General features: G+C 68.7%; 50 protein-coding genes, 1 other RNA gene and 1 pseudogene. 27 read left to right on the plus strand and 25 right to left on the minus strand.

Annotation, left to right across the window (positions count from 1 at the left end):
* Together ACK59X_RS32085 and ppa are read right to left on the minus strand one after the other, a co-directional pair.
* The coding region (locus tag ACK59X_RS32085; protein WP_409963105.1) for an MCP four helix bundle domain-containing protein at positions 1-1,095 on the minus strand (1,095 nt) is incomplete at its 3' end.
* Positions 1,096-1,294: 199 nt separating this feature from the next.
* Positions 1,295-1,837 carry an inorganic diphosphatase gene (ppa, locus tag ACK59X_RS32090; protein ID WP_409963107.1) on the minus strand — a complete coding sequence of 181 codons (543 nt, stop codon included), beginning with the start codon at positions 1,835-1,837 and terminating at the stop codon, positions 1,295-1,297.
* 243 nt (positions 1,838-2,080) lie between these two features.
* On the opposite strand from ppa, the gene ACK59X_RS32095 reads away from it, so the two are divergent.
* Positions 2,081-4,156, plus strand: coding sequence for a sodium-translocating pyrophosphatase (locus ACK59X_RS32095; protein WP_409963109.1), 2,076 nt, complete (start codon positions 2,081-2,083; stop codon positions 4,154-4,156).
* A gap of 80 nt (positions 4,157-4,236) precedes the next feature.
* Positions 4,237-4,623 (plus strand): VOC family protein, encoded by a 387-nt coding sequence (locus ACK59X_RS32100; RefSeq protein WP_409963111.1) that lies wholly within the window; start codon positions 4,237-4,239, stop codon positions 4,621-4,623.
* A gap of 1 nt (position 4,624) precedes the next feature.
* Here ACK59X_RS32100 and ACK59X_RS32105 read toward each other — a convergent pair whose 3' ends face one another.
* On the minus strand, positions 4,625-5,230 hold the full coding sequence (locus ACK59X_RS32105; protein WP_409963113.1) for a TetR/AcrR family transcriptional regulator: 606 nt from the start codon (positions 5,228-5,230) through the stop codon (positions 4,625-4,627).
* 119 nt (positions 5,231-5,349) lie between these two features.
* On the opposite strand from ACK59X_RS32105, the gene ACK59X_RS32110 reads away from it, so the two are divergent.
* The 6 genes from ACK59X_RS32110 (at position 5,350) to ACK59X_RS32135 (ending at position 13,412) form a co-directional block, all read left to right on the plus strand.
* Positions 5,350-6,171 (plus strand): metal-dependent hydrolase, encoded by an 822-nt coding sequence (locus tag ACK59X_RS32110; RefSeq protein ID WP_409963115.1) that lies wholly within the window; start codon positions 5,350-5,352, stop codon positions 6,169-6,171.
* Positions 6,172-6,186: 15 nt separating this feature from the next.
* Positions 6,187-7,623, plus strand: a complete 1,437-nt coding sequence (locus ACK59X_RS32115) for a TolC family protein (protein ID WP_409963117.1) — start codon at positions 6,187-6,189, stop codon at positions 7,621-7,623.
* A 2-nt stretch (positions 7,624-7,625) separates the two neighbouring features.
* A complete protein-coding gene (locus ACK59X_RS32120) occupies positions 7,626-8,642 on the plus strand; it encodes an HlyD family secretion protein (protein WP_409963119.1) in 1,017 nt (338 codons plus the stop codon).
* Positions 8,643-8,676: 34 nt separating this feature from the next.
* Entirely contained in the window at positions 8,677-9,852 is a 1,176-nt protein-coding gene (locus tag ACK59X_RS32125; RefSeq protein WP_409963121.1) for an ABC transporter permease, read from the plus strand.
* Positions 9,852-11,012, plus strand: a complete 1,161-nt coding sequence (locus tag ACK59X_RS32130) for an ABC transporter permease (RefSeq protein WP_409963123.1) — start codon at positions 9,852-9,854, stop codon at positions 11,010-11,012. Before ACK59X_RS32125 ends, ACK59X_RS32130 begins: the two co-directional genes overlap by 1 nt.
* A gap of 63 nt (positions 11,013-11,075) precedes the next feature.
* On the plus strand, positions 11,076-13,412 hold the full coding sequence (locus ACK59X_RS32135) for a DUF1631 family protein (protein WP_409963125.1): 2,337 nt from the start codon (positions 11,076-11,078) through the stop codon (positions 13,410-13,412).
* Here the strand turns inward: ACK59X_RS32135 and ACK59X_RS32140 are convergent.
* Positions 13,407-14,297, minus strand: a complete 891-nt coding sequence (locus ACK59X_RS32140; protein ID WP_409963127.1) for a bile acid:sodium symporter family protein — start codon at positions 14,295-14,297, stop codon at positions 13,407-13,409. The genes ACK59X_RS32135 and ACK59X_RS32140 overlap by 6 nt on opposite strands.
* A gap of 97 nt (positions 14,298-14,394) precedes the next feature.
* Positions 14,395-14,922, minus strand: coding sequence for a DUF962 domain-containing protein (locus ACK59X_RS32145; protein ID WP_409963129.1), 528 nt, complete (start codon positions 14,920-14,922; stop codon positions 14,395-14,397).
* A 104-nt stretch (positions 14,923-15,026) separates the two neighbouring features.
* On the opposite strand from ACK59X_RS32145, the gene ACK59X_RS32150 reads away from it, so the two are divergent.
* The 9 genes from ACK59X_RS32150 (at position 15,027) to ACK59X_RS32190 (ending at position 22,972) form a co-directional block, all read left to right on the plus strand.
* Entirely contained in the window at positions 15,027-15,731 is a 705-nt protein-coding gene (locus tag ACK59X_RS32150; protein ID WP_409963131.1) for a Crp/Fnr family transcriptional regulator, read from the plus strand.
* Positions 15,732-15,823: 92 nt separating this feature from the next.
* Entirely contained in the window at positions 15,824-17,257 is a 1,434-nt protein-coding gene (locus ACK59X_RS32155; protein WP_409963133.1) for an aldehyde dehydrogenase family protein, read from the plus strand.
* A gap of 53 nt (positions 17,258-17,310) precedes the next feature.
* Positions 17,311-17,892 (plus strand): DUF2889 domain-containing protein, encoded by a 582-nt coding sequence (locus ACK59X_RS32160; protein WP_409963135.1) that lies wholly within the window; start codon positions 17,311-17,313, stop codon positions 17,890-17,892.
* Between the two features lie 48 nt (positions 17,893-17,940).
* Positions 17,941-18,702, plus strand: a complete 762-nt coding sequence (locus ACK59X_RS32165) for an SDR family oxidoreductase (protein WP_409963137.1) — start codon at positions 17,941-17,943, stop codon at positions 18,700-18,702.
* 68 nt (positions 18,703-18,770) lie between these two features.
* Positions 18,771-19,913, plus strand: coding sequence for a GTP 3',8-cyclase MoaA (moaA, locus tag ACK59X_RS32170; protein ID WP_409963139.1), 1,143 nt, complete (start codon positions 18,771-18,773; stop codon positions 19,911-19,913).
* Positions 19,914-19,963: 50 nt separating this feature from the next.
* Positions 19,964-20,593: a molybdenum cofactor guanylyltransferase MobA gene (mobA, locus tag ACK59X_RS32175; RefSeq protein WP_409963141.1), complete on the plus strand. Its 630-nt coding sequence runs from the start codon at positions 19,964-19,966 to the stop codon at positions 20,591-20,593.
* Between the two features lie 34 nt (positions 20,594-20,627).
* Positions 20,628-21,926 carry a gephyrin-like molybdotransferase Glp gene (gene glp, locus ACK59X_RS32180; protein WP_409963143.1) on the plus strand — a complete coding sequence of 433 codons (1,299 nt, stop codon included), beginning with the start codon at positions 20,628-20,630 and terminating at the stop codon, positions 21,924-21,926.
* A 309-nt stretch (positions 21,927-22,235) separates the two neighbouring features.
* On the plus strand, positions 22,236-22,559 hold the full coding sequence (locus ACK59X_RS32185) for a thioredoxin family protein (RefSeq protein WP_409963145.1): 324 nt from the start codon (positions 22,236-22,238) through the stop codon (positions 22,557-22,559).
* Between the two features lie 83 nt (positions 22,560-22,642).
* On the plus strand, positions 22,643-22,972 hold the full coding sequence (locus ACK59X_RS32190; RefSeq protein WP_409963147.1) for a metalloregulator ArsR/SmtB family transcription factor: 330 nt from the start codon (positions 22,643-22,645) through the stop codon (positions 22,970-22,972).
* A gap of 6 nt (positions 22,973-22,978) precedes the next feature.
* On the opposite strand, the gene ACK59X_RS32195 is transcribed toward ACK59X_RS32190, so the two are convergent.
* The 5 genes from ACK59X_RS32195 to ACK59X_RS32215 all read right to left on the minus strand — a co-directional run bounded on the left by ACK59X_RS32195 (position 22,979) and on the right by ACK59X_RS32215 (position 28,792).
* On the minus strand, positions 22,979-23,749 hold the full coding sequence (locus tag ACK59X_RS32195) for an SDR family oxidoreductase (protein ID WP_409963149.1): 771 nt from the start codon (positions 23,747-23,749) through the stop codon (positions 22,979-22,981).
* Positions 23,750-23,794: 45 nt separating this feature from the next.
* Positions 23,795-24,901 carry an SMP-30/gluconolactonase/LRE family protein gene (locus ACK59X_RS32200; protein WP_409963151.1) on the minus strand — a complete coding sequence of 369 codons (1,107 nt, stop codon included), beginning with the start codon at positions 24,899-24,901 and terminating at the stop codon, positions 23,795-23,797.
* 62 nt (positions 24,902-24,963) lie between these two features.
* Positions 24,964-26,571 (minus strand): galactarate dehydratase, encoded by a 1,608-nt coding sequence (garD, locus tag ACK59X_RS32205; protein ID WP_409963153.1) that lies wholly within the window; start codon positions 26,569-26,571, stop codon positions 24,964-24,966.
* Between the two features lie 43 nt (positions 26,572-26,614).
* Positions 26,615-27,766, minus strand: a complete 1,152-nt coding sequence (locus ACK59X_RS32210; RefSeq protein WP_409963155.1) for an L-talarate/galactarate dehydratase — start codon at positions 27,764-27,766, stop codon at positions 26,615-26,617.
* 66 nt (positions 27,767-27,832) lie between these two features.
* Positions 27,833-28,792 carry a Bug family tripartite tricarboxylate transporter substrate binding protein gene (locus ACK59X_RS32215; protein WP_409963157.1) on the minus strand — a complete coding sequence of 320 codons (960 nt, stop codon included), beginning with the start codon at positions 28,790-28,792 and terminating at the stop codon, positions 27,833-27,835.
* A 368-nt stretch (positions 28,793-29,160) separates the two neighbouring features.
* Between ACK59X_RS32215 and ACK59X_RS32220 the strand changes: the two genes are divergently transcribed.
* Complete coding sequence (locus tag ACK59X_RS32220) at positions 29,161-30,174, plus strand: LacI family DNA-binding transcriptional regulator (RefSeq protein ID WP_409963158.1); 1,014 nt, start codon at positions 29,161-29,163, stop codon at positions 30,172-30,174.
* A gap of 17 nt (positions 30,175-30,191) precedes the next feature.
* On the opposite strand, the gene ACK59X_RS32225 is transcribed toward ACK59X_RS32220, so the two are convergent.
* Both ACK59X_RS32225 and ACK59X_RS32230 read right to left on the minus strand, forming a co-directional pair.
* Positions 30,192-31,442, minus strand: a complete 1,251-nt coding sequence (locus tag ACK59X_RS32225; RefSeq protein ID WP_409963160.1) for an MFS transporter — start codon at positions 31,440-31,442, stop codon at positions 30,192-30,194.
* Between the two features lie 195 nt (positions 31,443-31,637).
* Positions 31,638-32,120, minus strand: coding sequence for a VOC family protein (locus tag ACK59X_RS32230; RefSeq protein ID WP_409963162.1), 483 nt, complete (start codon positions 32,118-32,120; stop codon positions 31,638-31,640).
* A gap of 172 nt (positions 32,121-32,292) precedes the next feature.
* Between ACK59X_RS32230 and ACK59X_RS32235 the strand changes: the two genes are divergently transcribed.
* From ACK59X_RS32235 to ACK59X_RS32245, 3 genes are read left to right on the plus strand one after another with little or no spacing between them, the layout of a single operon-like run.
* Positions 32,293-32,796 (plus strand): YbhB/YbcL family Raf kinase inhibitor-like protein, encoded by a 504-nt coding sequence (locus ACK59X_RS32235; protein ID WP_409963164.1) that lies wholly within the window; start codon positions 32,293-32,295, stop codon positions 32,794-32,796.
* A gap of 10 nt (positions 32,797-32,806) precedes the next feature.
* Complete coding sequence (locus tag ACK59X_RS32240; RefSeq protein ID WP_409963166.1) at positions 32,807-33,703, plus strand: helix-turn-helix transcriptional regulator; 897 nt, start codon at positions 32,807-32,809, stop codon at positions 33,701-33,703.
* A 33-nt stretch (positions 33,704-33,736) separates the two neighbouring features.
* Positions 33,737-34,378 carry a glutathione S-transferase family protein gene (locus ACK59X_RS32245; protein ID WP_409963168.1) on the plus strand — a complete coding sequence of 214 codons (642 nt, stop codon included), beginning with the start codon at positions 33,737-33,739 and terminating at the stop codon, positions 34,376-34,378.
* A gap of 29 nt (positions 34,379-34,407) precedes the next feature.
* Here ACK59X_RS32245 and ACK59X_RS32250 read toward each other — a convergent pair whose 3' ends face one another.
* Together ACK59X_RS32250 and ACK59X_RS32255 are read right to left on the minus strand one after the other, a co-directional pair.
* Positions 34,408-35,169, minus strand: a complete 762-nt coding sequence (locus ACK59X_RS32250) for an enoyl-CoA hydratase/isomerase family protein (protein WP_409963170.1) — start codon at positions 35,167-35,169, stop codon at positions 34,408-34,410.
* A gap of 42 nt (positions 35,170-35,211) precedes the next feature.
* Positions 35,212-36,804, minus strand: coding sequence for an AMP-binding protein (locus tag ACK59X_RS32255; RefSeq protein WP_409963172.1), 1,593 nt, complete (start codon positions 36,802-36,804; stop codon positions 35,212-35,214).
* Positions 36,805-36,958: 154 nt separating this feature from the next.
* Here ACK59X_RS32255 and ACK59X_RS32260 point away from each other — a divergent pair, with 154 nt between their 5' ends.
* Entirely contained in the window at positions 36,959-38,371 is a 1,413-nt protein-coding gene (locus tag ACK59X_RS32260) for a sigma-54 interaction domain-containing protein (protein ID WP_409963174.1), read from the plus strand.
* A gap of 9 nt (positions 38,372-38,380) precedes the next feature.
* Here the strand turns inward: ACK59X_RS32260 and rnhA are convergent, their stop codons facing one another.
* Positions 38,381-38,830, minus strand: a complete 450-nt coding sequence (gene rnhA / locus ACK59X_RS32265) for a ribonuclease HI (protein WP_409963176.1) — start codon at positions 38,828-38,830, stop codon at positions 38,381-38,383.
* 42 nt (positions 38,831-38,872) lie between these two features.
* Complete coding sequence (locus tag ACK59X_RS32270) at positions 38,873-39,700, minus strand: class I SAM-dependent methyltransferase (RefSeq protein WP_409963178.1); 828 nt, start codon at positions 39,698-39,700, stop codon at positions 38,873-38,875.
* Between ACK59X_RS32270 and gloB the strand changes: the two genes are divergently transcribed.
* Positions 39,699-40,478 carry a hydroxyacylglutathione hydrolase gene (gene gloB / locus ACK59X_RS32275; RefSeq protein ID WP_409963180.1) on the plus strand — a complete coding sequence of 260 codons (780 nt, stop codon included), beginning with the start codon at positions 39,699-39,701 and terminating at the stop codon, positions 40,476-40,478. The two genes, ACK59X_RS32270 and gloB, sit on opposite strands and share 2 nt — an antisense overlap.
* Positions 40,475-42,049: pseudogene (locus tag ACK59X_RS32280) on the plus strand (transglycosylase SLT domain-containing protein). The gene gloB and the pseudogene ACK59X_RS32280 overlap by 4 nt, the downstream one beginning before the upstream one ends.
* 153 nt (positions 42,050-42,202) lie before the next feature.
* Here the strand turns inward: ACK59X_RS32280 and ACK59X_RS32285 are convergent.
* From ACK59X_RS32285 to dnaX, 6 genes are all read right to left on the minus strand, one after another.
* Positions 42,203-42,355 carry a DUF3096 domain-containing protein gene (locus ACK59X_RS32285; RefSeq protein ID WP_145698004.1) on the minus strand — a complete coding sequence of 51 codons (153 nt, stop codon included), beginning with the start codon at positions 42,353-42,355 and terminating at the stop codon, positions 42,203-42,205.
* Positions 42,356-42,480: 125 nt separating this feature from the next.
* On the minus strand, positions 42,481-43,533 hold the full coding sequence (locus tag ACK59X_RS32290; RefSeq protein ID WP_409963182.1) for an ABC transporter substrate-binding protein: 1,053 nt from the start codon (positions 43,531-43,533) through the stop codon (positions 42,481-42,483).
* Between the two features lie 185 nt (positions 43,534-43,718).
* Entirely contained in the window at positions 43,719-44,141 is a 423-nt protein-coding gene (locus ACK59X_RS32295) for an MAPEG family protein (RefSeq protein WP_409963184.1), read from the minus strand.
* 108 nt (positions 44,142-44,249) lie between these two features.
* On the minus strand, positions 44,250-44,846 hold the full coding sequence (gene recR / locus ACK59X_RS32300) for a recombination mediator RecR (protein WP_409963186.1): 597 nt from the start codon (positions 44,844-44,846) through the stop codon (positions 44,250-44,252).
* Between the two features lie 360 nt (positions 44,847-45,206).
* A complete protein-coding gene (locus ACK59X_RS32305) occupies positions 45,207-45,539 on the minus strand; it encodes a YbaB/EbfC family nucleoid-associated protein (protein ID WP_409963188.1) in 333 nt (110 codons plus the stop codon).
* 67 nt (positions 45,540-45,606) lie between these two features.
* Entirely contained in the window at positions 45,607-47,592 is a 1,986-nt protein-coding gene (gene dnaX, locus ACK59X_RS32310) for a DNA polymerase III subunit gamma/tau (protein ID WP_409963190.1), read from the minus strand.
* 235 nt (positions 47,593-47,827) lie between these two features.
* On the opposite strand from dnaX, the gene ACK59X_RS32315 reads away from it, so the two are divergent.
* From ACK59X_RS32315 to ACK59X_RS32325, 3 genes are all read left to right on the plus strand, one after another.
* Positions 47,828-49,366, plus strand: a complete 1,539-nt coding sequence (locus ACK59X_RS32315; protein ID WP_409963192.1) for a methyl-accepting chemotaxis protein — start codon at positions 47,828-47,830, stop codon at positions 49,364-49,366.
* A gap of 102 nt (positions 49,367-49,468) precedes the next feature.
* Positions 49,469-49,565: signal recognition particle sRNA small type (gene ffs, locus ACK59X_RS32320), an RNA gene on the plus strand.
* A 217-nt stretch (positions 49,566-49,782) separates the two neighbouring features.
* Complete coding sequence (locus tag ACK59X_RS32325; protein WP_409963194.1) at positions 49,783-50,535, plus strand: hypothetical protein; 753 nt, start codon at positions 49,783-49,785, stop codon at positions 50,533-50,535.
* A 196-nt stretch (positions 50,536-50,731) separates the two neighbouring features.
* On the opposite strand, the gene ACK59X_RS32330 is transcribed toward ACK59X_RS32325, so the two are convergent.
* The 3 genes from ACK59X_RS32330 to ACK59X_RS32340 form a co-directional block, all read right to left on the minus strand.
* Entirely contained in the window at positions 50,732-52,096 is a 1,365-nt protein-coding gene (locus ACK59X_RS32330; RefSeq protein WP_409963196.1) for a TIGR03862 family flavoprotein, read from the minus strand.
* A gap of 37 nt (positions 52,097-52,133) precedes the next feature.
* The gene (locus ACK59X_RS32335) at positions 52,134-55,607 is read right to left on the minus strand and encodes a UvrD-helicase domain-containing protein (RefSeq protein ID WP_409963198.1); all 3,474 of its coding nucleotides are present in this window, start codon (positions 55,605-55,607) and stop codon (positions 52,134-52,136) included.
* The coding region (locus ACK59X_RS32340) for a RecB family exonuclease (protein WP_409963200.1) at positions 55,604-56,731 on the minus strand (1,128 nt) is incomplete at its 5' end. The genes ACK59X_RS32340 and ACK59X_RS32335, both read right to left, overlap by 4 nt.

Raw genomic sequence — 56,731 nt, forward strand, 5'->3', positions numbered from 1 at the left:
GCTGCTGCTGGCGTTGATGCCTTTCATGGTCTCGACCACTTCGGCCACCACGTCGCCGCCCTGCACGGCCACGGTGGAGGCGTTCAGGGCCAGTTGGTTGGCCTGGCGTGCGTTGTCGGCGTTCTGGCGTACGGTGGAGCCCAGTTCTTCCATGGAGGCGGCGGTTTCTTCCAGCGCCGAGGCCTGCTGCTCGGTGCGCGCCGACAGGTCGTTGTTGCCCGAGGCGATCTGCGCGCTGGCCGAGGCCACGCTTTCGGCGTTGCCGCGCACGCCGGTGACCACGCGGGCCAGGTTGGAACGCATGTCCTCCAGTGCCGACAACAACTGGCCCATTTCGTCCCTGCCGTGGGCCGGCATGGCGGCCGTGAGGTCGCCTTCGGCAATGGCGCGCGCAGCGGCCACGGCCTGGCCCGCCGGGCGCGTGACCGAGCGTGTGATCGACACGCCCAGCACCACGGCCAGCCCGACGCAGGCGGCCAGGGTACCCAGCACCCAAACCCGTGCCGCCTGGAAGACCGACTTCACCTCGGCCTGTTCCTTGTCGGCCTGGGCGGAGGTGATCTTCTGCAACTGGCCCAGGGTTTCGGCCGCGGCCACGAAGGCGGTTTCCGAGTCGCCCGCGAACAGGGCGGACAAGGCGTCGGCACTCAGCGCCAGGGTGTCGTTGGTGCTGAAGTCCACCGCCTTGGCGACTTCCACCAGGTTGGCCTGGAGCTTGTAGTACGCGGCCTTGCGCGTGCGGAAGGCCTGGAAGGCCTCGCGCTCCTCGCCGGCACTGACCAGGGGTTCGTACTGGCTCTCCACACGCTCCAGGTCCTTGGCGCGCGCACCCATCTGCTCGGCGAAGGCCTGGACTTCGGCTGTACTGCGCGCGGTGATCATGCCGGCCTCGGAGCGCCGCATGCGGTTCATGAGCACGCGCAATTCACCCGTGTAGCCCACGCTGGGAAGCAGGTTGCTGGCGATCTCCTGCGCGTTGTGGTGGATGCGGGACAGCTGGATCAGCGAGACCGCTCCCAAGAGGGCTGTGAGCAGCACGAGAGTGAGGAAGCCGATCCCCAGCTTGAGCCCGATACGCACGTCGGAAATCTTCATATCATCCCTTGGCCATGGCCATACCTGCCGGGGCGGGCGCAGGACTCCGCACCGACACCTGGGCTGTGCGCAGTCTAGCAACCGTGGGGGCACTGCGCAGTGCGGGGTTTCCATGAAAAAAAGCATGCACGCCACCGGGGCGTGCATGCTTTTCGGAAGGGCCGGCGCCGCAAGGCGGCGCTCAGGGTACGGCGCTCAGTCAGGCCTGGCTCTTCGCGGCCTTGAAGTTGGCGATGCCGTCCATGATTTCCTTCTTGGCGGCGTCCAGGCCTTCCCAGCCCAGCACCTTGACCCACTTGCCTGGTTCCAGGTCCTTGTAGTGCTCGAAGAAGTGGCTGATGGCCTTCAGGCGCATCGGGTTCACGTCTTCCACCTTCTGCCAGTGGGTGTAGATGGGCAGCACCTTGTCGGTGGGCACGGCCAGCACCTTGCCGTCCACGCCGGCTTCGTCTTCCATCATCAGGATGCCGATGGGGCGGCAGGGCACGACCACGCCGGGGAACAGCGGGTAGGGGGTGATGACCAGCACGTCCACCGGGTCGCCGTCGCCCGACAGGGTCTGCGGCACATAGCCGTAGTTGGTGGGGTAGTGCATGGCGGTGGTCATGAAGCGGTCCACGAAGATCGCGCCCGATTCCTTGTCCACTTCGTACTTGATCGGGTCGGCGTTCATCGGGATCTCGATGACGACGTTGAAGGCGTCGGGGGCGTTCTTGCCTGGGGGTACGTGGTTCAGGGACATGTCTTTGGAGAGTGGTTTGTAACGATAACCCGCGAGCCCGGTCCAAGGCCCAGAGCGTCGGGATTAACCCTGATTTTAGGCGCATGCCCCTTTCTGCCTGCTTGCAAATCCCCGTTTGCCTGTAAATTGGGTCCGTTGGCCAATCGGCTCCCTGGCTGGAGCACGAGGAAGCAACGCAGCGGAAGCACCACCGACCTGCGTTGTGTTTCCTTCCGTGCAACTGATACAACCAAGGAGAAATGAATGGCTGACAACTCAGCGCTGACGTCCCCTCTGATACTGGCAGTGGTTTGCGGATTGATTGCGGTGGCCTACGGCATCTGGGCCCGTGGGTGGATTCTTGCCAAGGATGCGGGCAACGCGCGCATGCAGGAGATTGCCGGCGCCATCCAGGCCGGTGCAGCGGCCTACCTGGCCCGCCAGTACAAGACCATTGCCCTCGTGGGCGTGGTGCTGGCCATTCTCATCGGTGTCTTTCTGGACCTGAACTCCGCGTTCGGCTTCGTGCTGGGCGCCTTTCTCTCGGGCGCCTGCGGCTTCATCGGCATGAATGTCTCGGTGCGCGCCAATGTGCGCACCGCGCAGGCCGCCACGCAGGGCATCGGCCCCGCGCTCGACGTCGCGTTCCGTGGCGGCGCCATCACCGGCATGCTGGTGGTGGGCCTGGGCCTGCTGGGCGTCACGGGCTTTTACTGGGTGCTGTCGCGCGGCGTCACCGCAGGGCCTGCGCTGGCCGAGGCGCTCAACCCGCTGATCGGTTTTGCCTTCGGCTCCTCGCTGATCTCGATCTTCGCGCGCCTGGGCGGCGGCATCTTCACCAAGGGTGCCGACGTGGGCGCCGACCTGGTGGGCAAGGTGGAGGCCGGCATCCCCGAGGACGACCCGCGCAACCCGGCCGTGATCGCCGACAACGTGGGCGACAACGTGGGCGACTGCGCCGGCATGGCCGCCGACCTGTTCGAGACCTATGCGGTGACGCTGATCGCCACCATGGTGCTGGGCGCGCTGATGGTGGTGGCCGCGCCGGTCAATGCCGTGGTGTACCCGCTGGCGCTGGGCGCCGTGTCCATCGTGGCGTCCATCATCGGCTGCTTCTTCGTGAAGGCCTCGCCGGGCATGAAGAACGTGATGCCGGCGCTCTACAAGGGCCTGGCCATCGCGGGCGTGCTGTCGCTGATCGCGTTCTACTTCGTCACGGTATGGATCATGCCGGACAACGCCATCGCCGCCAGCGGCAGCCAGATGCGCCTGTTCGGCGCCTGCGCCACGGGGCTGGTGCTCACGGCCGCGCTGGTCTGGATCACCGAGTTCTACACCGGCACGCAGTACTCGCCCGTGCAGCACATCGCACAGGCGTCCACCACCGGCCACGGCACCAACATCATCGCCGGGCTGGGTGTGTCCATGCGGTCCACGGCCTGGCCGGTGGTCTTCGTCTGCCTGGCCATCCTCGCGTCCTACCAGCTCGCGGGCCTGTACGGCATCGCGGTAGCGGCCACGTCCATGCTGAGCATGGCGGGCATCGTGGTGGCGCTGGACGCCTACGGCCCCATCACCGACAACGCCGGCGGCATTGCCGAGATGGCCGAGCTGCCCAGCAGCGTGCGCGACATTACCGACCCGCTGGACGCCGTGGGCAACACCACCAAGGCAGTGACCAAGGGCTATGCCATCGGCTCGGCGGGCCTGGCGGCGCTGGTGCTGTTTGCCGACTACACGCACAAGCTGGAGACCTATGGCAAGGCCATCTTGTTCGACCTGTCGGACCCGCTGGTCATCGTGGGCCTGTTCATCGGCGGGCTGATTCCCTACCTGTTCGGCGCCATGGCCATGGAAGCCGTGGGCCGCGCGGCCGGCGCCGTGGTGGTGGAAGTGCGCCGCCAGTTCAGCACCATCAAGGGCATCATGGACGGAACCGGCAAGCCCGAGTACGGCAAGGCCGTGGACATGCTGACAACCGCCGCCATCAAGGAGATGGTGATCCCCAGCCTGCTGCCCGTGGTCGTGCCCATCGTGGTCGGCCTGGCCCTCGGGCCCAAGGCGCTGGGCGGCCTGCTCATGGGCACCATCGTCACTGGCCTCTTCGTCGCCATCTCCATGTGCACAGGCGGCGGCGCGTGGGACAATGCCAAGAAGTACATCGAGGACGGCCACCACGGCGGCAAGGGCAGCGAGGCGCACAAAGCCGCCGTGACCGGTGACACCGTGGGCGATCCCTACAAGGACACCGCCGGCCCGGCCATCAACCCGCTGATCAAGATCATCAACATCGTGGCGCTGCTGATCGTGCCGCTGGTGGTGAAGTTCCACTCGGGCTGATACGCTGCGGCAACCGCCATGCAGCCACGGCCCGCTTCGGCGGGCCTTTTTCATTTTCCACACCACTGCAACGCACTGCCATGCCCATCACCGTGCAATCGCTGGACCATGTGGTCCTCACCGTCGCCAGCATCCCGGCCACCATTGCCTTCTACGAGCGCGTGCTGGGCATGCAGGCGCGGGAGTTCAAGCCCGGGCGCCATGCCCTGCATTTCGGCACGCAGAAGATCAACCTGCACGAGGTCGGCACGGTGGTGGACCCGAACGTGCGCCACGCCACTGCGGGCTCGGGCGACCTGTGCTTTCTCACGCGCACGCCGCTCGACGAGGTGCTGCTGCACCTGGCCGCCGAAGGCGTGGCCGTGGTGCAGGGGCCGGTGGGTGCCACGGGGGCGCAGCACCGCCTGCGCTCGGTCTACATCTACGACCCCGATGAGAACCTGATCGAAGTAGCGAACGAGGTCTGAGTCAGAACTCCGCCGAGATCGCTGCACGCAGCAGCATCGCGGCCGGCTCCACCAGCTCCTGCAGGTCGCTGGCGCTCCCCTGCTCGATGGACTGCAGCACCATCTCGTTGATGCCGCCCACCACCGCCATGGCCATCATGGGCTGCAGCGGGGCCTTGCGCAGGCGTTCGCCCGGGCGGTTGTTCACCACGTCGAGCATCAGGTCGGCCAGCTGCTGGTTGGCACGGCGGCGCGCGGCCAGGCCGGGCGCGCCCAGGCCCAGCATCTCCACGAACAGGGTGCGCAGCAGCACCGGGTTGCGCTCGAGCACGCCGAAATAGGCCTTGAGCGCCTGCTCGACCTGCAGCTGCCAGTCGCTCGCCGGGTCGATGGCATTGCGCAGCACGGTGATGGCATTACCGCTGGCAACCTCGTACAGCGCGATCAGGCACTCGGCCTTGTCGCCGAAGTTCTCGTAGAAGGTGCGGCGCGAGACGCTGGCCTCGCGCACGATGTCGGCAATGGTGGTGTCGGCATAGCCGCGCGCGGCCACGGCGCGCGCCATGCCCTCCAGCAGGCGGGAGCGGTGCACGGTGGACGGGCTGGCAGCGGTCGGGGCGTCGGTCATGGCGGCGGGATGGATTCCAGGAATATCCTAGGAGGTACTTGACAGTACCACACTCCAGGCGCATCATATGCAACTGGTACCATACAGTACCAAAGCCTTTTTCTTCCTGGGAGCCCGCCATGACCGAACTCGTCGTCCGCCGCCTGCTCATCGACCTCACGGCGCCCTTCGAGCGCCACTGGTGCGGTGGCGACGCCTTTCGCACGGCGCTCTTCAATGCGCTGTCGATGAGCTTTCCCGTGGGCGAGCAGTTCTTCATCGACGCGGTGCGCAATGGCCACAAGGCCCTGCCCGCCGAGAAGCAGGCGCAGTACGCCGAGGAGGTGCGCGGCTTCGTCGGGCAGGAGGCCACGCACCGGCGCATCCATGCGCTGTTCAACGGCCACCTGGACACGCAGGGACTGGTCAACACCTGGGGGCCGCGCGCGGCCGAGCGCATGAAGCTCTTCGACGGCGCCGACGTGCGCCACCCGCTGGCGGTGACCGCCGCCAACGAGCATTTCACGGCCCTGCTGGCCGAGTGGCTGCTGGCCCACCCACAGGTGCTGGAAGGTGCCGAGCCCCGCCTGGCCACGATGTGGCAATGGCACTGCGCCGAAGAGGCCGAGCACAAGAGCACCGCCTTCGACATCTACCAGGCCCTGGGCGGCGACCATGCCTGGCGCATCACCTGGTTCCGGCGCATCACGCTGGTGTTCCTGGGCGATGTGCTGCGCCAGACCGTGGGCAACCTGCGCCGCGACGGCACGCTGTGGCGCTGGCGCACCTGGGCCAGCGCGGCACGCACCCTGTTCGGCCGCGGCGGGCTGGTGCGCGAGAGCTGGCGCCCCTGGCGCGCGTACCTGCGGCGCGACTTCCATCCCAGCCAGCAGGGCAGCGACCGCTCCGAACGCTGGCTGGCCGACCACCGTGACGCCTACACGCCCGTGGGCGCACGCTGAAACCCCGACGACACCATGATTCCCAGCACCCCGAACCGACCGCACGCAGCGGCCGGCCAGCCCCGCTTTTGCCTGCGCATTTCCGCGCTGCTGGCCGCGCTTGCCCTGCAGGTACCCGCCCATGCCGAGCCCATGGCTTTCCATACGGCGCTGGAGCAGCTCACGGCCCGCTCCGACCAGCTCGCCGCATCGCGCAGCGCACTGGAAAGCGCCCAGTTGCGCCGCCAGGCCCTGGAGCGCCTGGGCGGCCCTGTGGTCTCGCTCAGCGGTGCCGCGTACGCCTACAACGCCAACCTGGACCTCGACCTGAACCCCGTGAACCAGGCCCTGCCCGGCGTGCTGCAGCAGCTGCCGCCCCAGTTGGCCGGCTCGCTGGCCCAGTTGCCGCACCTGCCGGCCAGCTACACCCTGAACCGCCACAAGACCGACACCAGCACCTCGGTCTCGGGCATCTGGCCGATCTACATGGGCGGCGCCGGCGATGCCGCGCGCGGCCTGGTGCAGGCGCAGGCCGCCGAGGTGCAGGCCGATGCCGACAAGACCGGCCACGAGGTCACCACGCTGCTGGTGCAGCGCTACTTCGGCGCCCAGCTGGCCGAGCAGGCGGCGCGGCTGCGCGAATCAGCGTTGGCTACCATCGAGCAGCACGACGCTGCCGCGCAGAAGATGCTGGATGCCGGCGTGATCGCCCGCGTGGAGCGCCTGCAGGCACGCGCCGCACTGGAGGAAGCGCGCCGCAACGCACGCAAGGCCCGCGATGACGCCGACCTGGCCGCCACCGCCCTCACCCGCACGGTGAAGGCCAGCGAACGCGTGACGCCCACCAGCCCGCTGTTCGTGCTGGGCCAGCCAGTGGAGCCCCTGCCCCACTTCGTCGACGCCGCACTGCAGCGCCACCCGGGCCTGGCCAAGGTGGCCGCCAAGAAAGGCCAGGCCGAGCAGTTGCATGCCGCGCAGGAGGCCCTGCGCAAGCCGCAGGTGTTCGCCTGTGGCCAGCGCCAGCTCAAGAGCGGCAGGGACGCCGACTGGGTCGCCGGCATCGGCGTGCGCGTCACGCTGTGGGACTCCATCGACCGCGATGCGCTGGCCGCATCGTCCTCGCGCCAGATCGAGCAGGCCGAGCGCACCGGCGCCCAGGCGCAGAACGACATTGCGCTGCTGGTGGAAAAGCGCTGGCAGGCGCTGGAGCAGGCGCGGCGCGCCTACTTCGCGCTGCAGCCCGGGCTGGAGGTGGCCGATGAGGTGCTGCGCCTGCGCAGCTCGGGCCTGCGTGCGGGCACCAGCACCACGCTGGACCTGATCGACGCCCAGGTCAACCAGGCCAAGGCGCAGACCGAACGCGCCCAGGCCGCCCACGACTACGTGAAGGCCCGGGCCGAACTGCGCGAAAGCTGCGGCCTGTCCGATGAATTTGGCAAATACATGGCACGTGCCGATGTGAAGGTGGAATGAACATGAGCGATACCAGCAACAAGAACAACAACGGCAAGGGCAGCAAGAAAGCTGCGCTGCTGGGTGCCGTGGCCCTGGTGGCCGTGGGCGGCTTCGTCGGCGTCGGGCTGTGGAAGGCCTCCCAGCCAGCGCCCGAGGTCTTCCAGGGCCAGATGGAGGCGCGCGAGGCGGACATCGCGCCCAAGGTCACGGCGCGCATCGCCCAGATTCTGGTGAAGGAAGGCGACCAGATCGCCGTGGGCGCCCCGCTGATCCGCATGGACAGCCCCGAGGTGCAGGCCAAGCTGGCACAGGCCACCGCTGCGCAGGAGGCTGCACAGGCCGTGGCCGACAAGGCCCAGCATGGCGCCCGCCCGCAGGAGGTGGAGATGGCGCGCCTGGCCTGGCAGCGCGCCGTGACCGCGGCCGACCTGGCCGAAACGTCTTACCGCCGCGTGGACGGCCTGGCCCACGAAGGCCTGGTGGCCGCGCAAAAGCGCGACGAGGCCGAGGCCAACCACAAGGCCGCGCGCGACCAGGCCCTGGCCGCCAAGGCCCAGTACGAGCTGGCCCGCGCCGGTGCCCGGCCCGAAGACCGCAGCGCCGCCAGCGCCCAGGCGCGCCAGGTGGCGGGCGTGGTGGCCGAGGTGCAGGCGGCACAGGCCGAGACGGAGCTCAAGAGCCCGGTGGCCGGCGAGGTGGCCAAGGTGCTGGCGCGCAGCGGCGAGCTTTCGCCCCAGGGCGTGGCCGTGGTCACGGTGGTGGACCTGGCCGACCAGTGGGTGGTGCTGAACGTGCGCGAGGACCGGCTGCAGCGCTTTGCCATCGGCCAGGAGTTCGAGGCCACGCTGCCTGCACTGGGCACTGTGGGCAAGCCCGTGCGCTTCAAGGTCTACCACACGGCCGCGCTGCCCGACTTCGCCACCTGGCGCGCCACGCGTGCCGGCCAGGGCTTCGACGTGCGCACCTTCGAAGTGCGCGCCCGCCCGGCCTCTCCCATCGAAGGCGCCCGCCCCGGCATGACGGTGCTGGTGCAATGAGCCGGCACGCAACGCCCTGCCCCTTGACTACGCCATGAATTCCCTGGTCCACAGCTTTCGCCGCGAAGCGCGGCGCCTGCTCGCCAGCCCCTGGGACCTGGCCATGGTCTCCTGGGTGCCGCTGCTGGCGGTGCTGCTCATGGGCTGGATCTTCTCGGCCGGCCTGCCGCGGCACCTGCCCGTGGGCGTGCTGGACGACGACCACTCGGCCCTGTCGCGGCAGCTGGTGCGCATGCTCGACGCCACGCCCGGCCTTCAGGTGGTGCAGCACTACGCCAACACGGCCGAGGCCGAGCGCGCGCTGCGCAGCGTGGAGGTCTACGCCGTGGTCACGCTGCCGCGCGACTTTGCGCGCACCGTGAAGCAGGGCCGCACGGCCCAGGTCACGCTGCTGCACAACGCGCAACTGGGCACGCATTCGGGCGTGCTGCAGCGCGACGTGCGCGCCGTGGTGGGCACGCTGTCGGCCGGCATCGAGATGGCGGCGCGCAACAAGCGCGGCGAGCCGGCCCAGGCCGTGCGCGTGAGCATGGAGCCCATCCACACGCAACTGCTGGCGCTGTTCAACGTGTCCACCAACTACGAGCAATTCCTGGGCGCGGCGCTGATCCCTGCGCTGCTGCACATCCTGGCCATGACGGCCGGCGCCTGGACCGTGGGACGCGAGCTGCGCGACCGCACGCTGGGCGAATGGTTGGGTACCGATGGTGGCGTATTGCGCACAGGCGCCGCCCTGCTGGGCAAGCTGGCCCTGCCCTGGGCCTCGCTCACGCTGGTGGCGCTGCTCGCGCTGGCAGGCATCACCTGGGGCCGAGGCTGGCACCCGCCGGGCAACCTGGCCTGGGTGGCGGCGGGCCTGGCGCTGCTGATGGCCGTGTCGGTGGCGGCCGGCGCGGCGCTGGCGGGCCTCACACGCTCGCTGCGCACGGCCCTGTCGGGCGCGGGCTTCTTCGCAGCACCGGCGTTTGCGTTCAGCGGCGTGGGCTTTCCGCTGGCGGGCATGCCGGCCAGTGCACGTGCCTGGGCCGAGGCCATGCCCTATACGCACTACATCCGCCTGCAGATCGAGCAGTTGCAGATGGGCGCACCGCTGCGCACCAGTGTTTCCACCGTGGTGGCACTGGCGCTGGCCACGGCCTTGCTGCTTGCGATCTGCACGCTGGCCCTGCACCTGGCACGCAGCCGGCCCGAGAGCTGGGGAGGACGGTGATGGACGCACGACACGATCAACCCGCAGAGCCGGCAAGCCTGTGGAGCGCCTGGCTGCAGGCGCTGGCCACCATTGCCCGCGACAAGGGCGTGCTGCTGCTGCTCGTGGCCGCGCCCGTGCTCTACGGCTTCTTCTACCCCTGGTTCTATGCCGACGAGGTGCTCACGCGCGTACCCGTGGCCGTGGTGGACATGGACGGCAGCAGCCTGTCGCGCCAGATCACGCGCTTTGCCGAGGCCGATCCGCGCATCGAGGTGCGCCTGGTGACCGCCAGCGAGCGCGAGGCACAGGAGGCGCTGTGGCGCGGCGAGGTGGAGGGCTATGCGCTGATCCCCGCCAACCTCAAGCGCAGCGTGGTTCGCGGCGAGGAAGCCCTGGTCCGCCTGGAGGGCAATGGCGCCTATGCCCTGCTCAACAAGGCCGTGCAGTACGGCTTTGCCGAGGCCGTGGGCACGGTGTCCGCGGGCGTCGAGATGCGCAAGCTGCAGGCCGCGGGCCAGAGCGCGCAGCAGGCGGCGGCCAGCCGCAACCCGGTGCAGCTGCAGATGGTGGCGCTGTTCAACCCGACCGAGGGCTATGGCAGCTTCGTCGTGCCCGCCGTGGCGCTGCTGATCCTGCAGCAGACCCTGCTCATGGGTGCGGCCATGCTCGCCGGCACCTGGGTGGAGGCCGGCCGGCACCGGGCGCGGGCCCGCACCTGGCTGGGCCGGCTGCTGGCGCTGAGCACGCTGGGCTGGGCCAGCGGCCTGTTCTACTTCGGCTGGATCTTTTTGCTGCACGACTATCCGCGCGGCGGCAACCCGCTGGGCGCGCTGGCGCTGCTGGCCTGCTACGTGCCGGCCATCGCAGCCCTGGGCGCATTGGTCGGCCTGTGGGTGGGCAACCGCGAGCGTGCACTGCAGGTGCTGCTGTTCACCACGCTGCCGATCGCCTTCGTGGCCGGCTTCTCCTGGCCCGTGGAGGCGCTGCCCGAGCCGCTGCAATGGGCGCGCTGGCTGCTGCCCAGCACCTCGGGCGTGCAGGCCTCGCTGCGCCTGAACCAGCTGGGTGCGCCGCTGGACGCCGCCTTGCCGCAGCTGTGCGCCCTGGTGGCGCTGGGCACGGCGTGCACGGTGGCGCTGCTGGCCTGGACAAGACCGGGTTTCGGCCGATCTGCTTGAGAACCTGGAACCTGGGCAGCAAGCCCGCGTAACATCTCGGGCATTCCGGTATTCCCAGAGAAGATGCCCTTGACACACTCCGCACCGACTGCCCCGCGCGACGGCGACGCCCCGCAGTACCAGCGCATCGTCCAAAGCGTGCTGGCCGATTCCAGGCAGCTGATGGAGCGGGTCGCCGAGGCGGCGCGCATGTCCCTGCAACTGCGCCAGGAGGAGGCCCGCACCTCCGGCGAGCACCAGGCCATGCACGAAGCGCAGCAGCAGCTCATGCGGCTCACCTCCGTGATGGGCGAGCGCTACCCCGGCGCGCTGCGCAAGGCCCTGGAACAGCAGACCGCAGCGCCGGGGGAGGAAAAGCCCTCGCGCTCCCTGTTCACCATCCATTTCGACCAGCTCGAACTGATGGACGAGTCGCAGATCACCGAAAGCGTGGAGCGCGCCCGTGCCACCCAGATCCTGGCATCGGCCGTGGAGGGGCCGCTGGCCGACCTTGACGCCCTGGTGTGTGCAGCCCGGGGGCTGCAAAGGGTTCAGCCCGAGCACAACCCCCTGCGCCCCGAAGTCTTCCTGCAGGCGCTGCAGGCCGTGGTGTCGCAGATGCAGGTCAGCGCACAGATGCGCAACGACTGGATGGCGCACATGGCCAAGGCACTGGGCACGGAGCTGCGCCGGCTTTACCTGGCGCAGATCGACCTGCTCAAGCAAGGCGGCGTGCAGCCCGCAGGCTATGCCATGCGCCAGGCCGACGGCCAGGTGGTGTATGTCGCGCCGGCCAGCGACGGCGCCTCTCCGGGCTTCGGGGCTGAAACGGGCATGGGCATGGACTTGGGGCTGCCCGCACCGGCCGGCGCGGCCGACCCGCTGCTGACACTCGACCGGCTGCGCCGCCTGCTGCTCGGCGAGTTCAGCGGGAAGCCCGCGCCAGCCCCGGCAGGTGCGCCGAACGATGAGCCCTTTGCCGAACGTTTTGCACGCGAGTTCGAAAGCCCTGGCGGCCTTCCCCCGATCGATCCGCCCGCCACGGATTTCGCCGTGACCGTGCCCGCGGCCTTCGAGGCACTGCAGGAGATGAACCAGGTCGGCAAGATGATGGAGCGCCTGGGCAGCAGCCAGCGCACCCAGCCGGGCAATGGGCCCGTAGAACAGCGGCGCGCCTCAGGGCTGGGGGATGCCCTCGGCATGGAAGTCGTCGCGCTCATGGTGGACAACATCGCGCACGACAACCGGCTGCCCTGGCCCGTGCAGCAGTTCGTGCGCGCCCTGGAGCCCGCCCTGATACAGCTGGCGCTGGGCGACCCCCGTTTCTTCAGCAACAAGGAACACCCCGCGCGCCGCCTGCTGCAGGACATTGCGGACCGCAGCATGGCGTTCAACGGACCCGAGGCGCCGGGCTTCAAGCGCTTCATGCGCTCCCTCATGGACATTGCCGGGCCGCTGGCCACCGCCACCATCGAAGGGGCGGACGACTTCGAGCAGGTCCGCCAGCAGCTGCACGCACAATGGGCCGACAGCGAGCAGGCGCGCGAACACGAGCGCCAGCGCGCCATCGAGGCGCTGCAGCACGCGGAGCAGCGCCATCTGCTGGCGGCCCAGATATCCGCAGAGATCCGGCTGCTGCCGCAGATCGACCACATTCCCGGCGAGATTGCCCATTTCCTGCTCGGCCCCTGGGCCCAGGTCATGGCCCAGGCGCGCCTGGCCGACCCAAGCGGCAGCGCCGACCCGGGCAGCTATCAGGAACTGGTGGGCATTCTGGTCTGGAGCGCACAGCCCGAGCTGACCCGCATGCACACCGGCGAACTCGCGCGCCTGATTCCCCAACTGCTGACCCGGCTGCGCAATGGCCTGGCGCTGATCGACTACCCCGCGGACCGGACCGAAGCGGTCTTCGGGCAGTTGATGCAGTTGCACCAGCAGGCCTTCCAGGGCGCGCCCAAGCCCGTCGCACCACCCCAAGCCCCCGCCTTGCCGGCCGATGCGCAGGCGGTGGAAGCACCGGACCTGCTGCTGGATGACGAGCCCTGGGTCGCACCGTCGGAAGCCCAGGATTCCGGCTTCATGGACGACCTGCAGCCCTCGGTGCCAGGGGAGCTCACGCCCCTGCCGGAGCCCACCCCGGTGGATGCACCCGCCCGGCCCGCGCTGGCCGTCGGCAGCTGGGTGAACCTGCTGGTGGCCGGCCAGTGGGAGCGCACCCAGCTGTCCTGGGTCGGCTCGCACGGCACCTTCTTCCTGTTCACCAACGCATCCGGTCGCACCCAGTCGATGACCCTGCGGCTGCTCGACCGGTGCATCCAGCAGGGCAGCCTGCAGGTGCTCAGCCAGCAGCCCGTGGTGGATGTGGCCCTGGACGCCGTTGCGCAGACGGCCATGCGCAACAGCCTGGAAAGCAAATCATGAACGGGAAGCAGGCGCTGGCGCGGGGTGCCCGCCTGACCGCCGCAGCACCAGCATGCAGAACAGCGGCGCCATGGTGTACATGCTGACCGAGTAGATGGCTGCCGGCAGCGCGAGCTGGAAGTTGTTCAGCACCGACAGCGCAATGAAGATCGCCAGCGTGGAGTTGTGGATGCCGATCTCGAAGCCGATGGCCGTGGACAGGGACTTGTCCATGCCCACCGCGCGCGGCAGGAAGTAGCCCGCGCCAAGGCTCAGCGCGTTGAACAACAGCACGGCAGGGCCGATGTCGGCAAACGAGGCCGACAGCGCCGCCCATTCCTTCACGATGGCGATCAGTGCAAAGGCGGCCAGCACCAGGGCGCTGAAGAGCTTCATGGGCTTTTCCATGCGCGCGCTGAAGGCCGGGGCGCGCCGGTGCACCGCCATGCCCACCACCACGGGGATGAGCACGATCACGATCACCTCCAGCACCTTGCCGAACTGCAGCGGCACCACCTGCCCCGTCTTGGCGAAGGTGGCGATGGCCCAGTTGGTGATGAGCGGCAGGCTCACGATGGACAGCAGCGTGTTGATGGCCGTGAGCGAGATGTTCATCGCCACGTTGCCGCCGAACAGGTGGCTGAAGAGGTTGGCCGACACGCCGCCCGGCGAGGCCGCCAGCAGCATCAGCCCCACGGCGTAGAGCGGCGGCACGCCCAGTAGCACGATGAGGCCGTAGCAAGCCGCAGGCAGCACCAGCACCTGCAGCACCAGGGCCAGCACCACGGCACGCGGGTACTGCAGCAGGCGCCGGAAGTCGGCTACGGTGAGCGACAGGCCCAGGCCGAACATGACGAGGCCCAGCGCAATGAACAGCAGCGTGGGCAGGATGGAAACAAAGCTCATGGGGCGCAATCGCGGCCAGGGGCTGGCCGCGCTCCTGTGACAAAACCCACGGCACCGTTACCGGTGCCGTGGGCAAACGTTCGATGAAGGGGGAGGCTCAGGCCGTCGCGGCGGGACCGGTGCGCAAGCGAACCGGGCCGCTGCGCTGCTCGATGGCGTGCTGCACATCCTTGCGCAGGCCCATCAGAAAGCCCAATTCGGCCACCACGAACAGCGGGCCAACGATCAGGCCCACCAGATCGTCCACGAAGGCCGGCTTGCGCCCCTCGTAGTAGTGGCCCACGAACTGGATCACCCAGCCCACGGCGAACAGGCCCACGCCCGCGGCCAGCCAGAGCGTGGTGCCCTGCACCGCCAGCCACTGGCCGCCGGCCAGCATGGCCGCCAGCAGCGTGGCCATCACCAGACCATAGCGGGTATCGAGCCGGAAGTAGAAGACGCTGGCCGCGATGGCCGCCACCAGGGCCGGCCCCACGGGCACGCCACCCAGCAGCCAGACCGGGCGCGAGAGCAGGATCACCACGGCGAACATGATCATGGGCACGCCCACGAAGTGCGTATGGATGTTGCGCGGGTCGCGGTGGTACTCGGCGTACTGGGACAGGTGGTCGATCAGGGTTTTCATGGGTGTCTCCTGGTATTGTTTTGAGCAGCATCCATAGTCGCGCTCCCCCCGGCCAACGTCTGTCGGAAAGCCGACACAACGCCCCGCCCGACCCGATCCCTTGCATGACCGACCCTGCCGCCTACCTTCCCGTGCTCCAGACCGGCCGCTGGTTCGCCCACCTGCCCCCCGATTTCGCCCAGCCGCTGCTCGCCATGGCCCACCTGCGCCAATTGGCGCCCGGCGAGGTGCTGTTCCTGCGCGGCGATGCGCCCTGCGGTCTGTATGCCGTGGTGCGCGGCGCGATCAACATCTCGGGCACGGGCGGGCGGGCGGACGAGGCGCGCGCCGCCATGCTCACGCGGCTGGAGCCACCGCACTGGTTCGGCGAGATCTCGGTCTTCGACAACTCGGCCCGCACCCACGATGCGCATGCGGCCGAGGCCAGCACCCTGCTGCAGATACCGCACGATCCGCTGCAGGCCTGGCTCACGGCCCATCCGCAGCACTGGCATGCGCTGGCCCTGCTGCTCACCGACAAGCTGCGCACCGCCTTCGTGGCCATCGAGGAGTTGGCCCTGCTGCCCGCCGGCCAGCGCCTGGCGCGCCGCCTGGTGATGATGGCCGAGGGCTACGGCCAGTGGACGGCCGAGGGCCAGTCGCGCCGGGTGATCGGCATCTCGCAGGAGCAGCTGTCGCTGATGCTGGCGATTTCGCGCCAGACCACCAACCAGATCCTCAAGGACCTGGAAGCCCGCGCACTGGTGCGCGTGCACCGCGGCGAGGTGGAGATCCTGGACCTGGCGGCCTTGCGCGCGACTTGCTATTGAAACGATAGCTATCGACGCATGCGGGTTATCACCCAGCGGCAATTGAGCCACAAATACTAAGAACACGTTCTATTTCCGGGCAAAATGGCACCATGCAACTGAACTACATCGCCAACGCCTCCGTACCGTCTTCGTCGGGCCGTACGCTGCCCGTGATCGACCCGTCCGACGGCCAGCCCTTCGACGAGATCCAGCGCAGCAATGCCGACGACATCGATGCGGCGGTGCATGCGGCACGCCAGTGCTACAACGCCGTGTGGCAGCGCATGGCGCCCGCCGACCGCGGCCGCCTGCTGCAGCGCCTGTCGGCCAAGGTGCTCGAGCATGCCGACGAGCTGACCGCGCTGGAGCAGCGCGACTGCGGCAAGCCCACCAAGCAGGCACGGGCCGACACGCTGGCGCTGGCGCGCTATTTCGAGTTCTATGCCGGTGCCTGCGACAAGCTGCATGGCGAGACCCTGCCCTACCTGGACGGCTACAGCGTGCTCACCTGGCGCGAGCCGCACGGCGTGACGGGCCATGTGATCCCCTGGAACTACCCGATGCAGATCTTCGGCCGCAGCGTGGGCGGGGCCCTGGCCGCCGGCAACGTCTGCGTGGTCAAGCCGGCCGAGGACGCCTGCCTGTCGCTGATCCGCGTGGCCCAGCTCGCGGCCGAAGTGGGCTTCCCTTCGGGCGCGATCAACATCGTCACCGGCTACGGCCACGAGGTCGGCGACGCGCTCGCGCGCCACCCGGGCATCGACCACATCAGCTTCACCGGCAGCCCCAAGATCGGCACGCTGATCCAGCAGGTGGCGGCCGAGCGCCACTGCCCCGTGACGCTGGAGCTCGGTGGCAAGAGCCCGCAGATCATCTTTGCCGATGCCGACCTGGATGCCGCCGTGCCCGTGGTCATCAACGCCATCGTGCAGAACGCGGGCCAGACCTGCAGCGCCGGCTCGCGCGTGCTGATCGACTCGCTCATCTACGAATCCCTGCTCGCACGCCTGGGCAAGGCCTTCGAGGCCCTGCGCGTGGGCCCCGCGGCCATGGACCTGGACGTGGGCCCGCTGATCCGCCAGACCCAGCAGCAGCGCGTGTGGGACTTTCTGTCCGACGCGCAGGTGGCCGGCATCCCCATGGTGGCCCAGGGCACGGTGGTGGACGAATCCCCCGAAGGCGGCTTCTACCAGGCCCCCACGCTGCTGCGCGACGTGCCGGTGCAGCACCGCCTGGCGCAGGAAGAAGTCTTCGGCCCCGTGCTGTCGGCCATGGCCTTCCAGGACGAGGACCATGCGGTGGAACTGGCCAATGCCACCCAGTTCGGCCTGGTGGCCGGCATCTGGACGCGCGATGGCGCGCGCCAGTTCCGCATGGCCAAGCGCGTGCACAGCGGCCAGGTGTTCATCAACAACTACGGCGCCGGCGGCGGCGTGGAGCTGCCCTTCGGCGGCGTGAAGTCCAGCGGCTACGGACGCGAGAAGGGCTTCGAGGCGCTGTACGGCTTCACCACGCTCAAGACGGTGGCCATCAAGCACGGCTGAGCCCGGTGTCCCGCCCCTGCGGCGGGACGCAGCGATTTGCGAAGACTCTCTCCATGCCCCTGAGCCCCCCCGCCCCCCGCACCGCCCGCCATGTCCGGCGCGTGACCTACCAGGGCTTCGAGCGCGACGACGGCCTGTGGGACATCGAAGGCGAGCTGCACGACAGCAAGGCTTACGATGCCCCCGTGCACCGCGGCGAGGGCATGCGCCGCGCAGGCGAGCCCATCCACCACATGCTGCTGCGCGTGACGGTGGACCGCCAGCTCGTGGTGCAGGCCATCGACGTCGCCATGGATGCCCACCCGCTCAAGGACTGCCCGCTGGCCCAGGCCGCGCTGCAGCAGATGGTGGGCTGCAGCATGACGCGCGGCTGGCGCCAGGCCATCCAGAAGCACCTGGGCGGCGTGGCCAGCTGCACGCATCTGCGCGAGCTGCTGTTCAACCTGGCCACGGCCGCCTTCCAGTCCGTCACCGCCGTGTTCGCGCCGCCGGCCAACGGCGATCCGCCCCGCCACCTGGGCCAGTGCACGGGCTGGGCCTTCGACGGCAACGGCGTGAAGGAGCACTTCCCGCAGTTCTACGGCCGCGTGCCCGCAGAGGCCAAGGCGTCACCCGCCCCCGAACCCTCGGCCTGACTGGCCCCTTTTCACCGCCCCCATTTTTCCAACACAGGGAGACACTCCATGCGTGCACAGAACAAATCCGTCATCGTCACCGGCGCCGGCAACGGCATTGGCGAGGGCATAGCCAAGCGCCTGGCGGCCGAGGGCGCCAAGCTCATCGTCAACGACATCAATGAAGCCGGTGGCCAGCGCGTGGTGGCCGAGATCACCGCAGCCGGCGGCACAGCCGCCTTCTTCAAGGCCGACGTGACCAACTCCGCACAGGTCAAGGCCTTGGTCGATGAAGCCGTGCGCCTGTACGGCCAGCTCGACGTGATGGTCAACAACGCCGGCTGGACGCACCGCAACCGCCCCATGCTGGAGGTGAGCGAGGAAGAGTTCGACAAGGTCTATGCCATCAACATGAAGAGCATCTACCTGTCGGCCATCCACGCCGTGCCGGCGCTGCGCCAGGTGGGCGGCGGCAGCATCATCAACATCGCCTCCACCGCCGGCCTGCGCCCGCGCCCGGGACTGACCTGGTACAACGGCTCCAAGGGTGCCGTGATCATCACCAGCAAGTCCATGGCGGCCGAGCTGGGCCCGGACAACATCCGCGTGAACTGCATCAACCCCGTGTTCAACCCCGACACCGGCCTGGCGGCCGAGTTCGCGGGCGGCCCGGTGGACGATGCGCGCCGCGCCAAGTTCCTGGCCACGATTCCGCTGGGCCGCTTTTCCACCGCGCTGGACGTGGCCAACGCCGCGCTCTACCTGGCCAGCGACGAGGCCTCGTTCATCAACGGTGTGTGCATCGAGGTCGATGGCGGCCGTTGTGTCTAACCTGTAGGTCTTAAGGGCAAGCTGCAGTGCAGCATGCCAAAAACGGCAACTGCGGCAAAATCGGCCCCATGGCCGAACGTGTGATCCCCCTGGTGGACCAGCGCATCGCCGCCCTCCGGGCGGTGGTGCCGCCGCATGCCCAGGCGCCCACCGGCCACCTGGTGGACACGCGCGGGCGGGCCTTGCGTGACCTGCGCATCAGTGTGACGGACCGCTGCAACTTCCGCTGCAGCTACTGCATGCCCAAGGAAGTCTTCGACAAGGACTACCCCTACCTGCCCCATAGCGCGCTGCTCAGCTTCGAGGAGATCACGCGCCTGGCGCGGCTGTTCCTGGCGCATGGCGTGCGCAAGATCCGCCTGACGGGCGGCGAGCCGCTGCTGCGCAAGAACCTCGAAGTGCTGATCGCGCAACTGGCGCAGTTGCGCACCGTGGACGGCCTGCCGCCCGATCTCACGCTCACCACCAATGGCTCGCTGCTGGTGCGCAAGGCCCGCGCGCTCAAGGATGCCGGCCTGAACCGCGTGACGGTGAGCCTCGATGGCCTGGACGACGCGGTGTTCCGGCGCATGAACGACGTGGACTTCCCCGTGGCCGATGTGCTCGCGGGCATCGAGGCCGCGCATGCGGCGGGGCTGTCGCAGATCAAGGTCAACATGGTGGTCAAGCGCGGCACCAACGACCACGAGATCCTGCCCATGGCGCGGCACTTCCGCGGCACGGGCACCACGCTGCGCTTCATCGAGTACATGGACGTGGGCGCCACCAACGGCTGGCGCATGGACGAGGTGCTGCCCTCGGCCGAGCTGATCGCGCGCCTGCGCGCCCACCTGCCCCTGGTGCCGCTGTCCCCCACCAGCCCGGGCGAGACGGCCGAGCGTTGGGGCTACGCCGATGCCAGCGGCCGGCACGACCCTGCGCTGGGTGAGGTGGGCGTGATCAGCAGCGTGACCCAGGCCTTCTGCCACGACTGCAACCGCGCCCGCCTGTCCACCGAAGGCCGGCTCTACCTGTGCCTGTTCGCCAGCCAGGGACATGACCTGCGCAGCCTGCTGCGCGGTGGTGCGGATGACGAGGCCATCGCGGCCGCCATCGGCGCCATCTGGCAAGGACGCAGCGACCGGTATTCGGAACTGCGCGGCAGCCTGCCTGCCGACACCGCCATGCCAGGTGCCGCGCGCCGGGTGGAGATGAGCTACATCGGCGGCTGAGCCCGCGCGGCGCAAGCCGCCAGCCCGCTACGCCACGCAGCAGCGCACGCATGATCGACCCGCAGCACATCACCGGCCTGGTCCTCGCAGGGGGACGGGGCGCTCGCATGGGCGGGCTGGACAAGGGCCTGCAGCTGTTTCGCGGCCTGCCACTGGCCCAGCATGCGCTGCGGCGCCTGCAACCGCAGGTGGGCACCCTGCTGCTCAATGCCAACCGCAACCTCACGGCCTATGCGGCCTTCGGAGTGCCGGTGTGGCCCGATGCCCAAGCGGACTACCCCGGGCCGCTGGCGGGGTTTCTGGCGGGGCTTACGCACTGCACCACGCCGTGGCTGCTCACGGCGCCGTGTGACACCCCCCTCTTCCCGAGCGACCTGGCGGCGCGCCTGGCCGAGGTGGCAGAGCGCGAGGGCAGCGACATCGCCATGGCGGCCGGGCCGGAGCCCGATGCCCAGGGCCAGCCCGTGCTGCGCCCCCAGCCCGTGTTCTGCCTGCTGCGCGCCACGCTGCGCGACAGCCTGGCCCACCATGTGGCGGCCGGCGGCAGCAAGGTGCGCGTCTGGGCCATGCAGCAGCGCTGCAGCGTGGTACCGTTTGACCGACCCGGCGATGCGCCCGATGCCTTCGCCAACGCCAATACGCTGGCCGAGCTGCAGGCACTGCAGTCGCCCACCGACTGACATTGCGCCCCCTCACGTTGCGCCCCGCCTGCCCATGAAACCCATCGCCCAGATTGCCGCCGAACTGCCCGGCTACGACCCCGACGCCATGGGCGTGGAGCAGGTCGGCGCCGTCTTGGCGCAACTGGTGGAGCATCCGGTGGCGCAGGCGGAAGAAGCCGGCATCTTCGACGCGCTGGGCCGCGTGCTGGCCGAGGACGTGGTCTCGCCCATCGACGTGCCCGCGCACGACAACTCGGCCATGGACGGCTATGCCTTCGCGGGCGCGCAACTGGCGCCCGGCCAACCACTGACCCTGCGCGTGGCAGGCACGGTGATGGCCGGCCACACCTTTGCAGGCACGGTGGCGGCAGACGAGTGCGTGCGCATCATGACCGGCGCCCCCATGCCGCCGGGGCTGGACACGGTGGTGCCGCACGAGCTCACCACACCTGCCGCCGAACCAGGCCACATCACGGTGGCCGCCGATGCCGTGCGCCCGGGCGGCAACCGCCGCCGCGCGGGCGAGGACCTGCCTCGGGGCGGCACGGCGCTGGCACGGGGCGAGCCCCTCACCCCCGCGGCCCTGGGCTTGCTGGCCAGCCTGGGGCTGGCACGCGCCACCGTATACCGGCGCCTGCGCGTGGCGGTGTTTTCCACCGGCGACGAGATCCTGAGCCTGGGCGAAGCACCGCGCCCCGGCGCGGTGTACGACAGCAACCGCTACACCCTCTTCGGCCTGCTCACGCGACTGGGGGTGCAGGTGATCGACCTGGGCGCCGTACCGGACGACCCGGCCCGCATTGCCGCCACGCTGCGCAGCGCGGCGCAGCAGGCCGATGCCATCATCACCAGCGGCGGCGTGAGCGCGGGCGACGCCGACCACACGCGCAGCATGCTGCACAAGCTGGGCGACGTGGCCTTCTGGCGCGTGGCCGTCCAGCCCGGGCGGCCGTTGGCCGTAGGCCGCATCCGCCCGCCGGGAGTCGATGCAGGCCCGGGTGCCCTGCTGTTCGGCCTGCCCGGCAATCCGGTGGCGGTGATGGTGGCCTTCCTGGCCTTCGTGCGCCCGGCGCTGCTGCGCATGATGGGCCACACCCGCGCCCAGCCCCCGCTGCTGCGCGCCACCACCACCGAAGCGCTGCGCAAGCGGCCTGGCCGCACCGAGTACCAGCGCGGCATCGTCGCCACCGCGCCCGACGGCAGCCTGCAGGTGCGCAGCACCGGCAACCAGGGCTCGGGCGTGCTCAGTTCCATGGTGCGGGCCAATGGCCTCATCGTGCTGGAACGTGATCGCGGCCCCGTGGCCGCGGGCGAAGTGGTCGATGTCATGGTGTTCGAAGGAAGCATGTGACTCCCCCTGAGTCGCCTTGAGCCTCCGCGCTGCCGCCGGAGGCGGCTGCTCTTCGTTGCCATCCAAGCCTGCGCAGGCAGGCTTGGAGCTGCGGCACTCAGGCCCTGAGGGGGAGACGCCACCCGTGGCCTGGCGAAGCCAGTTCCACGGTGGCGCTGGCTTCCAGCGTGCCCGTAATGCAGACATCGGGGAAAGTCGCGGTGTCATCAATAACTGACACGCCCATGCGGTGATCACCTCTGCCCTACCCTTGGGCCATTGCCTACGCTGAATCATCCCCATCTGGAAAAGACAGGAAGAGAATACGCCGTGCCCTACGCTGCCAAACACCTTGTACAACCCCCGTCGCGCGATGAAGTGGACCAATTGGCCGGGGCCACCGTGGTCGAGTTCGGCACGCCCTGGTGCGGCCACTGCCAGCGCGCCCAGCCGCTGATCGAGGGGGCCTTGAAAGACCGCGCCGATGTGGCCCACGTCAAGGTCGAGGATGGGCCGGGCCAGCGCCTGGGGCGTACATTCGGCGTGAAGCTCTGGCCCACCCTGGTCTTCCTCAAGGATGGCAAGGAAGTGGACCGCCTGGTGCGGCCCCAGCTGGCGGCCGATGTGCAGCAGGCACTGCAGGCGGTCGCATGACTGCCGGACGGCGCATCATTACTTAGTGTTGTACTTAAATACGCAATTAAGTAAATTTTCTGGCCAACCGCTAGAATGGCCGAATGGAAAAAATCTTCGAAGCGCTTGCGTCCACCCCCCGGCGCAAGATCCTGGCCTACCTGTCCGAGACCGAGCTGTCGGCGGGCGAGATCGCCGCGCGCTTCGAGATGAGCAAGCCCTCGCTCTCGCAGCACCTCAAGGTGCTGGAGAACGCAGGCCTCGTCACGTCGGAAAAGCGCGGCCAGTTCGTCTACTACAGCCTGCTGCGCGACAACCTGGCGCACACCCTTACCGGCTTCATGCAGAGCGTGTGCCCCGTGTCCACAGGGCTCAAGAAGGAAAGCCGCGCTCTGGCCCAGAGCAAGGCCAAGGCCAAACCGGCTACTGAATAGCGCTTTTTATCCGCGTCCGGCGAAGGGCATGTTGGATGCCATCACGGTCATGTTGAGCACATTCGCACTCAATGGCAGGCCGGCCATGTAGCTCACCGCCTCCGCCACATGCTTCACGTCCATCAGCGGCTCGGTGGACATGGTGCCGTTGGCCTGGCGCACGCCCTCGCCTTTGCCCATGCGCGCAGCCAGGTCGGTCAGCGCATTGCCGATGTCGATCTGGCAGCCCACGATGTTGAACGGACGTCCGTCTAGCGCCAGGCACTTGGTCAGGCCCAGTACGGCGTGCTTGCTGGCCGTGTAGGGGCTGCTGAAGGGCCGCGGCGTGTGGGCCGAGATGGAACCGTTGTTGATGATGCGCCCGCCCTGCGGCGACTGGCGGCGCATGAGGCCGAAGGCCGCACGCGCGCACAGGAACACGCCGGTGATGTTGGTGTTCACCACATCGAGCCACTTCTCCACGGGCAGTTCGTCCATGGGCACGGCGGGCGCGCCGATGCCGGCATTGTTGAAAAGCACGTCCAGGCGGCCGCACTCTTTCTCGACGGTCTGGAACAGCGCATCGACGCTGGCCGGGTCGCGCACGTCGGACACCACGGCCAGGGCCTTGCCGCCCGCCGCCTGGGTCTCGGCCACCAGGGCGTCGAGCAGTTCGGTGCGGCGGCCGGTGGCCACGACGTGGAAACCGTCCTTGGCGAGCTGCAGGGCTACGGCACGGCCGATGCCGCTGCCGGCACCGGTGACGAGAGCGACTTTCTGTGGGGGAAGAGAGGACACGCAATGACTCCTGTTGGATAGGTAAAAGCTGGCGAACGCGGAACATTACACTGCTCCGTGCGACTCCACGTACAGCGCATACAGCGAGTGGCTGCTGGTCATGTACAGCCGGTTGCGCTTGGGCCCGCCGAAGGCAAGGTTGGCGCAGCGCTCGGGCAGGCGGATGAAGCCGATGGGCTTGCCCTCCCGGTTGAAGACCTTCACGCCGTCCATCTCCTCGGACTTGCCCGTGGGCAGGTGCGCTTTCATGCCGCCGCCGATGTCGGTGGGCTCGGCCGCCACGGCGCCCGTGTAGCCCCAGCCGCACCACAGGTTGCCGTCGCGGTCCACCTTGAAGCCGTCGAACGCACCGGGGCCGGCGGCGTCGATGAGCTTGGTCTTGTTGGACACCGTGGCACCGTCGGCCGACACATCGTAGGCCCAGATGCTGCGGTTGGGCGTGCCCTTCCACTCCACCACGTAGAGCTTCTTCTCGTCGGGCGAGAAGGCGATGCCGTTGGGGTTGACCAGGTCGGTGATCACGGCGCTGAGCTTGCCGTCGGGCGCGATGCGGTAGACGTTGGTCGTGGCCTGCTCGGGCATGGCGCGCGAGCCCTCCCATTCGCCGTTGATGCCGAAGGTGGGGTCGGTGAACCAGACGCTGTCGTCCGACTTGACGACGATGTCGTTGGGCGCGTTCAGGCGCTTGCCCTCGAAGCGGTCGGCCAGCACGGTGATGCGCCCGTCCTTTTCGGTGCGGGTGACGCGGCGCGTGACCGAATGCTCGCAGGTGATGAGCCGGCCCTGGCGGTCGCAGACATTGCCGTTGGCGTAGTTGACATTGGTCTTGTGCACCGAGAACTGACCGGTCTTCTCGTCGTACTTCATCAACCGGTTGTTCGGGATGTCGCTGAGCAGCAGGTAGCCGCCCTCGGGGAAGTAGGCCGGCCCCTCGGCCCAGCGCATGCCCGTGCCCAATTGCTCCACCGTGCTGCTGTAGATGCGGTACTTGGTGAAGCTCGGGTCCAGGATGAACACCGACGGGTCGGGGTAGCGCTGGTTGGGCTTGAAGTCGAAGGCCTGCGCGCCTGCCAGGCCGCTGAGCGCGGCCACGCCGGTGCCGGCCGCCGTCTTCAGGAACTGGCGGCGGGCCTGGTTCTGGGTTGTCGTCATCTCTCTTGTCTCCTGTTGTGGTTTTGAATGAAGGGAATTGGAATGCGGCTTCGGCCGCAGTGTCAGGTGACGGGTGCTGGATTGAAGAGGACCAGCGCGTTGTGCAGCTTCCACTGCTCGGCCCAGGTCTTCTTGCGGCCGCTGGCCACGTCGAGCATGCGCTGGAACCTCGCCCAGCCCACGTCGGCAATGGTCTTCTCGCCGGTGGCGATGGTTCCGGCATTGATGTCCATCAGGTCGTGCCAGCGGCGTGCCAGGTCGTCGCGCGTGGCCACCTTGATGACGGGCACCTCGGCCAGGCCGTAGGGCGTGCCGCGGCCGGTGGTGAAGACGTGCAGGTTCATGCCCGCGGCCAGCTGCAGCGTGCCGCAGATGAAGTCGCTGGCGGGCGTGGCGGCGTAGATCAGGCCCTTTTGCTTGAGCTTTTCGCCCGGCGCGATGACGCCCGAAATCGGCGAGCTGCCAGACTTGACGATGGAGCCCATGGCCTTTTCCACGATGTTGGACAGGCCGCCCTTCTTGTTGCCGGGCGTGGTGTTGGCGCTGCGGTCCACCCGGCCGCGCTGCAGGTAGGCGTCGTACCAGGCCATCTCGCGGATCATGGCCTCGGCCACCTCGGGGGTGGAGGCGCGCGAGGTGAGCTGGTCGATGCCGTCGCGCACCTCGGTCACTTCCGAGAACATCACGGTGGCGCCGGCGCGCACCAGCAGGTCGGTGCAGTAGCCCACGGCCGGGTTGGCGGTGACGCCCGAGAAGGCGTCGCTGCCGCCGCATTGCACGCCCACCACGAGTTCGCTGGCAGGCACGGTTTCGCGCCGGCGCGCGTTCAGGCGCTCCAGGTGCAGCTCGGCCTGGCGCAGGATGGAGTCGACCATGGACATGAAGCCCACGTGCGCATCGTCCTGCAGGCACACCACGTCGAGCGGCGTGTCGGCGCTGGTGCCCGTATCGGCCACGTTGCGCTCGTCCACCAGGGGAATGCTGCCGGGCGGCAGAAGGCGCTCGGGCTGCAGCTTCTCGCAGCCCAGGCTGACCACCATCACCTCGCCGCCGAAGTTGGGGTTGAGCGAGATGTTGCGCAAGGTGCGGATGGGGATCACCGCATCGGGCGCGTCGATGGCCACGCCGCAGCCGTAGGTGTGCTCCAGCGCCACCACGTCGTCCACGTGGGGAAAGCGCGGCAGCAGCTCGGCCTTGATGCGCTGCACGGCGAAGTCCGTGACGCCCGCCACGCACTGCACGGTCTGCGTGATGGCCAGGATGTTGCGCGTGCCCACCGAGCCATCGGCATTGCGGTAGCCCTCGAAGGTATAGCCTTCCAGAGGCGGCTGCGGCTCGGGCTTGACGGTGGCGATGGGCAGGCCTTCGAGTTCGCGCGCCTCGGGCATGCGCAGCAGGCGCTCGTGCACCCAGCTGCCCGCGGGGATGGCTTTGAGCGCATAGCCAATGGGCACGTTGTAGCGGCGCACCTCGCCGCCTTCGGGAATGTCCACCAGCGCCACCTTGTGCGCCTGGGGCACCTTGTCCACCAGGGTCAGGCCCGAGGGGAACACCGTGCCCGCGGGCAGCCCACCGTCGGTGGCGACGATGGCGACGTTGTCGCGCTCGTCCATCTTGATGTGCAGGGGCGGCCGCGCCGGGGTCGCGGTGGATGCGGTGCTATCGGTCATGGGGAGTTCTCTGTGCTGTTTTTCTCAATCTACCGCAGGCGCTTCAGGGGCGCTGTCCGACCTCGGCCACCTCGCGCGTCCAGGCGCGCGCCTGCTCGCTCAGGCTCAGGCCCAGGCCGGGGCGCGTGGGCACGAGCATGCGGCCGTTCTGGATCTCCAGCCGCTCGTTGAACAGCGGCTCCAGCCAGTCGAAATGCTCCACCCAGGGCTCGGTGGCATACACGGCGGCCAGGTGCACATGCAGTTCCATAGCGAAGTGGGGGCCCAGGCTCAGTCCGGCCTGCTCGGCCTGCCCGGCGATCTTGAGGAAGGGCGTGATGCCGCCCACGCGCGGCGCATCGGGCATCAGGTAGTCGGCCGCGCGGTGGCGGATCAGCTCGCCGTGCTCGGCGGCGCTGGTCAGCATTTCGCCGGTGGCGATGGGCGTGTCGAAGGTCGCGGCCAGGGCGGCGTGGCCCTCGAAGTCGTAGGCGTCGAGCGGCTCCTCGATCCACACCAGGTTGAATTCTTCAAAGATGCGGCACATGCGCTGGGCCGTGGGGCGGTCCCATTGCTGGTTGGCGTCCACCATCAGCGGCACCTGCTCGCCCAGGTGCTTGCGCACGGTCTCCACGCGCTGGATGTCCAGCGCCCGGTCGGGCTGGCCCACCTTGAGCTTGATGCCGCCGATGCCGCGCTCGATGGAGGCGCCCGCGTTCACCACCAGTTGCTCGATGGGCGTGTGCAAAAAGCCGCCCGAGGTGTTGTAGCACTGCACCGAGTCGCGCTGCGAGCCCAGCAGCTTGGAGAGCGACAGCCCCGCGCGGCGCGCCTTGAGGTCGTACAGCGCCACATCGAAGGCGCCGATGGCCTGGGTGGACATGCCGCTGCGCCCCACCGAGGCGCCGGCCCAGCACAGCTTGGTCCACAGGCGCGAGATGTCGCTCGGGTCTTCGCCGATCAGTGCGGGCGCGATCTCCTTGGCGTGGGCGAACTGCCCGGGTCCGCCCGCGCGCTTGGAATAGCTCAGCCCTAGGCCCTTGTGGCCGTCCTTGGTCTCGATCTCGGCGAACAGCATCGCGATCTCGGTCATCGGCTTCTGGCGGCCGGTGAGCACCTTGGCATCGCTGATCGGGTTGGCCAGCGGCAGGTAGCACGAGGAGATGCGGACCCAGGCGATGGAATCGCCAGCGGCGGAGAGGGTGGAGGCTGTCATGGGCAGGGGCTGGGGAAGATCAGGGAAAACAAAAAGCCCCAAGGCTGCGCCTCGGGGCCGGTGACATCAATCAATAGAAATCTTGCCGGTCTCGATCACCGTCTTCCAGCGCGCGTATTCCTTCTTCTGGAAATCAGCGAACTGGGCTGGCGTGTTGACCACCATCTCGAAGCCGATGCCGACGAACTGGTCCTTGACCTTGGGGTCGTTGAGCGCTTCGGCAAAGGCGGCATGGGCCTTCTCGCGCACGGCGGGCGGCAGGCCCTTGGGCGCGACGATGGCCTGCCAGGAGGTGACCTCCACGTTCTTCACGCCGGCCTCGGTCAGGGTGGGCACATCGGGCAGCACGGGCGAGCGTGCGGCGCTGGTGACGGCCAGGGCGCGCATCTTGCCGCCCTTGATGTACTGCACCACCGAGTTGACGTTCTGGAACGAGGCATCCACCTGCCCGCCCATGATGTCGGTGTGCGCGGGCGCGCCGCCCTTGTAGGGCACGTGGATGGCGGTGGTGCCGGTCTGCTGCCAGAACAGCTCGGCCGTCAGGTGGTCGCTGGAGCCGTTGCCGGCCGAGGCAAAGGTCATCTTGCCGGGATTGGCCTTGAGGTGGGCGACCACATCGGCCACCGACTTGAGCGGCGAGTTGGTGGGCACGACGAGCACATTGGGCGACTGCACGGCCACGGTGATCAGGTCGAAGTCCTTGAGCGCGTCGTACTGCATTCCCTTGAGCAGGTGCGGCGTGATGACCAGCGGGCCCAGCGAGGTGACCAGGAAGGTGGCGCCATCGGCCGGCGCACGCTTGACGAAGGTGGCGCCGATGGTGCCCGTAGCCCCCGCCTTGTTCTCCACCAGGAAGGACTGCTTGAGCTTGTTGGTGAGCAGCGGTGCCACGGCGCGGGCCACCTGGTCGGTGGAGCCGCCGGGCGGGAACGGCACGACCAGGGTGACGGCCTTGTCGGGCCAGGCCTGGGCCTGCGATGCCAGTGCGGCCAGGCCGAGGCACAGGGCGGTGAGTGTCTTTTTCATGCGTTGTCTCCTTGTTGGTAAAAACAGCCCCCGGTACTGGCCCGCCTATCCGGCGCCATGCCTGGAGGATGAGGCAGCTTCCCGCCTCAAAATGGTAACGTTGTCATTTTTGGCAAATGATCCAGGTCTATCGACCCGCTCATCCTTCAGAAGGCGAAACCTTTCCGAAAAACCTTTGCTACCGTTCGGGGCCAAATGATATCGTTGTCATTTTTGCCAGTCAAGCCGGCATGCAGAGGGTTTGGGGGGCCGCCGTAGCGCAGGCCACGCGCAGGCGCGCCAGGCCTGACCCGGCCTGGATTTTTGGTAGGGTACGGGCTTCTCTTCCGATTGCGCCCCGCCCTGCCCTTGCGTCGCCGTACCTGCCCATGAACACCCCCTCCCCTTTCAAGCCCGTCACCCTGCACGATGTGGCCAAGGTCGCGGGTGTGTCGCTCATCACCGCGTCGCGCGCGCTGAGCAACCCGGGTGTGGTGTCGGACAAGACCATCGCCAAGGTGCGCGAAGCCGTGGACGCCACGGGCTACATCCCCAACCTGCTTGCGGGCGGCCTCAAGTCCAAGCGCAGCCGCATGGTCGCGGCCATCGTGCCGGCGCTGTCAGTGTCGCAGTTCCTGCCCACCGTGCAAAGCCTGACTTCGGCGCTGGCCGCAGGCGGCTACCAGGTCATCGTGGGCCAGACCAACTACGACGCCGAGCGCGAGGAGGCCGTGCTCAACACCATGATCAGCCGCCAGCCCGACGGCATCGTGATGACCGGCCTGGTGCAGTCACAGAAGGCGCGCGAGCGCCTGGCGCGCTCGGGCATCCCGGTGGTGGAAACCTGGGACCTGAGCGACCGGCCGGTGGACATGGTGATCGGCTTTTCGCACCTCAAGGTGGGTGGTGCGGTGGGCGGCTATTTTCTCTCGCGCGGTTGGAAGAAGGTGGGCGTTGCCACCGGCAGCGACCACCGCGCCATGCTGCGCCGCGAAGGCTTTCTGGCCACGCTGGGCCGCAACGACGTGCCCACCGCCGTGGTGCCCGCACCCAGCAGCCTGGCCCTGGGCCGGCGCGCCCTGGCCGAGCTGCTGGACAAGGAGCCGGGCCTGGAGGCCGTGTGCTGCAGCTCCGACACCCTGGCCCACGGCGTGCTGGTGGAGGCCCAGGCACGCGGCCTGCGCGTGCCCGAGGACCTGGCCGTGGTGGGCTTTGGCAACGCCGAGTTCGGCGCGCACATGGTGCCCTCCATCACCACGGTGCATGTGGACGGGCCCGAGATCGGCCGCCTGGCGGCCCAGCTCATCCTGGCGCGCTGCAATGGCGAAACGGTGGAGCAGCCCATCGTGGACCTGGGGTTCCGCATGATCGAGCGGCGCTCCACCTCGGTGGATGCGGAGTAACCGGAGGGTGCACGGGTCTACGCCCTGCGCCCCAGCCGCACGGTAGCCAGCAAGGCCAGCGCCACGCAGGTAGCCGCTGCCCCCACCAGGAATGCCATGGTGATGCCGAACCACTGCGTGGCCACACCCACCACCGGCCCGGTCACACCCAGCGCAATGTCGGCAAACGCAATGAAATTGCCCACGGCGCGGCCGCGCAGATCGGGCGGTACCGAGCGCGTGGCAAGCACCCCCATGGCCGGGAACACGAGCGAGAAGCCCAGCCCGGTGAGGGTGGCGCCGAGCACAGCCATGGCGGGGCTGCCGGCCTGCCAGATCAGCAACTGGCCCACGGCTTCGAAGGCCAGCGAGCCCATGGCGACAGCGGTGGCGCCAAAGCGGTCCGGCAGGCCCGAGCCGACCAGGCGCACCAGGATATAGGCCGCGCTGAAGCCCAGCAGCGCCGTGCCTGCATGCGGCCAGCCATGGACCGCATAGTCCAGCGTGAGGAAAGCCGCCATGGCCGCATAGGGCACGGTGGCCAGCGCCAGCACCAAGCCCGGCCGCCAGATGAGGCCCAGCACGCGGTGGAACGGCACGCGCTGCTGGCCGCCCGAGGCCGGCACCGCCGGCAACCGCAGTGCAATGGCCCAGGCCACCAGCGGCGTGAGGCATGCGAGCACACCCACACCGGCAAAGCCAAAGGCCGGCTGCACCGCCAGCCCCAGCGGTGCGCCCAGGCCCAGTGCGGCATAGATGGCAATGCCCACCCAGGACATGACGGCACCCGTGCGCGCCGGCCCCACGCGGGCGATGCCCCAGCTCATGAGGCCGGTGAGGAACAGGCTTTCACCCAGGCCTGCAACCGTACGGCCCAGGATCAGCACGGCCAGGCTGGCTGCAGGGGCCATGGGCAGCACGCTGGCCAGCACATAGGCCAGGCCTGCACAGGCCGTGAGCGGCAGGCCCAGCAGCACGGCAAAGCGCGGCCCGCGCTGGTCGCACAAGGTGCCGGCCTGGTGGCGCGTGAGCAGGGTGGCCAGCGACTGCAGGCCGATGGCCCAGCCGACTGTGGCTGCGCCAAAGCCCAGGTGGTGGCCCACCTCCAGCGCCAGGGCGCCGAGTGGAATGCTGATGGACAGAAAGCCCAGGAACACCGCCAGCACCACTGGCGCAAGCCCCGCGAACACGGACGAAGACACGGGTGCCGCCCCGAGCAGGCGCACGGGTGCAACGGAAGAAGAAGACTCGGAGGGAGAGGAAGAAGAAATGGGGATACGTGACGTCATAAAGCGCGCCTCTTTAACGCCGAGACACGCCCTTACTGGGCTCCTCTCGACAAAGGACGCGTTGGATGACGGTAACGCTTACGGCAGGCCGGCGAGCGGCTGCGGGGCGGATTATGGCGTGCGGTTTTGCTGCCCGTCAACCGCACCAGATAAAAAATTTTCCGGTGCGATTACGGGCAAGCCGTGCACGCAGGATCAGCCGCGAACCGCCTTTTCTATCGCCGCCACGTCGATCTTCTTCATCGGCATCATGGCCTGGAATGCCCGCGCGGCCACTTCCCCGCCCTGGGCCATGGCATCGGTCAGCACACGCGGCGTGATCTGCCAGTTGATGCCCCAGCGGTCCTTGCACCAGCCGCACTGGCTCTCCTGACCGCCGTTGCCGACGATGGCATTCCACAGGCGGTCGGTTTCGGCCTGGTCGTCGGTGGCGATCTGGAACGAGAAGGCCTCGCTGTGCTTGAACTGCGGGCCGCCGTTCAGGCCGATGCAGGGGATGCCCGCCACGGTGAACTCTACTGTGAGCACCTTGCCCTTCTTGCCGCCGCCGGGGTAGTCCGACGGGGCCTGGTGCACGGCCGTCACTTGGCTGTCGGGAAAGGTCTGGGCGTAGAAGTTGGCAGCGGCCTCGGCCTCGCTGTCGTACCAGATGCAGACGGTGTTCTTGGCGGCGGGCATGCGGGTCTCCGGTGTGGAAAAGCGCCCAGTGTGTCGCGCCCAGGGCGCGCCTGCAACCCACGGTCTGTAGGACACCGGCTTGATCGGATTGGCACAGAATGCGATTGGCGCGGCACCCTTCGAAAGCACCTCGGAACCTAGACTTTCCTCACACCCATCATCAGGAACCGACATGCCTTTCAGCACCCAACCCTCCTTCACCGTGCACAGCCCCGACATGGCCGATGGCCGCGTGGCGCGCGCGCAGTTCGCCAGCGCCATGGGCGGCCCGGGCGACAACCTGTCGCCGCAGATTGAATGGCAGGGTGCGCCGGCCAGTGCGCAGAGCTTCATCGTCACCATGTATGACCCCGATGCACCCACCGGCTCGGGCTGGTGGCACTGGGCCGTGGCCAACATCCCCGGCAGTGCCTGCGCGCTGCCGCGTGGCGCGGGCGTGGCAGGCACCAGCGCTCTGCCGTCGGGAGCGGTGGAGATCAACACCGACATGGGCGTGCCCGGCTATGTAGGGCCCCTGCCCCCGCCCGGCGAGACGCACCGCTACGTGGTCACCGTGACCGCGCTCGATGTGGCGCGGCTGGACCTGTCGCCGACGGCCACGCCGGCGCTGTTGTCCTTCATCGCCGGAGCCCATACGGTGGGCAAGGCCACCTTCACCGCCATGGGCGCACGCTGAAGAACGCGGCATGGCCCACCCTCCCATACGCAACGCACGCCACGCCCCGGCCGACGGAGCCGCCCTGGCCCGCAGCATCCACGCACTGCCCGGTGTGGGCATGGCGGCCCATGTGCTGCAGGGCCGCGGGCTGGAAATCCTGCGCATGCGCATGGACCAGCCAGCGCTGATCCTGGTCGACCAGGGCACCAAGACCGTGCGCGCCGAGCGCGGCTCATCAGCCCGCGCCGAGCCCGGGCAGGCCATCGTGATCGACGGCCAGCAGACGGTGGACTTCACCAACGCCGTGCCCCGCGGCGTGGACCATTACGAAGCCCGCTGGCTGGTGTTCGACACCGCGCTGCTCGAAGACCCCTACTACCGGGCCCGCGCCGCGCAGGCCGAACGCTCAGGCACCACGGGCGCATCGGTGCGCCTGGTTCCCCAGGTGGCACCGGCACTGGCGAGCGCGTTCGGGCGCGCCGCGCAATCGCTGGCACCGGAGGAAGCCCTGCCCGCACCCATCTCGCGCCTGCGCGTGCTGGAGGTATTGCACTGGCTTCTGGAGCAGCACGGCGTGGCTCTGCGCGCGCCGCAAGCGCATGCCGATGTGTCCGCCAAAGTGCGCGCCCTCATCACGGGCCGGCTCGACACCGAATGGACCGCCGGCCGCATCGCCAGCGAGCTGGCCGTGTCCGAAGCCACCTTGCGCCGCCGCCTGGTGGCCGAAGGCGCATCGCTCACCCAGCTGCTGGTGGACGCACGCATGGCCACCGCGCTCACGCTGCTGCAGGCCACCGCGCAGCCGGTGTCGTCCATCGCGCTGTCGGTAGGCTATGAATCGCCCTCGCGCTTTGCGGTGCGCTTTCGCCAGCGCTTCGGCTTTGCCCCCACGGCCGTGCGCGGCCATGAACGTGGCGCCGCCTGATTCTTTGACCCTTCAACCACACCGACAACACCCATGCTCAAAATCCACCACCTCGGCCACTCCCAATCCGAGCGCATCGTCTGGCTCTGCGAAGAGTTGGGCCTGCCCTACGACCTGGTGCACTACGCGCGCGATGCCGTCACGCGCCTCTCGCCGCCCGAACTCAAGGCCCTGCACCCGCTGGGCGCCGCGCCGCTCATCGAAGACGGCGACCTGCTGCTGGCCGAGTCGGCCGCCATCGTTGAATACATCATCGTCAAGCACGGCGGTGGCCGCCTCAAGCTGGGGCCGGAGCATGCCGACTATGCGCAGTACCTGTACTGGTTCCATTTCTCCAACGGCAACCTGATGCCCGTGATGGGCCGCATGATGGTGGTCAACCGCGCCCAGTTGCCGGCGGACCACCCGGTGCAGCAGAACGCGCAACTGCGGCTGGACCGGGTGCTGGCACTGTTGGAGGCCCGACTGGGCGATGTGCCCTACCTGGCGGGCCAGGAGTTCACGGCCGCCGATGTGATGAGCGTGTTCTCGCTCACCACGATGCGGCTGTTCCAGCCTCTGGACCTGGCGCCGTACCCGAACATCCGCGCCTACCTGCAGCGCATCGGCGCGCGGCCGGCGTACCGGCGTGCAATGGCCAAGGGGGATCCGGATCTGGTGCCGATGCTGGACTGACAACGCAGTTCAACCGGGCTGGCGCAGCATCACAGCCGCCCCTTTGCAAACACCGCGATCCGCTGCGCCGTATCCGGGTCCGCAAAGCACGCATTCGCCGCCTTGCTCTCCGCCGCGAGCGCCTCTTCGATGCGTGGCCCCAGGCCCGAAGTCAGCACGCGCTTGAGGCGGGCGGTGGCCCCGGCCGAACGGGTGGCCACCTCGGCGGCCAGGGCCAGGGCGGTGGGCAGCATCTGGTCGGCGGGCACCACGCGGTTGACCAGGCCCAGGGCCTTGAGGTCGGCGGCGCTCTGGCGCTCGCCCAGCACGATGAGTTCCATGGTGCGCTGGTGGCCCAGGATCTGGGGCAGCAGGTGGGTGACGCCGCCGGTGACGAAGTGGCCCAGCGCCATTTCGGGGAAGAAGCAGACCAGGGTGTCTGCAGCCACCACCATGTCGCAGTTGAGCACCCATTCGAAGCCGCCGCCCACGGCATAGCCGTGCACGGCGCCGATGACGAGCTTGGGGCCGAACATGATGTCGCGCGTGATCTGCTGGATGCGCTCGCAGTGCTCGGCGATGGCGGCGGGGCTTTCGGACTGTTCGCCGAACTCCTTGAGGTCGTCGCCCGCGCAGAAGGCACGGCCCGCTCCGGTGAAGACGATGGCCCGCGTGGCGGGCTCGTTCTGTGCGGCCTGCAGGGCCGCATGCAGGTCCACCAGCAGGGTGCCGCTGATGGCGTTGAGGCGCTCGGGGCGCTGCAGGGTGACGATGCTGACAGCGCTTTCGATGGTGTGGGTGGCAAAGGTCATGGAAGGTGTCTCGCTTTCTTCGCTCGTTGGATGGATGAATGATCAGTGGGTGGAACGCGGCGTCTCAGCCTCGCGGTCCCACGTGCCCGGCGCAATGCCTTCGGCCTGCAGGCGAAATTTCTCGACCTTGTCGGTGGGGGTCTTGGGCAGCGCGGGCAGCAGGCGCAGGTAGCGCGGCACCATGAAGCGGGCCATGCGTTCGCTGCAGTGCTGCGCGAGGGCTTCGGAGTTGAGGTTGGCACCAGGGCGCAGTACCACGCAGGCCATGACCTCTTCCTCGGTCATGTCGCTGGGCACGCCGAAGACGGCGCTTTCGAGCACGTCGGGGTGGGTCTCGATGCCCATCTCGACCTCGGCGGCCGAGATGTTCTCGCCGCGGCGGCGCACCATGTCCTTGGTGCGGCCGACGAAGTACATGTAACCATCGGCATCCTGGCGCAGCAGGTCGCCGGTGTGGAACCACAGGTCCTTGAAGGCGGCAAGCGTGGCTTCGGGCATGCCGTAGTAGCCCTGCATGAGCAGGCCGGGCTGCTCGGGGCGCAGGAGCAGTTCGCCCGGTTGGCCCACGGGCACTTCAAAGCCCTGCGGGTCTGCCAGCCTTGCACGGAAAGCAGGGTCCACCTTGCCGCACGAGCCCATGCGGCGCGGCTCGTGCAGGGGCGTGTACATCACGCCTCCGGCCTCGGTGGAGCCATACAGCTCCACCAGGCGGCAGCCAAAGCGCTCCTCGAACTGCGGGGCGAAGGATGGCAGGGGAACGCCCCAGCCCAGGCGAGCACGGTGGTCGCGGTCGCGCGGGGTGGGTGGCTGCTTCCACAGCATGGTGACCGTGGCGCCCATGAAGTCGAACACGGTGGCCTGCAGGGCGCGCACCTCGTCCCAGTAGCGCGAGACGCTGAAGCGCTCGCCGATGGCGGCCACGCCGCGCAGCAGCAACGCGGGCACGATGGTCATCACCGTGGCGTCGAGGTGGAACATCGGGTAGGGGCAGTACAGCACGTCGTCGGGCCGCAGTTCCAGCCCCGCGATGAACAGCTGCGCCTGGGACAGCACGAAGCGGTGCGCGATCATGGCGGCCTTGGAGCGGCCAGTGGTGCCCGAGGTGTAGAGCAGCAGGCACAGGGCATCGGGCGCGACCTCGGGGCGCGGCAGGGCCTGCGCGGTGGGCGCCATGCTGCACAGCACGCTATAGGGCTGGCAACCGCCGGGCAGTGCGGAGCCCCCGCTCACCACGAAAGCCTGGGTGGCCGTGGCCAACTCGGGCTGCACCTCGGCCCACTGGGCATGCAGGGTGGCATGCACCACGGCCAGCCGGCTTTCCACCAGGTTGACGGCGGCAGCCAGCGCCGCGCCGCGGAACGAGGTGTTGACGGGAGCAGCCACCGCGCCCAGCTTGGCCAGGGCAAACCACAGCACGGCCATCTCGATGCAGTTGGGCAGCACCAGGCTGACGTGGTGGCCCGCGCGCACGCCCTGGGCGTGCAGGCCCGCGGCCAGGCGGTCGCTGGCCTCGTCGATCTGGCGGTAGGACCACTCGCCCGCAGCCATGCGGATGAAGGGCTGGTGCGGCACCTCGGCGGCGGCGCGGCGCAGTTCGGCGCCGAGGGAAGGGGCAAAGGAAGGGGCGTGGGCCATGGCGGATGCAGGATAGGAATTGCCATGCCAAAGGGCAAGGACCATGCCATCGGCGCTGTGCGCCCCTCTCCCATGCGGACACGCCAACACCGCGCCACACAGCGAATTGATTTGCTACAAACGTTCAATAATTGAACGTTGTATATTGCAACACATGCCTACCAGGAAGCCTCCCACCGCCTTACCCGCCCCCGTCGACAGCCCAGGCGACTTGCTGGAGCGCCAGGGCCAGCTCATCGAGGAACTGCAGACCCTGGTGAACCATGTGCCCTATGGGCTGATGGTGCTGGAGCCCGGCGGCGTGGTGCGCCACCTCAATGCCGAGGCGGCGCGCCAGCTGCGGCTGCCGCGGCACCTGGCGCAGGGGCGCACGCTGGGGTCGCTGCTGGACTTCGACACCATGGTGGAGCAAGTCTTCTTGACGGGCGAGGGCTATACCGACCGCGAGCGCATCATTGCCACCCCGCGCTTTCAGCTGCATGTGCTGGACACGGCAGTGCCCGTGAAGGCGGCAGACGGGCGCGTGCTCTCGGTGGTGAACCCCTTCCGCGAGATCAGCGGCGTGCACCGGCTGGCCGGCCGGCTGGCGGGCAGCCAGGCGCGGCACACCTTAGACACCATGATCGGCCAGAGCCCCGCGCTGCGGGCCACCATTGCCGCGGCACGCAAGGCGGCGGCGGGCCAGGCCAATGTGCTGCTGTGCGGCGAGAGCGGCACGGGCAAGGAGGTGCTGGCCCAGGCCATCCACAACGCCAGCCCGCGGCGCGACGGCCCCTTCATCGCTGTGAACTGCGCGGCGCTGCCGCGCGATTTGATCGAGAGCGAGCTGTTCGGCCATGCGCCGGGCGCCTTCACGGGCGCGCACCGCGAAGGACGGCCGGGCAAGTTCGAGGCAGCGAGCGGCGGCACGATCTTTCTGGACGAGGTGTCGGAGCTGCCGCTGGATGTGCAGGCCAAGCTCCTGCGCGTGCTGCAGGAGCGCGAGGTGGTGCGCCTGGGCAGCACGCGCGCCGTGCGCGTGGATGCGCGGGTCATCACCGCCAGCAACCGCGACCTGCATGCCATGGTGGCGCGCAAGGAGTTCCGCGAAGACCTGTACTACCGCTGCCACGTGATCGCGCTGACCCTGCCGCCGCTGCGCGAGCGCCCGGCCGACGTGGCCCTGCTGGCCACGCATTTCCTTGCCCGCTATGCGGCGGCGCTGGGCAAGCCCGTGCACGCGCTGCCCGCCGCCGTACTGGCCGCGCTGCTGCAGCACCCCTGGCCTGGCAATGTGCGCGAGCTGGAGAACGCGATGGAGCGGCTGGTGAACCTGAGCGAAGGGGGCACGCTGGATGCGAGCATGCTGGGCCTGGTGCCTGCGGTGTCTGGCATGCCGGCCGCCATGGAGTCAGCCCCTACCGGGGTGCGCAGCCTGCGCGAGGCAGAGCGCGAAGCCATCGTGCAGGCCCTCAAGTCGCACCGCTTCAACGTGACGCGTGCGGCGCAGGCCCTGGGCATTGCCAAGCCCACGCTGTATGCCAAGCTCAGGCTGCACGGGATTGGGCTGGAAAGGCCGCTGGCCTGAAGCTCGAACTCAGATCCGGCCGAGTGCCTTGTCCACACCCTTGTTGGCCAACTGATCGGCCTTCTCGTTGCCCGGGTCGCCCGAGTGGCCCTTGACCCAGCGCCAGTCAATGCGGTGGCCGCCGTTGGCCACCAGGGCGTCCAGGCGCTGCCACAGCTCCACGTTCTTCACCGGGGCCTTGGTGGCGGTGCGCCAGCCGCGCGCCTTCCAGCCGTGGATCCACTCGGTGATGCCCTTGCGCACGTACTCGCTGTCCAGGTACAGGGTGACGGCGCAGGGGCGCTTCAGGGCCGCCAGTGCCTCGATCACGGCCAGCAACTCCATGCGGTTGTTGGTGGTGCCCAGCTCGCCGCCGAACATTTCCTTCTCGGCCGTGCCGGCGCGCAGCAGCACGCCCCAGCCGCCCGGGCCCGGGTTGCCTTTGCAGGCACCGTCGGTGTAAATCACTACTTCGTTCAAGATCGCTTCCTGTTTTTCACTACCCAGGAGTCTAGGGCCTGTTCACCGGCGATGGGCCGTGCCTGGCGGGGACGGCGTACGGTGGGCAACGGGCACGGTAGCCGCAGTGCGCTGCTTGGCGGTGCGCCATGCCGGGCCCAGCAGGCGCATGCCGTGCACGCGCTTGACGGCCACGACGAAATAGCTCGCGCCGAAAATGGGCCACCAGCGCTCGCCCAGCGGGTCGATCCAGCCCAGGCGCTCGATCCACTGGCTGCTGCGCACGGCGGGGCAGTAGCAGCCGAACCGGGCCGATTCGACCTCGAAGCTGAGCAGCCGCAGCCAGTCGCGCAGGCGGCGGTAGCCGATGAATTCGCCCACGTCGGGCAGGTAGAGGCTGCCGCGGCCGAAACGCTGGTACAGCCTTGCCCGGCGCTGGCGCAGGCCCCACAGGCTCAGGGGGTTGAGGCCGCTGATGACCACGCGCCCCTCGGGCACCAGCACACGTTCCACCTCGCGCAGCGCGGTGTGGGGGTCTATGCTCAGCTCCAGCGTATGGGGCAGCACCACCAGGTCCAGGCTGGCTTCGGCAAACGGCAGGGCCACGGGTTCGGCCAGCAGGGCGATGGCCTGGCGCGGCGTTCCGTCCTCGCGCAGGCCGGCATCCGGTGGCATGGCGTCGCCGCTCGCGGCCTCCTGCCCCAGCACCAGCCACTGGTTGGGCATGCGGTTGGTGCGCAGGCCGTCCAGCAGGGGCATGCCCAGCTGCACGGCGTGGTAGCCGAACATGTCAGCCACGGCCTCGTCGAGCCGTGCCTGCTCCCAGGCCAGCAGGTAACGGCCGGGCGGGGAATCGAACCAATGGTGCAAACCTATAATTTGATCGCTCATGAACCTGCTACCGCTGCCCGCCTTTGCCGACAACTACATCTGGATGCTGCACGACGCACGCCAGGCCATTTTGGTCGACCCGGGAGATCCCGCACCGGTTCAGAAGGCATTGAACGACCTGGGACTGCGATTGCAGGCCATTCTAGTCACGCACCACCACAACGACCATGTGGGCGGGGTGGACGTGCTGCGCGAGGCCACGGGCGCCACGGTGTACGGCCCTGCGCGCGAAAAGATCCCCGAGCCCCTGGTGCGCCTGTCGGCCGGCGATGGCGTGGACGTGGCCGGCCTGCACTGCACGGTGCTGGACGTGCCCGGCCACACGGCGGGGCACATCGCCTTTTACTGCGCCGACCTGGGGGACGGCACGCCAGTGCTGTTCTGCGGCGATACGCTGTTCTCGGGGGGCTGCGGGCGGCTGTTCGAGGGCACGCCCGCGCAGATGCTCGACTCGCTGGACCAGCTGGCTGCCCTGCCCGGCAACACGCGGGTGTGTTGTGCGCACGAATACACACTCTCGAACCTGAAATTCGCGCGCGCCGTGGAACCTGGCAACCAGGATCTGGTCCACTACCTCGGCTGGTGTGAGGAACAGCGGGCACGCAACGTACCCACGCTGCCATCGACCGTTGCGCAGGAGCGCGCGGTGAACCCCTTCCTGCGCGTGCGCGAGTCCGAGGTGCGCGCAGCGGCACAGCGGTTCGACCAGCAGGCAGATCAACACGACGCAGTGGCCGTACTGGCGGCCCTGCGCCAATGGAAGAACGAGTTTCGATGAAAATTGTGCACATCGCGTGCCTGGCCGGCATGCTCTGGCTGACTGGCTGCGCCACCACCGGAACCGACACCACCGTGGCGGGCAGCGCGTCCGACGGCCCCGCGACCCCCACCAACAACAAGTCTCCGGCACGCCCCGCGCACACGCCGCTCATCCCCAATGGGCCGCTGCAGCCCATCATGGCGGTGAACGCCTTCAACAACGGCGGGGTGGCCTCGCTGTCGGCACCGGCCGACCTGTGGGACCGCATCCGCCGCGGCTTTGCCATGCCCGACCTGCAGCACGAGCTGGTGCAGGACCGCGAGCAGTGGTATGCCACGCGGCCTGACTACATCCAGCGCATGACGGAGCGCTCGAGCAAGTACCTGTTCCACATCGTCGAGGAGCTCGAGCGCCGCGGCATGCCGACCGAGCTGGCGCTGCTGCCCTACATCGAGAGCGCGTTCAACCCGCAGGCCGTGTCGAGCGCCAAGGCGGCGGGCATGTGGCAGTTCATGCCAGCCACCGGCAGTTAATTCGACCTCAAGCAGAACGCCTTCCGCGATGACCGGCGCGACGTGCTGGCATCGACCCGCGCGGCGCTCGACTACCTGCAAAAGCTCTACGGCATGTTCGGCGACTGGCACCTGGCCCTGGCCGCCTACAACTGGGGCGAAGGCAGCGTGGGCCGCGCCATCGCAAAGAACCAGAAGGCCGGCCTGGGCACCAGCTACACCGACCTGAACATGCCGGCCGAAACCCGGCTGTACGTGCCCAAGCTGCAGGCGGTGAAGAACATCGTGGCCAACCCCGATGCCTTCAAGACCGAGCTGCCGCTGATCGAGAACCACCCCTACTTCCAGACGGTGGACATCACCCACGACATCGACGTGGCGCTGGTGGCCAGCCTCTCGGGCATCCGCGAAGAGGATTTCCGCGCACTGAACCCCTCGTACAAGCGCCCGGTGATCCTGGCGGCCGGCACGCCGCAGATTCTGCTGCCCTGGGACAACGCCAAGGTCTTCCAGCGCAACATGGAAGCGCGCCGCGAGGGCCAGTACGCGAGCTGGACCGTGTGGTCCGTGCCCACCACCATGACCGTGGCCGACGCGGCCCAGCGCACGGGCATGAGCGAAAGCGATCTGCGCGCGATGAACAACATTCCGCCGCGCATGCTGATCAAGGCCGGCTCGGCGCTGATGGTGCCGCGCTCGGTGACCACGCGCGAGGATGTGTCGTCGCACCTGGCCGACAACGGCCAGTTGGCCTTCGCACCCGAGATCGTCACCCGCCGCACCACGGTGCGCGCCCGCAAGGGCGAAACCGTGGCCAGCGTGGCCAGGCGCTACAACCTGAGCGCCAGCAGCGTGGCCGACTGGAACGACGTGAAGTCCAGCGCCGCCTTCAAGCTGGGCCAGCAGATCGTGGTCTACCTGCCGGTGCGCGCCGCCACTGCGGCTGCCAACCAGGTGCGCTCCAGCAATGTACGCAACGTGGTGCAGGCCCGCGGCAACAAGCAAAGCGGCGCCAAGGCACCGCCATCGGCCCCCGCCAAGCGCGGCGGTACGCCCTCGAAAATCAAGAAGCGTTAAGTCCCAGGGGTGTGCCACACAACAAGAAGGCAGACCCCGCCCTCAAGAGTTGCTGAAAAAGCTTCCTGGCCAGGCGCTCCGTCGCAGACAGTACTGCAAGTACGGCAAGACGGAGCAACGACGCCAGGGAGGTTTTCTCAGCGACTCACCCCCTCAAAGCTTGAGGGAGTGCATGCCCATGAGTCCCAGCACGCCCATGACGATGAGGTAGATCGCCACGATGGTGCTGAGCAGGCGGGGCATGACGAGGATGAGGATGCCCGCGATCAGGGAGACGAGCGGGCCGATGCTGAGGGTGAACGACATGATGAGACAGTCCTTGCAGGTAGGCTGGGTGGTTGGTATCCGGAGGTTACGCATCCGGAGCGCCCGCCAATGTAAGCCATCTTCCCGTCCCGAAAGCGCAATCGGCGCGTGGTGAACAGGCAGTCTCAGACGTTGTACTTCTGCCGCGCCTTGCGCACCCACTCGTTGCTGAAGGTGCGCGCCAGGTCCACCTTGGCGTCGGCCACCTCGGCTCCGGTGCGGCCCAGCACGCGCAGCGCGGTCGCGGGGCCGTCGTCCGGCATCAGCCCGTTGGGCGAGAAGGTCTCGCGCACGCGGCTGAACGCGGCCAAGTACAGGCCCCGGTCGCCCAGCAGGTAGCCGGGGGGAACCACCTTGATCAGGTCGGCCGGCGCTGCCGTCTGCAGCCATTTGAGCGCATGCACGATGCCGTTGGTCAGTGCCTGCACCTGGGCGGCCTGCTTCTGGATGAATGCCTGGGGAGCATACAGGCAGCCGGCCGGCATGTTGCCGCCGAACAGCTCGTGCGCGCCCTTCAGGGTGCGCATGTCGCCGACGATGTGCACGTCCATCTTCTGCTCCAGCAGCGTCATGATGGGATCGGCATGGCACAGGGCATGCACCTGGCCTGTGCGCAACGCCGCCACGGCGGGCGCGCCCGAGCCCACGCCGATGAAGTTCACGTCGCGCTCACGCACACCGGCACGCGCCAGCAGGTGGATGGCCATGAGGTGCGTGGACGAGCCCAGGGCCGAGACGCCGATGCGCCGTCCCGCCAGGTCGCCTATGTCGTCATAGCGCGGCAGCGCCTTGCGCGACACCCCCATGGCGATCTGCGGTGCACGGCCATGCAGCGCCATCGCGCGCAGATGGGTGCCGCGCACCTGCTGGCGGATGGTGTATTCATAGGCTCCAGAGCCCACATCGGCGGTGCCGTTGAGTACCGCCTGCAGCGCCATGGCGCCGCCGGCAAAGTCGGACACCACGACCTGCAGCCCTTCGCTTTCGAAATACCCCAGCAGGTCGGCCAGCGCCAGCGGCAGGTGGTAGAGCACGCTCTGCCCGCCCACGGCCACGGTGACGCGCCCCAGGCCTGGAGCAGCCGCCTGCTGCGACAGCACGGCAGGCGCAAACACCGCAGCCGCCGAGAAGGCGGATACGGCGCCAAATGCGCGTCGGCTGAGCATGGGACTGGACATGGGAAAAGAAAGGCGGAAAGGCCCATTGTTGCACTGCAACAATCGTGCCTCAGCATGGCCTCGCAGGCATCAGGGACTACCCCTGGGGACTACTACGTAGGTGACAGTGAATCAAGGCCCGCAAAGGGCCCCAATGCCAGCCGGCAGAGCCCCGGCCATGGCCGCAAAAAACGCAGAGCTTGCTATCAGCGGTATCCCAGGAACAGGATACCGATGTTGACGAGGAAGGCACCCGTCCACAGCGCGCTGCGCACGGTGGGCATGTCCGCCACATACATCATGATGTAGAAAATGCGCAAAAACACCCACAGCAAGGCCGCCAGGTCGAGCAGCGTCTGGCCGGCGCCGAGCTGGTGCGCGATGATGACGGCGCCGATGAAGAACGGCAGCGCTTCGAAGCTGTTGGTCTGCGCCGCATTGGCACGCGCATGCCAGCCGGTCTGCTGGGCCATCCAGCCGCGCGGATCATGGTTGTCAAAGCCGCCGTTGCCGCGCGACTTGCCCTTGCCGGCACTCTTGGCCAGGTAGGAGCACACCATGGGCAGCAGCGCAGCCACGAGCACACACCAGTAGGCCGCCGTGAAACGCGCCACGTGCATGGAATTCATTGGGATTGCACTTTCTTCTTGGGATGGCTTGCCGCTCTTTGCCGGCAAGCTATTGAATTGATAGTAATGGGGCGGGATTCTAAGCGGCGCAAAAGACAATAGCCGCTGTCACCGCCGGTCCACCAGTGCGTGCGCGATGGTGCCCAGGTCCACATACTCGAGCTCGCTGCCCACTGGCACGCCGCGCGCCAGCCGCGTGACATGCAGGCCCCGGGCCTTGAGCGCCTCGCTGATCACATGCGCCGTCGCCTCGCCCTCGGCGTTGAAGTTGGTCGCCAGGATCACCTCCTGCACCGTTACATCGCTGGCCCGGTCAATGAGCTTGTGCAGCCCGATTTCCTTGGGGCCGATGCCATCGAGCGGACTGAGCCGCCCCATGAGCACGAAGTACAGCCCCTTGAAGGCCCCGGTGCGCTCCAGCGCCGACTGGTCGGCCGGCGTCTCCACCACGCACAGCCGCGTGGCATCGCGCTCCGGGTCCAGGCAGGTGCTGCACACCGGCGCCTCGGTGAAGGTATGGCAGCGGCTGCAATGGTGCACCGACTCCACCGCCTCATGCAGCGCCCGCGACAAGGTCTCGGCGCCCTCCCGGTCATGCTGCAGCAGATGGAAGGCCATGCGCGAGGCGGACTTCACCCCCACCCCCGGCAGCCGCTTGAGCGCCTGGATCAAAACATCAAGGGAGTTGGTAGAAGAAGAAGCCATAGGCCCAGTGTAAGCAGCAAGTGCCCGTAAAAAAACCGAAGTCTGCCAGGCGCCAGTGAGCAAAGCGAACGATGCGCCGCCCCTGCCCTCACACCCCGCCCTCAAGGGCGTAGCGAGCGGGATAAGCTGCTAGGCGTACGGAGCGCAGGAACCGGAACGTACTTGAAGTACGTGTGGATTCCGTGCACCGCCCAACGACGCAGATTGCCCGCTCGGTAGCCAGCCCACCACAGCCCTCAAGGGCGTGGCGAGCGGTCTTCGGGCTAGGCGGACGGAGCACAGCAACCGGAACGTACTTCCTGTACGTGAGGATTGCGAGCACCGCCCAACGACGCATGAAGGCCGCTCGGTAGCCAGCCCTCAAAAAGGCAGTTTCATGCCGGGGGGGAGGCCTGGCATCCCTGCTGTCAGCTTGCCCATCTTCTCCGCCGAAGTCTCTTCCGCCTTGCGCACGGCCGCATTGAACGCCGCCGCCACCAGGTCTTCGAGCATGTCCTTGTCCTCGGCCAGCAGGCTGGGGTCGATGGTGATGCGCTTGACGTCGTGCTTGCAGGTCATGAGCACCTTCACGAGGCCGGCGCCGGATTCGCCTTCCACCTCGATGAAGGCCAGTTCGTCCTGGGCCTTCTTCAGGTTGTCCTGCATGGCCTGGGCCTGCTTCATCAGGCCGGCGAGTTGTCCTTTGTTGAACATGGTGGTGGTCCTTGGGTTGGAGGTTGTTGACTGTCTATCTATCGGTATCGGTATCGCTGAAAACGGCTCACGCAGGCTTGATGCTGCCGGGCACGATTTTCGCGCCATGGTCGCGCAGCAGGGACTGTACGTAGGGGTCGTTCATGACGATCTCTTCGGCCACGCGCTGGCGCTCGGCAGCGGCAGCGGCATTGCGGCGGGCAGGGCTGTCGATCACCACGCCCACTTCCACGGTGATCTGCGTGGCGTGGCCCGCTGCCTCCAGCGCGCTGCGCAGGCGCTCGCGCGCCGTGGGCTGATTGAGCGACTCGCGTTCCACGCGCAGCAGCCAGTGGGCGCCATCGCGCGCCACCAGCTGCGACTGCAGCGCCAGTTCGCGCACCAGCGCGGTGATGGCCTCGGCGGCCACCAGGGACTGCACGGTGGTGTACCAGACCTCGCCCTCTTCGGTCGGTGTGTAGCGGGCCGAGGCCGGCGTGGTCGAAGAAGGCGATGCTGCCGTGGGCTGCAGGCGCGCACCGGGCTCGGCGGACATGCTGCGCACAGGGATGGACACCACATCGGCCGCCGCCGGGCGCTCGACCACTGCCGTGGCGGACGCGCCGGATGAGGATGGCGATGGCCGGGCGGACTCGCGCCCAGCGCCCTCGTCACCAGGCCCGCCGTGCTGCCGGTCGAAATCGTCGAGCGTACGCACCGGCAGCGCCGTGGCCTGCGGAGCCGCGGCGGCCACCGCAGGAGGAGGGGTGGGCGCCGGAACGGCTGCGGCTGGCGGCACCGCAACCGGCGGTGCGGCCACAGGGGCGGTTGGCGCCTGCACCACTGCAACTGCTGGCGCTGGCGCCGCCGGCAACGGCGCAGCAGCAGCAACCGGGGCTGCGGCAGGGGTCGAAGCCGCGGGTTCAGGCCGCGTCAGAGTTTTTTTTTCCGCCGGGCCGTCGCCGGCCGGGGGTTTGAAGGCCAGCAGGCGCAGCAGCACCATGGTCAGGGCCGCATACTCGTCGGGTGCCAGGCCCAGCTCACCGCGGCCATGCAGGCACATGCTGTACAGCAGTTGTGTCTCGTCGGCCGGCATCGCGGCCGACAGGCGCGCGGTTTCGGCGGCCTCGGGGTCGTCAGCATCGATGGCGCCCACCATCTGTGGCACGGCCTGGAACACGGCCATGCGCTGCAGCACGGCGCTCATTTCCTCCAGGGTGGAGGCGGCAGACAGGCCGTTCATGCGCAGCGCATCGGCGGTTTCCACCACGGTTTTGCCATCGCCCAGGGCCAGGGCCTCGATGAGGCGGAACACGTAGGAGCGGTCCACCGCGCCCAGCATCTGGCGCACGCCGGCCTCCTGCAGCTGGCCGCTGCCGAAGGCAATCGCCTGGTCGGGGCGCGACAGCGCGTCGCGCATGGAACCGCGCGCGGCGCGCGACAGCAGGCGCAGCGCCTGGGGTTCTGCGGGCACGTTCTCGGCCGCGAGCACCTGGGTCAGGTGGCCGAGCACCGTCTCGGGCGCCATGGGGCGCAGGTTGAACTGCAGGCAGCGGCTCAGCACCGTGACCGGCACCTTCTGCGGGTCGGTCGTGGCGAGCACGAACTTCAGGTACTCGGGCGGCTCTTCGAGCGTCTTGAGCATGGCGTTGAAGGCCGTGTTCGTGAGCATGTGCACTTCGTCGATCATGAAGACCTTGAAGCGCCCCTGCACCGGCTTGTACACGGCCTGCTCGAGCAGGCTCTGCACCTCGTCCACGCCGCGGTTGGAGGCGGCGTCGAGTTCGGTGTAGTCGACGAAACGGCCGCTGTCGATGTCGGTGCAGGCCTGGCACACGCCGCAGGGCGTGGCGGTGATGCCGCCCGTGCCGTCCGGCCCCTGGCAGTTGAGCGACTTGGCCAGGATGCGCGAGACAGTCGTCTTGCCCACCCCCCGCGTACCCGTGAACAGGTAGGCATGGTGCAGCCGCTGCTGGGTGAGCGCGTTGGTGAGCGCCTGCACCACGTGCTCCTGCCCCACCATTTCCGTGAAATTGCGGGGGCGGTACTTGCGGGCGAGCACGAGATAGGACATGGCTTGATTCTAAGGGGGTCCGCGGATGCCCCTGCACAACCCTGGCCCGCCATCGGAACCTGCTCCCACCGCCCAAAACCCGCTGCTGGCAACCGGGAAAACACTGCGGGCCGATCCTATGTACATCCTGCAACACACTGCCTAGCATGGGCCAAGGCTTGCTGCCTGGGTGTGGCGGTGGCCGATGCACAACGGAAGGTGGCTGTATATGGTGGATACCTCCCAGAGGCGGCCCATGGGCGTCGCCAGGCGCATGGGCCTTCTGATTGCCTGCGCACTCGCCGGAATCGCGGTCATCACCGCCATCGTGCTCGGCTCTGAGCGCAGCCTCATCATGGAGGAGCGCAAGAGCAGCGTGCGCCAGAACGTCGAGTCGGCACACAGCCTCATCGTCCACTACCACGCGCAGGCCAAGGCCGGCAAGATGCCCGAGGCCCAGGCCCAGCAGATGGCCAAGGACAGCCTGCGCGCCATGCGCTACAGCGGCAACGAGTATTTCTGGATCAACGACATGCAGCCGGTGATGGTGATGCACCCGATCCGCCCCGAGCTCGATGGCAAGGACCTTTCGGACAACAAGGACCCGACGGGCATGCGCCTGTTCGTGGAATTCGTCAACGTGGTCAAGGCCCGCGAGGCGGGCTTCGTGCTCTACCTGTGGCCCAAGCCGGGCAGCACCGATCCGGTGCTCAAGGCATCCTACGTCAAGGGCTTTGCGCCCTGGGGCTGGGTGGTGGGCTCGGGCGTGTATGTGGACACGGTGAACTCGGCCGTCAACGAGCGCATCATCAAGTTCGGAATGGGCGCGGTGGTACTGGCCGCGCTGCTCCTGGGCGTGGGCATGCTGATATCGCGCGGCATCCTGCGCCAGCTGGGGGGAGAGCCCTGGTACGCCGCCCGCATCACCGGGCAGATGGCGCAGGGCGATCTGTCCATGGACATTGCTCTGCATCCCGGCGACCAGTCCAGCCTGCTGCACGGCATGCAGGGCATGCGCACCAGCATCGCCAACATCGTGAGCGAGGTGCGCTCGGGCACACAGTCCATCGCCACCGCCTCGACCGAGATCGCAGCGGGCAACAACGACCTGTCGGCGCGCACCGAGCAGCAGGCCAGCGCCTTGCAGCAGACCGCCGCCTCGATGGAAGAGCTCACCAGCACCGTGCGCCAGAATGCCGACAACGCGCGCCATGCCAGCCAGCTGGCCAACACCGCGTCCCAGGTGGCGGTGCGCGGCGGCAGCGTGGTCGACCAGGTGGTGAGCACCATGGGCGAGGTCAACAACTCTTCCAAGCGCATCGTGGACATCATCGGCGTGATCGATGGCATTGCCTTCCAGACCAACATCCTGGCGCTCAATGCCGCGGTGGAGGCAGCCCGCGCCGGAGAGCAGGGCCGCGGCTTTGCGGTGGTGGCCAGCGAAGTGCGCGCCCTGGCCCAGCGCAGCGCCGCAGCCGCCAAGGAGATCAAGGTGCTGATCGATGCCTCGGTCAACAAGGTGGGCGAAAGCACGCGCCTGGTGGACGAAGCGGGCAGCACCCTGACCGAGGTGGTGAAGAGCGTGCAGCAGGTCACGCAGATCATCAGCGAGATCGCCGCCGCCAGCCAGGAGCAGTCCTCGGGCATCGACCAGGTGAATGTGGCCATCTCCAACATGGACCAGGTCACCCAGCAGAACGCCGCCCTGGTCGAAGAAGCGGCCTCGGCCGCCGAATCGCTCAACCTGCAGGCCGCCAAGCTGGAGCGGCTGGTCAGCGTGTTCAGGCTGGGGTGAGCCCTGCCGCCAGGTCTGATCCATGGAAAAAAACCCATGGCCGCGAGGACAAACAGGCCATCGAAGCCGGCCCGCGGCTTCGCACCCGCTACAATAGCCGCTGACGGGCCTCCCCGCATGGTAAAGCGGCCAACCGGGTCAGGTGGGGAACCAAGCAGCCCTAACTGTGGAGTCAGTGCCGGGGGTAAGGCTCGTCAACTTCTTCTTTGCTGCCGCGCGTGCGCGCAGCTCCCGGGCGCGAGGCGCCACGTGCGCGCACTTCGCGACCAACCGCTGGCAACGGCCCCTTCCAGAAAACGTGCTTTTTCAACCGTGTCGGTGCTGTCCGACACAGTTTTGCGTCGCTGGCCCTTTCCGCCAGCATCCGACAGGCGCACACTTTGTGACATCGCTTATCCCTCCTTTCGGGTGCTGCCATGTCCACCGCCACGACCGCGCAAGTGTCCCATGCCCGCCGCAGCACAACGGTGCATTTCCATGGCCCTGCCGCAGCAGCAGGCATGCCTGCCCGCCCCTGGTTCCGGCCCGTGTGCGCCGCGGGCATGCTCCTGTTCGGCACCGGGCTGGCGGCCGCAGCCGATGCGCAAAATTTCGGGGACGCAGCGATGTCCAGCCTGCAGGAAGAGACCGCCACCAGGCTGCCCGCGGCCTATGAGGTCAACAGCGCGGTGCTGCCAGACTTCGGCGACTACCCTGCACGCAACAACCCTTCCCTGTCGGGCGGCTTGGGCGGCAGCGCCCCCAACACCCAGCACCTGGACATCACGCGCTGGCTCTCGCCACAGGCGCGCGCCGGCTTCGGCCTGTCCCTGGGCCTGAGCGCACCTGCGCCAGGCGCAGCGCCGCTGGCCGCGGAAGCCGGCGCACCCGCCAGCCTGGACATGGGTGTGCGCTGGAGGTCCCGGCTGGAAAGCGGGCGCCAGTTTGACATCTCGGCCTGGGCCCGCACGCCGCAGGGCACGCAGACGCCCCCGGACGCTCTGGGCCTGATCCGGCAGTCGCAGCAACCCTTGTACGGCACGCGCCTGGAAATGCAATGGGCAAGCTCGAAAACCGGCGGGCTGACACCTGAGTTCGGTGCCGTCGGCGTGCAGTTGCAAAGCGGCTCGCGCCTGGTGCTGCGCGCCCGCAAGGGCGGCCCCATGCTGTACTACCGGGCCAAGTTCTAGTGTCCTGAGTTGGAAGTCCGTTGAAGAAAGAAATCTGCCGAAATCGCTGTCAGGCTAGGCGCAAAGCACAGCCATGCCGGGTGGCATGGCGCGCATTTGTAACAACGCATGGCGGCGATTGTCGGGAGATTGATTCAACGAATTTCCAACTCGGGACACTAGGCCTGTCAACACTGATTTCGGGGTCGCGAAGGCCCTAGCGGGCCTGGGCCAGCCAGCGCAGTGCGCCCTCGCCCGCCACCTTGCCGCTGGCCATGCTGGCGGTGAGCAGGTAGCCGCCGGTCGGCGCTTCCCAGTCCAGCATCTCGCCAGCGCAGAACACGCCTGGCGCGGCCGTGGCCATGAGGTGGGCGTCCAGCGCCTCGAAGCTGACGCCGCCGGCCGTGCTGATGGCTTCGTCCAGCGGCCGCGCGGCCACCACCGTCACGGGCAGGGCCTTGATGGCGTGGGCCAGGGCCACCGGGTCGGCCATGCCGTCCTTGCCCAGGTGCTCGTAAAGGATGCCGGCCTTGATGCCATCGAGCCCCAGGCGGCTTTTGAGGTGGCTGGACAGCGAGCGCGAGCCGCGCGGGTGGCGCACTTCCACCAGCACGCGTTCGGGCGTGTGGTCGGGCAGCAGGTCGAGGTGGAAGGTGGCGTGGCCATGGGCCTCGATCTCGTCGCGCAGCAGCTGCGAGACCGCATAGACCAGGCTGCCTTCCACGCCCGTGGCCGAGGCCACGAACTCCCCCCGGCGAGGAAAGCTGCGCCCTTCGCTGTCGGTGAAAGCGATGGCCACCGTCTTGAACGGCTGGCCGCCAAAGCGCTCGGTGAAATGCGGCGTCCAGCCCACGGTGGGCGCCGGCGTGCGGCCTATCAGTTCGCGCAGGAAGTCGCGCCGCGTCTCGCCGGCAGGCGCATCGGTGCGCACCACGTCGAAGCCGCTGTTGGCCGGGCGCAGCGGCGCCACGGCCACGCCGCGCGCCTCCAGCAGCGGCACCCAGGCACCATCGGAACCCAGGCGCGCCCAGCTGCCGCCGCCCAGCGCCAGCACGGTGGCGCGCGCGCTCACGGCGACTTCGCCAGCGGGTGTGGCGAAACGCAGCGCACCGCCCTGCCCGGCATCGGCCCAGCCCAGCCAGCGATGCCGCATGTGGAACTGAACGCCCTGGCTGCGCAGGCGCTGCAGCCAGGCGCGCAGCAGCGGCGCGGCCTTCATGTCGGCCGGGAACACGCGGCCGGAGGTGCCCACGAAGGTCTCCACACCCAGGCTCTTGGCCCATTCGCGGATGGCAGGCCCGCCAAAAGCGGTGATCAACGGCTCCACCTGCTGCTCGCGGCCGGCAAAGCGGGTGGCAAAGACCTCGTGCGGCTCGGAATGGGTGAGGTTGAGCCCACCCTTGCCGGCCAGGAGGAACTTGCGCCCCACCGAGGGCATGGCGTCGAACAGGTGCACGGCCACACCGGCCTGCGCGAGCGCCTCGGCCGCCATCAGGCCGGCCGGGCCGCCGCCCACGATGGCGACGTCGCAGGCCAGGCCCGGGGCGGCCGCGTCCTGGGCTGTGGAGGTGCTTGGATTCATGGTGGTGGGCTTTCGGAAATCGGAACAACGGCAGGGGTCAGAACAGCGAACCCTGGGGCGAATCATCCACCGCAGGCGGCGCCCGGCGCGGCCTGGCGGGCACGGGCGGCGGAGGTGCGGCGGGGGCGAGAGTATGCCCCACGCCAGCCGCCCCACCCGCCACACCGGAATCCGCAGGCACCACGACCATGCGCCCGTCCCCGGTCAGGAAGGCCGCGTGCACCGGCTCGCCGGGCATCAGCGCACGCGCCGCCTCGCGGTAGCGCTGCAACTGCGCCACCAGGCCGGGCTGGCGCTCGGGCTGGGCGGCGCTCTTGTAGTCGAGCACCCACCAGCCGCCCACGGGGCCGCGGCGGTGCACCAGCCGGTCCAGGCGCAGGCTCTGGCCCTGGTGGTTGAGCGGCGCCTCGTTCATGGCGCTGTCCACCTCGGCCGGATCCCAGGCCCAGGCGCCCTCGCCCGCCAGGATGCGCTGCGCCAGCTGCGCCGCGCGTGCGGCCGCGGCGGGTGTGATCTCGTGGTCCTGCGCCAGGCGCGCCAGGCGCGCGGGCGGCCAGCCCTGGTGGCGCAGTTGGGCCAGCGCCATGCCGGCCACCCCGGCCTGCTCCAGCAACTGGTGCATGGCCTCGCCCAGGCGGGATTCGGGGGTCGATTCCCGCGGTCCGGTCCGGCCGCCCTCGCCCAGGCCCCCGAACCCTTCGACCAGGCCCGCGCCCGATTCGCCCTTGCGGCCCTGGCCCAGCTCGGGGGGCAGCACGGGCAAGCCGGCCACAGCGAAGACGTCCTGCACCTCCCCGGCCACGGCCGCTTCGGCCCCAGCCCCCGCCTCCCGGGACACATCCACCTCCTCGACCAGCATGGCCAGCCGGTTCCACCAGCTGCCGGGGGAAGAGCTTGCGGGCTGCACCGACGACAGAGCCAGGCAGTGCTTGGCCCGCGTCATGGCCACATAGAGCATGTTGAGTTCCTCGCGCTGGCGTGCCTGCTGCTCCAAGGCCAGGGCATCGACCGCGCTGGGCGGCGGGCTCGATTCGCTGGCCAGGAACACGAAACCCGTGGGCACGGCCTGCTCGCCCGGCCAGTCCACCAGGACGCCCATGGTCTCGGCCTTCTGCGGCCGGGTGTCGGTGTCGAGCAGCAGCACGCACTCGGCCTCCAGCCCCTTGGCACCATGCACCGTGAGCAGGCGGATGGCCTGCGCATCCACGCGGCCGGGCGCACGCACCCCGCCCTTCTTCATGGCGCGCACAAAGGCATAGGGCGTGAGGTAGCGCCCGCCATCGTGCTGCAGCGCGGCCGCCAGCAGGGCGCGCAGGTTGGCCTGCACCACTGCGCGCTGGGTGGCTGGTGCCGCCGCCGCAAAGCGGGCCAGCACATCGCCGTGGGCATAGATGGCATGCAGCGCATCGTGCGGGGGCAGCGTGTCCACCCAATCCTTGTACTGCGCGAGCACCGGGCCGGCAGGGCCCGCTGGCGTGGCGTGCACCAGTTCCGGGCGCTGCAGCAGCTCGTACCAGCTGCATCCCGCATGTTCGGGCTGGCGGCGCAGCAGGGCCAGGGCCACGAGCGCATCGTCCCCCAGGCCGAACAGCGGCGACTTGAGTGCACGCGCCAGCGACAGGTCATGCCCGGTGGAGACCAGGGCGTCGAGCAGGGCCACCATGTCCTGCACCTCGGGCGCATCGAACAGCTCGGCCTTCTCGGGCTGCACACAGGGCAGGTGCAGGGCGCGCAGCGCGTCCTGCATGGAGGCCAGGCGGTCGCGCTTGCGCGCCAGCACCAGCACCTCCTTGGGCGCCACGCCACCGGCGATCTGCGCGGCCACCCAGCGCGCGGCCTGCTCGCATTCGCGCATGCGCTGGGTTTCCTCGGCCTCGTGGCGCGGTTCGGTCAGGCTGTCGCGCCAGGCCAGCAGGCCGCTGCGGCCTGAAGATCCCTCTTCGTCCAGGGGGCCGATGGCGGGCAGGCGCAGCAACTCACCCGGGTCGGTGGATTCGGTCGTGTGGTCGCGAAAGCCGCTGGTCTCGCCCTGCGCCTGCGCCGTGCCCAGGGCATCGTTCACCGCGGCGATCACGCCCCGGGCGTTGCGGCGCGTGTGGTCGCAGCTGAGCAGGTCACCGCCCAGGCCATTGCGCACGAAAGCCTGCGCCGCAATGAAGACCTGCGGCTCGGCCCGGCGAAAGCGGTAGATGCTCTGCTTGGGGTCGCCCACGATGAACACGCTGGGCGCCGCGGCCCCACCGCCCGAGCCTGCGTAGCCCGACAGCCAGGCGTGCAGGGCCTGCCACTGCAGCGGGTTGGTGTCCTGGAACTCGTCGACCAGCAGGTGGCGCACGCGCGCGTCGAGCCGCTCCTGCACCCAGCCGCTGAGCACCGGGTCGGCCAGCATCACCAGGGCCGTGCGCTCCACGTCGTTCATGTCCACCCAGCCGTGCCGGTTCTTGACGGCGGCGAACTCCGCGATCAGGCAGCGTGCCAGCCGCGCCATTCGCTGCTGGTGCTGCCAGGCATCGTGCTGGCGGCGCGCCAGCAGCAGGCGCTGCAGCTCGGGCTCGGCCTCCTGCGCGGCGGCGAACTTTTCGAGGTTCTTCGACAGCCGGTCTTCCTTGGCGACGAACATCGCCTTGCGCAGCAGGTCCAGGCGCAGGTCCAGGTCGTCGCAGGCAAAGGCATCGACGATGGCATCGGCCGCCTTCTGCGGCGAGTTGTCGGACTCGGCGCCCAGGGCCTGGGCGCGGTCGAGCCAGCGGCGGCGCACCAGGTCGCCCCGCAATGCATCGGCAGGGCTGGCAAGGCCCGCCAGCTCCGGGCAGTGCTCGGAAAACGGCGGCACCGAGGCATCGACCACCCCGGCCTCGTCGGCCAGGTCGAACTCCACGCGCTTGGACAGGGCCGCCGCGAGCGCCTTGTGCGTCTGCGAACGGCCATGGCGGAACACGGCGGCTTCGTAGTCGGCGCGCAGGCCGGCGTTGCTGTCCACCGCTTGCAGAAAGGGCTGCCAGACCTCGCGCACGGCCTCGGCATCGTCTTCGAGCAGATCGAAGTTGGCCGGCAGCCCCTGGGCCTGCAGCAGTGCCAGCGGCGCCGTTCCCAGCAAGGCGGCAAACCAGCTGTGGAAGGTGCGGATCTGCACCGGCCGGCCGCTCTCCAGCATCTGGCGGTACAGGCCGCGCAGGGCCTCGCGCTGCTCCAGAGCCCGCTCGGGGTGGATGCCACGCGCCACCAGCTCGCCAGCAAGCTGGTCCAGCGGCGCCTGGGCAAATTGCTCCAGCCATTCCTGCAGGCGCTGGCGCATTTCGCCCGCGGCCTTCTTGGTGAAGGTGATGGCCAGGATCTCGTGCGGCGCGGCCCCGTCGAGCAGGGCGCGCAGCATGCGCGAGACCAGCATCCAGGTCTTGCCCGCGCCCGCGCAGGCCTCGACCGCCACGCTGCGCTGCGGGTCGCAGGCGATGGCATAGAAAGCCTCGCGCGAGACGGCCTGGCCGTTGTGTTCGTATGCAGCCTTCGTCATGCCCAGAAGTCCTTGCGGCACAGGCCGCGCGCTGCACAGTACTCGCAGACCATGCCCTCGCCCAGCGCGGGCATGGGATCGCCCGCGGCAATGCGCTCGAAGTCGTGCTGGATGCCCTCCACGAGCAGATCGCGCAGGTGCACCACGTCTTCCTGCTCGTGCATCTGTGTCTCGCCGCGTTCGCCCACGTTGACGTAGGCGGCCCGCAGCGTGTCATGGCTCAGCAGGGCGGCGTAGAAGGCCAGCTGCGTGTCTTCGGAGCCAGCGCCTATGCGCTGGCGCGTGACCGCATCGCTCTCGGTCTTGTAGTCGATCACCAGGGGCGTCACCTCGCCCGTACCCGACACTCCGTCGATGCGGTCGATGGTGCCCACCAGTTCCAGCGTGCCCAGCGGCTGGGTGGTTCGGAGTTCGGCCTGCCGGAAGGCCGCCCCCGCCTGTTCGTGCTGCGCCAGCCAGCGCAGATAGCCATCGCGCACCTGAGGCCAGCCCGCGGCGAAGGGCAGGAAGTCGCCGCCCTGCAATCCCTGGCGGGCGGTGACGGCCTGGGCCGATGCGTCGAGCCGGCGCACGCGCGCAGGACCGGCATCGAGCGGTGCCTGCAGCAGGCCCTCGTGGAAATGCTGCAGCACCTCGTGCAGCCAGTTGCCGAAGTCGCGCTTGTCCACCTCGCCACCCAGCTCCTCCGCCTCCTGCAGCCCCAGTTGGCGCAGCGCAAAAAAGCGATAGGGGCAATGGCGCAGGTCCGAGTACGCGGTGGACGAAAGCCTGTGCACCGGCAAGGCCTGGCCGCTGGGCAGCGGACGGGCCGTGGGTGCGCTGGGCACGCTGCGCGCAAGGCGCAGGTCCTCGCCCGCATGCGCAGCCCCATCGAGCTGCAGGGCCAGCACCAGGGCGCTGGCCAGCAGCGGCTCGCCGCCCTCGTCGCCGGTGCGCCACAGCACATCGACCACCGGGGTCTGCAGCGCGCTGCGCCAGGCCAGGCGCTGCGCGGCCTCCAGCGATTCGCGCGTGGGCAGGCCCCAGGCCTCGCGCTGCGCCTCGTCTTCGGCATCGCTGGCGGCATGCAGGGCGATCTGCCCCTGCACTCCGGCATCCTCCCCGGGGGCATACAGCGGCAGCAC

It is taken from the genome of Acidovorax sp., from assembly GCF_046339755.1.
Taxonomy (GTDB): Bacteria; Pseudomonadota; Gammaproteobacteria; order Burkholderiales; family Burkholderiaceae_C; genus Acidovorax.

Coding starts and splice junctions, on each gene's coding strand:
- ppa (WP_409963107.1), bottom strand. CDS start 1,837: ATGTCCCTGAACCACGTACCCCCAGGCAAGAACGCCCCCGACGCCTTC.
- ACK59X_RS32095 (WP_409963109.1), top strand. CDS start 2,081: ATGGCTGACAACTCAGCGCTGACGTCCCCTCTGATACTGGCAGTGGTT.
- ACK59X_RS32100 (WP_409963111.1), top strand. CDS start 4,237: ATGCCCATCACCGTGCAATCGCTGGACCATGTGGTCCTCACCGTCGCC.
- ACK59X_RS32105 (WP_409963113.1), bottom strand. CDS start 5,230: ATGACCGACGCCCCGACCGCTGCCAGCCCGTCCACCGTGCACCGCTCC.
- ACK59X_RS32110 (WP_409963115.1), top strand. CDS start 5,350: ATGACCGAACTCGTCGTCCGCCGCCTGCTCATCGACCTCACGGCGCCC.
- ACK59X_RS32115 (WP_409963117.1), top strand. CDS start 6,187: ATGATTCCCAGCACCCCGAACCGACCGCACGCAGCGGCCGGCCAGCCC.
- ACK59X_RS32120 (WP_409963119.1), top strand. CDS start 7,626: ATGAGCGATACCAGCAACAAGAACAACAACGGCAAGGGCAGCAAGAAA.
- ACK59X_RS32125 (WP_409963121.1), top strand. CDS start 8,677: ATGAATTCCCTGGTCCACAGCTTTCGCCGCGAAGCGCGGCGCCTGCTC.
- ACK59X_RS32130 (WP_409963123.1), top strand. CDS start 9,852: ATGGACGCACGACACGATCAACCCGCAGAGCCGGCAAGCCTGTGGAGC.
- ACK59X_RS32135 (WP_409963125.1), top strand. CDS start 11,076: ATGCCCTTGACACACTCCGCACCGACTGCCCCGCGCGACGGCGACGCC.
- ACK59X_RS32140 (WP_409963127.1), bottom strand. CDS start 14,297: ATGAGCTTTGTTTCCATCCTGCCCACGCTGCTGTTCATTGCGCTGGGC.
- ACK59X_RS32145 (WP_409963129.1), bottom strand. CDS start 14,922: ATGAAAACCCTGATCGACCACCTGTCCCAGTACGCCGAGTACCACCGC.
- ACK59X_RS32150 (WP_409963131.1), top strand. CDS start 15,027: ATGACCGACCCTGCCGCCTACCTTCCCGTGCTCCAGACCGGCCGCTGG.
- ACK59X_RS32155 (WP_409963133.1), top strand. CDS start 15,824: ATGCAACTGAACTACATCGCCAACGCCTCCGTACCGTCTTCGTCGGGC.
- ACK59X_RS32160 (WP_409963135.1), top strand. CDS start 17,311: ATGCCCCTGAGCCCCCCCGCCCCCCGCACCGCCCGCCATGTCCGGCGC.
- ACK59X_RS32165 (WP_409963137.1), top strand. CDS start 17,941: ATGCGTGCACAGAACAAATCCGTCATCGTCACCGGCGCCGGCAACGGC.
- moaA (WP_409963139.1), top strand. CDS start 18,771: ATGGCCGAACGTGTGATCCCCCTGGTGGACCAGCGCATCGCCGCCCTC.
- mobA (WP_409963141.1), top strand. CDS start 19,964: ATGATCGACCCGCAGCACATCACCGGCCTGGTCCTCGCAGGGGGACGG.
- glp (WP_409963143.1), top strand. CDS start 20,628: ATGAAACCCATCGCCCAGATTGCCGCCGAACTGCCCGGCTACGACCCC.
- ACK59X_RS32190 (WP_409963147.1), top strand. CDS start 22,643: ATGGAAAAAATCTTCGAAGCGCTTGCGTCCACCCCCCGGCGCAAGATC.
- ACK59X_RS32200 (WP_409963151.1), bottom strand. CDS start 24,901: ATGACGACAACCCAGAACCAGGCCCGCCGCCAGTTCCTGAAGACGGCG.
- garD (WP_409963153.1), bottom strand. CDS start 26,571: ATGACCGATAGCACCGCATCCACCGCGACCCCGGCGCGGCCGCCCCTG.
- ACK59X_RS32210 (WP_409963155.1), bottom strand. CDS start 27,766: ATGACAGCCTCCACCCTCTCCGCCGCTGGCGATTCCATCGCCTGGGTC.
- ACK59X_RS32215 (WP_409963157.1), bottom strand. CDS start 28,792: ATGAAAAAGACACTCACCGCCCTGTGCCTCGGCCTGGCCGCACTGGCA.
- ACK59X_RS32220 (WP_409963158.1), top strand. CDS start 29,161: ATGAACACCCCCTCCCCTTTCAAGCCCGTCACCCTGCACGATGTGGCC.
- ACK59X_RS32225 (WP_409963160.1), bottom strand. CDS start 31,442: ATGACGTCACGTATCCCCATTTCTTCTTCCTCTCCCTCCGAGTCTTCT.
- ACK59X_RS32230 (WP_409963162.1), bottom strand. CDS start 32,120: ATGCCCGCCGCCAAGAACACCGTCTGCATCTGGTACGACAGCGAGGCC.
- ACK59X_RS32235 (WP_409963164.1), top strand. CDS start 32,293: ATGCCTTTCAGCACCCAACCCTCCTTCACCGTGCACAGCCCCGACATG.
- ACK59X_RS32240 (WP_409963166.1), top strand. CDS start 32,807: ATGGCCCACCCTCCCATACGCAACGCACGCCACGCCCCGGCCGACGGA.
- ACK59X_RS32245 (WP_409963168.1), top strand. CDS start 33,737: ATGCTCAAAATCCACCACCTCGGCCACTCCCAATCCGAGCGCATCGTC.
- ACK59X_RS32250 (WP_409963170.1), bottom strand. CDS start 35,169: ATGACCTTTGCCACCCACACCATCGAAAGCGCTGTCAGCATCGTCACC.
- ACK59X_RS32255 (WP_409963172.1), bottom strand. CDS start 36,804: ATGGCCCACGCCCCTTCCTTTGCCCCTTCCCTCGGCGCCGAACTGCGC.
- ACK59X_RS32260 (WP_409963174.1), top strand. CDS start 36,959: ATGCCTACCAGGAAGCCTCCCACCGCCTTACCCGCCCCCGTCGACAGC.
- gloB (WP_409963180.1), top strand. CDS start 39,699: ATGAACCTGCTACCGCTGCCCGCCTTTGCCGACAACTACATCTGGATG.
- ACK59X_RS32270 (WP_409963178.1), bottom strand. CDS start 39,700: ATGAGCGATCAAATTATAGGTTTGCACCATTGGTTCGATTCCCCGCCC.
- ACK59X_RS32285 (WP_145698004.1), bottom strand. CDS start 42,355: ATGTCGTTCACCCTCAGCATCGGCCCGCTCGTCTCCCTGATCGCGGGC.
- ACK59X_RS32290 (WP_409963182.1), bottom strand. CDS start 43,533: ATGTCCAGTCCCATGCTCAGCCGACGCGCATTTGGCGCCGTATCCGCC.
- ACK59X_RS32295 (WP_409963184.1), bottom strand. CDS start 44,141: ATGAATTCCATGCACGTGGCGCGTTTCACGGCGGCCTACTGGTGTGTG.
- recR (WP_409963186.1), bottom strand. CDS start 44,846: ATGGCTTCTTCTTCTACCAACTCCCTTGATGTTTTGATCCAGGCGCTC.
- ACK59X_RS32305 (WP_409963188.1), bottom strand. CDS start 45,539: ATGTTCAACAAAGGACAACTCGCCGGCCTGATGAAGCAGGCCCAGGCC.
- dnaX (WP_409963190.1), bottom strand. CDS start 47,592: ATGTCCTATCTCGTGCTCGCCCGCAAGTACCGCCCCCGCAATTTCACG.
- ACK59X_RS32315 (WP_409963192.1), top strand. CDS start 47,828: ATGGGCGTCGCCAGGCGCATGGGCCTTCTGATTGCCTGCGCACTCGCC.
- ACK59X_RS32325 (WP_409963194.1), top strand. CDS start 49,783: ATGTCCACCGCCACGACCGCGCAAGTGTCCCATGCCCGCCGCAGCACA.
- ACK59X_RS32330 (WP_409963196.1), bottom strand. CDS start 52,096: ATGAATCCAAGCACCTCCACAGCCCAGGACGCGGCCGCCCCGGGCCTG.
- ACK59X_RS32335 (WP_409963198.1), bottom strand. CDS start 55,607: ATGACGAAGGCTGCATACGAACACAACGGCCAGGCCGTCTCGCGCGAG.